Source organism: Anabaena sp. FACHB-1391, from assembly GCF_014696755.1.
GTDB classification, from domain to species: domain Bacteria; phylum Cyanobacteriota; class Cyanobacteriia; order Cyanobacteriales; family Nostocaceae; genus Dolichospermum; species Dolichospermum planctonicum.
Genome location: NZ_JACJQS010000025.1, coordinates 1 through 57671 on the forward strand (window position 1 = coordinate 1; position 57671 = coordinate 57671).

The following is a 57671-nucleotide window of genomic DNA, read 5'->3' on the forward strand; positions in this document are numbered from 1 at the left end:
TTTTAATGATATGTATTCTCATTAAGCTTATTTCTCTTTAATTGATCGTTAGTTATTATGTACTACTATCTCTGCTTTTTTGATCTGTGACAGTTCAGGGTGCGGAATGTGGGATACAAATATACAAATATACAAATATATACAAATATATACAAATACAGCAGTTTCCGATATTATGAAGTACAGATATTAATAATAAAACTTTTGTGGTGCGGGCATCTTGCCCGCACAAGGTGTACCTCACTCAAAGCTACTTGCTGTAATATAATGGCGACAATTTAGAACGTTATGCGAAAGTAAATCGGAAAAGTTTAATAGGGATTTCCGCGCTATTAGTAGATGGGAAGCAACAAGCCAAATTTGTTTTGATTGTGGCTACAAGTTGGGTAAACTTGATTTAAAAATTTGGAAAATGGCTCAGGTCAGATTTGAACTGACGACCCCAGGCTTATGAGTCCCGTACTCTAACCAACTGAGCTACTGAGCCGCGTTGTTTAACCAACTCTTATTAATATAGCATACAAATTTCCAATTGACAACTATCAATTTGTAAAATTTCCCAAATTTCCCAAATTTCCCAAATTTGCCTAAAACTAAAAAGAGGGAGTTTACCCCCCTCAATTTACCAAAAAACCCTTTAATTCCTGATTATCTGGAATTACAAACGATTTGGCAAGAAAGCGATAGGGTTAACAGCACCCTTACCCGAAGGATGAACTTCAAAATGACTATGAGGTCCAGTGCTGAAACCAGTGCTACCCATAGCCGCAATAGTCTGACCTTGTTGCACCCTTTGACCAGCTTGCACCAAAATCCGGCTGTTATGTCCATAACGAGTTAAACTACCATCATCATGGCGGATATCCACAACGTTACCGTAACCACCGCTATTCCAGCCGGCCTTCTCGACCACACCAGCAGAGGAGGCATAAATGGGTGTACCGACTGAGTTAGCAATATCAATCCCTCTGTGCATTCTTCCCCAGCGCCAGCCGTAACCAGAAGTAAGGACTCCTTTTGCTGGCCAAATGTAACTGGTAGGAGTAGAATTAGATGGGAAATTGGGATTTTCCTCAGTTGTTTTTGGCAAGTATATATCCACTGCTGCCAAAGGTGGTAAAGCTGGAGAGACATTAGTTCCTCGCAATTTACCTAAAGAGTCAGAAGCACTTATTCCAGGAGAAGGAACTGTTAATTTAATCCCAGATGAATTGGGGGTAGAATTCCAGCCAACACCGGTCTTACTGGGCATAAATTCTGGGTTAATTGGCTCATTGGTAGACCCTGAATCTGTAACTAGAGGCTGAACAGGTTGATTGTTATAGCTGGGTAATATCGCTTTGGGTACAGGAATCTGTAGTCCAACTTGAGACACTACGCGATTATTGGTTGATTCAATAGGAACAGGTACAGACTGGCTATTATTTTTAGAACCTGTAGCAGCCACACCAGATTCTTGAGCGCGGTATTTATAACGCAATCTCTCAATTTCTGCTTGTAAGCTGCGAATACGTTCATTACCTTTACCTTTAGATACCTTTTCCACCGGTTTTGGCGACAAGTTTCTTGGTAATGGAGCATCACCACCTAATCCAAAAGATTCACCCGGAGTGGGTAATGCTTGCGGGATAGCAATAGGGATCTGCCCTTGGTTATAATTTGTTATGGGCGCGGGTGTTATGGGCGCGGGAACATTAATACGGTTAGTGATACTAGGATTGTTATTCTTTTGCCGCTCCCCTGTCACCACTGGTACTGGGATAGTTACGCTATTATTAGTAGCACGACTATCAAGAGCTTTAGGCTGCTCTGTTGCTATGGGCGAAGGAACTATAACACTAGTATTGTTAGCAACAAAGGAGTTAGTGTTAAAACTAGGAGTGTTTACAGGATTATCTACTCTATTAACCTTCTCTACCATCTTCGCTGCTGGAATAATTAGGTTTTGACTAATTTGCAGTTGATAAGGATCGCTAAGATTATTAGCTTTAATTAGCTCGGAAACTGAAATACCATAATTGTTAGCTATCTCTGCTAATGTATCTCCGGGCTTAACCTGATATGTTGAAGGAGGCAATTGTGCGGCAACTTTTGTGGAAGTTGATCCAGGCATTGCTATTTGCTGTACCGTCGCACTGGGTTCCTGGTTCTGTTTTAACTCAGTTACAAGTTCAGCTTGGCTCGAACCAGTCAAATTCTTGGACTGTTTTGCGACAGAGTTATTAGATCCAGTGGTTGGCTGCTCTTCATTTATACCAGTGTTTGATCGATTTTGCGTTCTCTGAGCCCGTAACTGTGCCAAACTATTTCTTAACCGGGTTGATTTCTCCTGCAAGCGATTGAGAGCTACCTCTTGCTGTGCTTTTAGTTTGGCATCAACACTTCCACCGGCTAATTCCGCCGCTGCAACCTCGTTAGACAATTGTTGTGCTGCTTCGGTTTCTTGGTTATCGGCTGCTAATGTAGACTGAATTGGGCGGTTGCTCACTCCCTGTGCTAATTGGCTTTGTGAGTGGACAGAATTTTTTTCAGCCGCGTTAATAGGTGAAATTACATTGGATGTAGTTTCTTCTCTTCGAGACGCTTCACTGAGGACAGGTGTGTTGTTGGTGGCAATTTGCCATTTAGCTTCCGGTCCAGGTACTCGTGAAACTACTGTTGGTTCTAATATGACAGGATTTACTACACCCCCTACCTGTGAGATACTTTGGGACTCCAGCTTGGTGGCGGTAAATTTCATCTCAGTCTCAGAAACAACAGAATTTGTTGAAGCTGCTTTTTGACTGTCAACAGGAGCTGCTGCTTGGGCTTGATCACTTTGTCGAGTCACCAAAAGGCTGGCTGCTCCCATGGATATTGCCAAGCCAATCATGGCGGCCTGATGAGTCCGTGACCGGAGGGTTATTTGGGGATTTTTGTCATCAGTTGTTTGCCCTCCCGGGGCATCATCACGGCTGGGGCTATTTTTTAACACAGCCTGCCCTCTTTTTTTCAATGCTCGTTTCAAAGACAACCTCCTATGATCAATACTTTTTAACTGACCTTGATTTTTAAGTTAGATATTATTTAATGATTGATATCACATCAAACTACACATCAAGATCACATTCACCAGAGATATTTACGCAAGACTAACCTGCTTCTGGTAATTTGGACAAGTTCATGCACCTTGGTAAATCTGAAAATTTTTGGTGATGCCTTGTCTGAGTCCCTCCTCACAACCCAAGAATGTTAGCTCTTGACAATTATCTAAGCTCATTTGCTGGCGGCAAATAGCACGAACTAAACAAATATCATAGCAAGTCTTGGTCTATTGGCGCTGTTGGCTCATCAGCTTCTGCACAGGCGATCCTCCGGCTTTAACTATTTTCAAGATTTTTTGACTCAATCCGTTCTATCAACAGCACACTTTACGTTTATTATGATCTAAAAAACAACCGTATCTAATATCAGCAATTTTTGCATCTTTCTGTCGTAGTCTTGGATACATATCTCTCATAATCATTAATAGTCAAGGTTTTTGCTAATTTTCTCTCCTGAGGAATCAAAACCTGGAAGCTACAAAAATTTATCCTTGGCAGTCTATTTACTCTCAAAATATCTATACAAATTTCTTATGTCATTTCCCGGATACTTATCCGTATTTATCACTATCTCCACGGCATTTATATTATTTAAATAACGAAAATGCCAGAAGTTTCACCATGATTCCTCTTATCTAGATATTTCTATCACATTTAATCAAAAATTTTGATTCTTCAATATTATTTCTCAATAATATTAATATTGTTAATAGATTATTGTAAGTAGCCCAACTGGCGGCGACATTCAAATAAACCTATGGCTACGCTGACGGATAAGTTTAAGCTCCTGACACCCGGTTCATACATGGGAATATATAGGGTGGAGTCACAGGTGGAAAGAATAGAACCGGGTAAACCTGCTGTTTCACTGCCAAATAATAACCAATCCTCCGCTTGAAATTGAAAATTAATGTAGTTAAAATCACCACGAACACTAAAGCCCAAACACCTACCCCCTCTTTGTTGCTTTACATTTTGAAATGCTTCTATGGATTCATGATAATGGAGTTTAACATAAGGCCAATAATCTAACCCTGCTCTTTTAAGATAGCGATCGCTAATTTCAAATCCCAAGGGTCCGACTAAATGTAATTCCGTGGCTGTGGCTGCACAAGTACGGGCAATATTGCCTGTATTAGGAGGAATTTGCGGGTTCACTAAAACTATCTGCGGCATCTTTTTGAATCTTAGTCGTCTATTCTAGAAATTCTTTTCATCTCAAAATCTATCAAAATACAGAGGCGATATATAGTTTTTTTTTATATGTCAAAAGTATTTTCCATTGATTAGTTTTTTAAATCACACCAGGTGATTTGATAACCAAATCTGAGGGAGGGTACAAAGTTGATGATCCCTCGTCCCCCCACCTCCTCTTTTACCTATTCCCTGACAGATAAACATAGTTTGCTTTCTAGTTCGGTTTCCCGTTCCTGAGTCGTCAGAATCGCTTGAGCAATTACACGCTGAATTTCAACGCCTATTTTATGTAGTTGTAACCATTGTTGAGCTTCATTACCTGTTTGTAGGATATTTTGCAGTGGGGCCAAAAAACAGCTAAAGCCGTGTTGTTTGGCAATACCCCAAATTTCTTGGTCGAGTTCTCTGATCCAATCCCTAGCCAGAATACTATTACCATCTTGCCACCGCTGCAATCTAGCGTCAAGACTATCCGTGGCAGCAGCCATTTCGTTTTTCATGGTTAAGGTGATCAGTTCTTCGGGAGAAAAAGGGCTTTGAGTTAAGGGATCAATGCTAGGATTGTCAATAATTTGGATTAACCGCGCTTCTAGCAGAGCAGTCATTGCTAATAAAGCAATGGGATCTGTCACTAAATCACAGATTCTCAATTCTAAACGATTTAGATCATAAGGACGGCGATCGCCATTTGGACGCACTGATATCCATAAATGCCTTACATTTTGCATCTTACCCGCGTCTAATTGTTCATTAACCCATTGAATATGATGGGCATGACTAGTAAATAAGGGTACATGATCGGGAGTTTGCGGGAATATGCCCCAGCGAGTGGAATGATAACCAGTAGTTTTACCATCCAGGAAAGGAGATGAAGCACTCATGGCTAGGAAGAGAGGTGCTTCCATTCTGATCACCCGACAGGCACGCATTAATACCTCTGGATCACTAATACCGATATTGATATGGACGCTGGCAGTCACCACCTTTGTCCCATAGGTTTGTTCAATGTAGTCATGATAGGGATTAGTGGGGTCAGAACGGAAAAAGCGTTGGTTCATGTCCCCGGAGGCATCTCTGCCTGGCAAGGACAAGGTACTACCCGGTATTAAAGTGTAATTATCCAACTTTTGTAAATAATTCCGTAACTTTCTTCTAGGACCTAATAAAGCGCACAATAAATTCTCATAACTCGTCGAGGGCTGAGTTATGTACTCCACATTGCGGCTATCTGGTTCACGCATAAAACCATCTAAATCGGAAATAATTTTGTCCGATAGTCCCACAATTTCACCTTGAGGCGTACCAGTATACATCTCAATTTCAAAGCCTTTTGATAAAATCATGTTATTCTCCAAAGCTGCTGGTAATGTTTATAAATTGTATCTAATTAGACGATTTTTTGCACTTGTTTGGTATATATAAGTTTTTTGACTTTATTTGACTTTATTTTATTTATAAGGCTTAGTCAGCAGTGATGAAAGAATGAACCACGATCAAGCTTGCAGCGAAAATATTCCCTAAGGATGAGAAAGAAAGTTTCAGATATCTAATCTAATTTTAACCGATTATTCTATTAAGCTTATCTTTCCCTTAATCTTTGAATGTCATTATTTGAATTGTTGCTGTTACTGGTTATGAAAACCAAGCTGCTGGAGATTTGGGAAAGATAGAGTTAACCAAATAGCTTGAACAAATAACTTGAATAGCAATGCAAAAAACTAAACAAAAATACAAACATCTTCAGTATGGCAATTCAGAACGGAAGAACAACCGCTCCTGCTTACGTCAATAAACTTCCCCAAGGCGCACAATATGCCCTTGTTCCTTTATTGACTGTAGGTGACGAAGTTCCTTTATTACAAGGTGCTTTTGGTTCTTTTACTACCAGTGCTACTGATAAATTTGCTTTCACAGGCATTCCCGACGGTTTGGGAATTTATGAGACAGCCACAGGTTACTATGTGTTTGTCAGTCACGAATTGGGTAGCACTACCAAGTCAGATTTTTCCACCACAGTCACAGGACAAATCACCGGAGCGAGAGTTTCCCTATTCCAATTCGATAAAAACTGGAAAGTTATCGGTGGTAAAAACCTAATTGAAAAAGCCGTTGATAGTACGGGAACTGAATTAGGCAAAATCACCTTTACTACTAGCGGAGCAGATATTGTCAGCCTAACCTCCACCATACCAGGTTTTGGTCGCTTCTGTTCATCCTTTTTAGCGGAGAGTGGTTTTGAAGGCGGTCCTGTATTCTTCGCACCAGAAGAATCTGACGGTAACAGCCGGGGTTGGGCAGTCACACCCGACGGCACTGCTCAAGCTTTAGATGGTTTAGGACGCTTCTCCAAAGAAAACGTAATTGCAGCATCTCAGTATCGAGCTACTAACTCCAACAAAACGGTATTATTGTCTACTGAAGACACTGGTGATGGCGAACTCTATATGTTCGTTGGTAATCAAACAGCAGCAGATCCCAACGGTTTCAAAGATGGTGATTTGTATGTTCTTAAAGTTACTGACTACAGTGGTGAAACCTTGATAGAAGGGGTAAAGGTAGGCGCTACTTGGGTTAAGGTTGACCGTAGTGTTGTATATAACACTCAAGCAACGGAAGACAGGGCTGATGATGTAGCTAAGACCACTGGATTAGATTTATCTAATTGGGTGAATGCCAGTGGCCGCTCTACCAACTTCCGCCGTTTAGAAGACATAGCAGAAGACCCAAATAATCCTGGTACTTTCTACTTTGTCACCACAGGTACAAATAATAAGGTAGACGGTACTACTACCACAGTAGCAGCAGAAGCAGAAAACCCCTACGGTAAAATGTATCGTTTCAGTCTCAACGCTGCTGACCCCACAGGTGCAATTAGTAACTTTGAATTGGTGTTGACTGGTGGACCCAATACTGGAGTTAGCTACGACAACATTGTTGTTGACAAAAACGGCAAAATAGCCATTCAAGAAGACACCACTGCTTTTGGTGGTAGTGTCATGGCCGCCCAGAACCGCGATGCTCAAATCTGGTCCTATGACATCGCTACCGATACCGTTAAGTCCTTGTTTGAAATTAACCAACAGGCTGCTGGTAATGCCTATGATATCGGTACTGGTGCATGGGAAAGCTCTGGGATTGTTGAACTACCCCAAAATAGTCTAACTGGTGTAAGTGGCTACTTGTTCGATGTTCAAGCTCACGGTCTCAACAACACTGCTGACCCGAACCAGCCCAATATTCTCAATGGCGCTCATGTAGAGGGTGGACAATTGTTAGCAGCTGTTCCTCAAGTTGCCGACAAGCCGGTAGTCAATGGCAGAACCACTGATCCTGCTTATGTAAAAGTGTTGAGTGATGTTAATTACAGACTCAATGCACTTTTGACAGCTGGGGATGAAGTGCCTCTATTAACAGGTAGTTTTGGTGCTTTTACCGCTAGTAATACCGAAAAATTCGCTTTTACTGGCACTCCTGACGGACTGGGCATTTATGAAACCGTTGATTCTTACTATGTCTTTGTTAACCACGAATTTGGCAGCACCACAACAACAGATATTTCTAGCACCATTCCTGGACAAATCACTGGTGCGCGGGCTTCCTTGTTCCAGTTTGATAAAAATTGGCGGGTAATTGGTGGTAAGAATTTAATTGAGAAGGTAGTAGATAGCCAAGGTCAAGAAATCAGTAAGATCACCATTACACCTGATGGTATTACTCAAACAGGAAATTTTGCCTTCGGTCCATTCTGTTCCAGTTATTTGGCAACTTATGGCTTTGAAGGTGGCCCAGTATACTTTGTCCCAGAAGAGTTTGGTAACGGTCGTGGTTGGGCTGTAGCAACGGATGGAACTGCTCAAGCTTTAGACGGTTTCGGTCGCTTTTCTAAGGAAAATGTAATCGCAACATCTCAATATCGGGCTACTAACTCCACTAAAACGGTACTACTGTCATCAGAAGATTCTGGAGACGGTGAACTGTATATGTTTGTAGGTAATCAAACAGCAGCAGACCCCAATGGCTTCAAAGACGGTGAACTGTATGTCCTCAAGGTGACAGGATATGACTACGAAACCTTGGCGGAAGGTACAAAGGTCAAGGCTACTTGGACAAGGGTTGATCGGTCAGTGATTTACGATACTAAAGGTACGGCAGACCGTGCAGATGACCAGCCCTGGACTAGTGGTACTGACTTGACTAACTGGGTAAATGATGTCACCCGTTCTACTAATTTCCGTCGTGTCGAAGACATCACCGAAGATCCTAACAATCCGGGTACTTTCTACTTTGTCACCACTGGTAATACAAGCACCATTCCTGGTACAACTATTGAGGATAATGCTTACGGTAAGGCTTATCGCTTTAGTTTGAATGCGGCAGATCCTACGGGAGAAATTAGCGATTTTGAATTGGTGCTAACTGGTGGTGCAAACACGGGGATTAGCTACGATAACATCGTTGTTGATAGCAATGGCAAGCTGTTACTACAAGAGGACACAGCCGGTCGTGGTGGTGAAGTTGTCAATGCTCAACAGCGCAATGACCGTGTTTACTCCTACGATATTGCTACGGATACAGTTAGACCTCTGTTTGAAATTGACCAGAATGCTCAAGGTACTGCTTTTAATAATGGTTTCGGGACTTGGGAGACATCCGGTATCGTAGAAACTACGCCTAATTCCCAACTTGGTCGCAGTTCCTATCTATTTGATGTCCAAGCTGGTGTTCGCAATGGTTTAGACCCCAACCAGTTGAATGTCCTCAATGGTAATCATTCAAATGGTGGTCAATTGTTGATTGCTACCCCAGTACCAAATGTTGAGTTGCTAGGGTTTTCTGCTTTACCTGCGGATAGTTTTGCAGAGGGTCCACAATCTGGTAATGGGATTTCTGCTAATGGTAAAACTGGTCCATTCCCTGGTCAACCAATTCAAGGTTTTAGTGCTGTTCAAATTGGCAACAATAACAGTTTTTACTTCCAACCTGATAATGGTTACGGTGCAAAAGAAAATAGCGCTGACTACTTATTACGGATTTATCGTGTAGATCCAAACTTTAAGGGTACGGAGAATGGAGACGGTAGCGTTAAGGTTTTAGATTACATCCAATTCTCTGACCCAGACAGGAAGATTACTAATTTCACAATTGTCAATGATGCAACGGCGGCTAGAAACCTGACTGGTGCAGATTTTGATATTGAGTCTTTTGTCTTTGATAAGGATGGCACTATCTGGGTTGGTGAAGAATTTGGACCTTACCTTCTACATTTTGATGCTACTGGTAAGTTACTAGAAGCTCCCATTGCTACACCAGATAGATTTAAGACTCTAGACGGCACAGCGCCCGATGTTCTTGGTCATAGGGGAGCGAGTGGCTATCGTCCAGAACACACCTTAGCTGCTTACCAGTTGGCAATTGAGCAGGGTGCTGATTTTGTTGAGCCTGATTTGGTTGTTACTAAAGATGGTGTACTCATTGCTCGTCATGAACCTGCTTTGGCGATTTTGAATGCTGATGGTTCTGTAAATACTGGTAATACAACTACCAATGTGGCTACTATTGCTAAATTTGCAGATCGGAAAAAGACTGTAATTTTAGATGGAACGTCGGTTACGGGTTGGTTTGCTGAAGATTTTACTTTGGCAGAAATTAAGGAATTACGCGCTATTGAGCGTCTGTCTTTCCGTGACCAGTCTTTTAACGGTCAATTTGAAATTCCTACCTTGACGGAAATTATTAATTTAGTTAAGGGAGTGGAAGCCAGTACAGGTAAGAAAATTGGTATCTACCCCGAAACCAAGCATCCGACCTATTCGCTTTCTGAAGCTACTTATGTAGGTACAACTACTAAGATTAACCGTAATCTGGGTCAGATCCTCATAGATACTCTGAAGGCAAATAATTTCACTGATCCTAGTCGCATTTTCATCCAGTCCTTTGAAGTTGGCAACCTCAAGGAGTTGCATGATACTATCATGCCGGCTGCGGGGGTAAATATCCCGCTGGTTCAACTTCTAGATGCCAGTGGTATTGATATCAATGGCAATATTATTGAAGATAAACCTTACGATTTTATCGTTAGTGGTGACTCTCGCACTTATGGCGATTTGCGGAGTTCTCAAGGTTTGGCTGATGTGGCGAAATATGCTGATGCTATTGGTCCTTGGAAACGGATGATTGTCAGCGTTAGGGGTACTGATGCTAATGGCGATGGCAATGCTGATGATGTGAATGGTGATGGTACGGTTAATGATGCTGATAGAACTACACTAGCTCCTACTAGCTTGGTTTTAGATGCTCATAATGCCGGGTTGTTGGTTCATCCTTACACTTTCCGTAATGAGGGACGCTATTTAGCGGCAGATTACAAGGGTGATCCTAGGCTAGAGTTCCAACAGTTCTTCCAATTAGGTGTAGATGCACTGTTTACGGATTTTCCTGATACAGGCGATACTGTCAGAGACAGATTAGTTGGTGATGCTGGGTACAACATTGTTCGTTCTCCCCAAAATCCTGATGTCCTGGCGGGAACTGCTGTTGCTAATTTAGGTCGCTCTAAGGGTTTTGAGGGTAGTGCAATTAACGCCAGCAAAACTAAGCTCTATATGCTCTTAGAGGGTACGGTTCAAGGTGATGCTGCGGGTGCTTTGCGGATTAATGAATTTGATATTGCCAGCCGCCAATACACTAGTAGGGAATTGTTCTACAGGTTGGATGATGCAGCGAATGCTATTGGTGATATCACAGTCATTAATGATAATGAGTACCTGGTGATTGAGCGGGATAATAATCAAGGAGATGCTGCTAAGTTCAAGAGAATCTTTAAGATTGACTTGTCTAGAGCAGATGCCAATGGTTATGTAACCAAGGAGGAAGTTGTAGACTTACTCAACATCAAAGACCCCAACGACATTAACGGAGATGGCAAAACTACCTTTACCTTCCCCTTCGTAACTATTGAGAGTGTTGTAGTTATTGACAAAAATACGATTTTAGTTGCCAATGACAACAACTATCCTTTCTCAGTCGGTCGTCCTCCTGCGGTAGACAACAATGAACAAATTTTGTTGAGGTTGGAGAAACCTTTAAACCTGGTCAACAGAATCAGTATTAATGATGTGACTGTGGTGGAGGGATCTGTAGATGTAAATGCTGTAGTTACAGTTACTCTGAGTGAAGCTAGTAATACTGTGGTAACGGTTGAATACGCTACCAGCGGTGGTACTGCTACTTCTGGTACTGATTTCACTGCTGCTACTGGTACTCTCACTTTTGCGGCTGGTCAGACAAGCAAGACTATCACTATTCCTGTTAGGGCTGATGCGATCGCTGAAGCTGACGAGAAGTTTACCATCACATTAACTAACCCTGTTGGTGCAACTATCCCCTTTGTTACTAGCACTGTCACTATCACTGATACTGTTACTTCTGGTTTTACTGCTACTTTAGCAGCAACAAAAACCAATCTAATTTTGACTGGTGTTAACAATATTAATGGTACAGGTAACGATGCTAATAACATCATCACTGGCAATAGTCGAAATAACAGACTCACTGGTCTTGCGGGTGATGACACTCTGATTGGTGGTGGTGGTAATGACACTCTGCTTGGTGGTTTAGGAGACGACACTTATGTTGTTGACAGCACAGGTGATGTAGTTACAGAAGTAGCTAATCAAGGTACGGATTTAGTCCAATCATTTGTTACTTACACTCTGAGCGATAATGTAGAAAGCCTCACTCTGACTGGAATAGCTAACATTAACGGTACTGGTAACAGCCTGGATAATACTATCACAGGTAACAATGGGAATAACACCCTCAATGGTGGAACTGGTGCAGATACCCTGATTGGTGGTGTGGGTAACGACATTTACGTTGTTGACAACACAGGTGATGTAGTTACAGAAGCGTTGAATGGAGGTACAGAACTGATCCAATCATTTGTCACCTACACTCTGAGCGATAATGTAGAAAACCTTACTCTGACTGGAACTACAGCGATTAACGGTACTGGAAACAGCCTGAATAATACCATTACAGGTAACACGGCTAATAACATTCTTGATGGTGGTTTAGGTAATGATACCCTTAATGGTGGTTTAGGTACTGATACTTTGATTGGTGGTTTAGGTAACGATATCTATGTTGTAGATAGCACAACTGACACCATAACGGAAAATCAGGGAGAGGGTACAGATAGAATTCAATCCAGTGAAACCTTTACTCTTGCTACCTTAAGCAATATCGAAAACCTCACCCTCACAGGAACAAACGTTATTAACGGTACTGGAAACAGCCTGAATAATACCATTACAGGTAACACGGCTAATAACATTCTTGATGGTGGTTTAGGTAATGATACCCTTAATGGTGGTTTAGGTACTGATACTTTGATTGGTGGTTTAGGTAACGATATCTATGTTGTAGATAGCATAACTGACACCATAACGGAAAATCAGGGAGAGGGTACAGATGGCATTCAATCCAGTGACACCTTTACTCTTGCTACCTTAAGCAATATCGAAAACCTCACCCTCACAGGAACAAACGTTATTAACGGTACTGGAAACAGCCTGAATAATACCATTACAGGTAACACAGCTAATAACATCCTTGATGGTGGTTTAGGTAATGATACCCTTAATGGTGGTTTAGGTAATGATACTTTGATTGGTGGTTTAGGTAACGATATCTATGTTGTAGATAGCATAACTGACACCATAACGGAAAATCAGGGAGAGGGTACAGATGGCATTCAATCCAGTGTCGCTCTTGCTCTTGCTACTTTCAGCAATATCGAAAACCTCACTCTTACAGGAACAACTGCTATCAACGGTATAGGTAACGATACCCATAACGTCATTACAGGTAATACGGCTAATAACATCCTTGATGGTGGTTTAGGCAATGATACCCTTAATGGTGGTTTAGGTACTGATACTTTGATTGGTGGTTTAGGTAACGATATCTATGTTGTAGATAGCATAACTGACACCATAACGGAAAATCAGGGAGAGGGTACAGATGGCATTCAATCCAGTGTCGCTCTTGCTCTTGCTACTTTCAGCAATATCGAAAACCTTACCCTCACAGGAACAACTGCTATCAACGGTACAGGTAACGATACCCATAACGTCATTACAGGTAATACGGCTAATAACATCCTTGATGGTGGCTTAGGCAATGATACCCTTAATGGTGGTTTAGGTAACGACAGTTTGGTTGGTGGTACAGGAAATGATACTTATTTGTTCTCCATTACCACTAGCGTCGGTACTGACATCATTACAGAGGCAGTAGTGGGTGGTCAAGATACCATTGACTTCACTGGTACAACCGCAGCAATTCGCCTAAATTTAGGCATTACTACTACTCAAACCCTGGTTGCTAATGGTTCAAAACTGACATTAACTGCCGCCAATGCCATGGAAAACGTGATTGCTGGTGCTGGAGCAGATAGAATTATCGGTAATGATTTAGATAACCGCTTGGTTGGTGGTGCTGGTAATGATGCTCTGACTGGTGGTGCTGGTAATGATACTCTGATTGGTGGTGCTGGTAATGATACTCTGATTGGTGGTGCTGGTAATGATGTCTTCAGCTTTGCAGGGGATGCTGCATTCACTGTAGCTAGTCAAGGTCTAGATACTATCCAAGACTTTGGTATCGGTAGTGACCAAATATTGTTGGGTAAGTCTGTATTCGCTTCTGTTACCAGTGTTATCGGTCAAGGATTCAGCCTAGCAGAGGAGTTTGCTACGGTTGAAGATGATGATTTGGTAGGTACTAGTAACGGACTGATTGTTTATAGCTCTAGCAGTGGTAGTCTTTTCTACAACGAAAATGGCGCGGCTGCGGGCTTTGGTGCTGGTGGTGAGTTTGCTATTCTCGCTACTGTTCCCACTTTGACTGCTAGTAATTTCTCTCTTGTTTAAGGATTAATTAGTTTACTTAATCAGTGACATCTGAGGTGGGGGATGATTCCTGGGTCGCGCTTTGCTATCATCTCCCACTTTTTTTGTTTCAAGAAGGTATAATCTGGTTCATAAGGTATAATCTCCTTACAGCCACTTTTAGGTAGGGCTTGCTGAATAAACATAAAACCGGGACAAATAAATGAATTGATGGGGATAGAAAGTGAAAAAGGTGCAAGAAAAAGAGTTAAAATGGGTAAAAACCCTTGCACAAAGGCGTATTAAGATGTATAGAAAAGCGCAAGGGCGGGAAACAGCACCGGCAAAGTTTGAATTACCCTTTGAAGAAAAATTGGCATCGGATCTTTGCTTTTGCCTAACTACCTGGTCAATTTTTTTTTGCCTTTTTCCACTTTTTCAGCAAGCCCTACATATAAATTTAGCACAGAAATTAGCTATGAACTTAACAAAGCTTAAGCTGCATACGCCTCTTTTTTCAACGTGGCTTTCAGGCTCTACCCCTTATGAAACAAGCTGTTTAGCCACCTTGTCACCCGTTAAGGTAAAGCCATCACCCTTGAGAAAAAACTTTTTGGTTTACTGCTCTTAAAGTATTGACTTGTCGTAGTAGATGTGATACTCTTACTCAAGAGAAATACTTTAAGTAGCAATGTAAAGATAGCAAAATAAAACTGTGAAAATATGAGTAATTCAGTTGAGTCTGTTGACGATTTAATTCTAGCTAGTCATGGTAACTGGAGATTTGATCAGCAAGTTAGTGAAAGTTTTGACAGTCATGTTGTAAAGAGCGTGCCTTTTTATGAAGAGATTCAAAGAATGGTAGTTGAAATTAGCGAGTATTTTATCAAAGATAATAGTGTTATATACGACATAGGTTCTTCTACAGGCACAACTTTATCACTGCTATCTCAACAACATATTTTAAAAAAAAATATTAACCTATTTGGGATAGAGGAAAGCCCATCCATGATAGAGAATGCTAGATCTAGATGTACTTCTCCAAATGTGAATTTTCTTCTTCAAGATGTAATTAGTAGTAATATATGTTTTGAAAATGCTAGTTTTGTAACTAGTATTTTAACAATGCAATTTGTACCCTTCAATTACAGGCTCAAGGTACTGCAAAGAATCTATGATGGTATAATAGGAGGCGGTGCTTTCGTCCTAGTAGAAAAAACCAGATGCGAGAGTTCATTTTTTGAAGTTCCCTGGTTAGAGCTTTACTGGGATTTTAAGGAAAGACAGGGATTAACTGACTCTATGATTAGACAGAAATCTAAAAGTCTCAGAGGAGTTTTAAATCCGTTAACCTTACAACAAAATATGGATTTGCTTCGCGAAGCAGGTTTTTCCAATATGGAAATATTCTTTAGATGGTATAATTTTGTTGGTTTAGTGGCAATTAAAGAGAATTAAACTAAAAAATCAAAAAGGAGAATAAATCTAATGGTTAATGTTGAAAATCAACGTCTAGATTCCTACACAGTTAATGGAGCTAGATTTCAACTTCTAGACCCTGACAGTAGCGTATCAAAAGAAACTACTGAGGGAGTGGACTATGAACCTGCTGTTACCCAGTATCTAAAACAAATCCTAGAAAAGGAAACCCTCTCTTTTCTGGATGTGGGAGCGCATTATGGTTACTACACAGTTTATGTTAGTAAGATAAGTCCTGATAGTCGAGTATATTCCTTTGAACCCGGGGTTAAACACCTGAAAGTATTGAGGGAAAATCTTCAAATTAACGACGTTAAAGCTGAAATTTACGATGTAGCTCTTTCTGATGAAACAAAAGAAGTTCTCTTTCATAACAGAACGATGAAATTTGCAGGACAACTGGAGACTGAAACAATTAAGGCTATAACCTTCGATGAATTGAATAATCAAGAGGATATTAGACCAGAAATAGTCAAGATTGATGTCCATGGGGCTGAAGGAAAAGTTCTATATGGGATGAAGACTGCACTCAAAGAAGCTGTTAAATATCTTTTCATTGAAATTCATGCTGCTCATTTGTTAGTGGACTATTCCTATAAAGAAATACTGGATATTCTTTTAGATTCAGGTTTTAAACTATTTGAAATGGATAAATTCAGGGACACTACTTCACCTGTTCTTGTGCCAATTGTCGGTGCTGCTTACGAAGATTTTATTAATTTTGATAAATGGACAGAAGATCAAATTAAACGTGAAAGGATGATTTTTGCGACAAAAGATCCTAACACTAAATAAAGACTAGAAGTTAATAAAAGCTAGTATAGCAAAGCAGGATTCAAAATAGAGGATACAGCACAGTATGCAAATAACATGAATACAGTGTGATCCTTTAATAAATTTAAAGCCCTTAGTTTATTTGCGCTGTGCTGTACTAGCTTACAAATACTTTTGAACCCTGGGAATCCTAATCCAAATGAAGATTAAGAAAGTACCAGAGTAATTAGCTTTTTTACTCACTCACCGACTTTTCAAACACCCTCTAAGTGATCTCAATTACAAAACAATTAGCTAAATAGTGACTGTAAACTATGGAAAACCGAGAAAATAATTTTATTTTATATCTGGACACACGTTCTTTCCCGCCAGAAAGAGAGGAGGAAATAAAATCTGCTAGAAATGCAGGACTTAAGATAGTTATAGCAGCACCTTCCTTAAAACCATACGAAAATTACAATATAGACCATCTTATACAAGTACCTCTTGGACAATTTGATATCGCGGAAGAAATCATAATTAGTAATCTCCTTTCTCACAATATTCAAGTGAGAGGAGTAGTTGCTTGGGGGGATATATCAGTCGAACTAGCTTCTAGGATAGGAAAAACTCTTGGTTTAGCATCAACTACACCTGAAGCTGTTCTCAATGTCCGTAATAAGGCAAACACAAGACGAGTTCTCAACCAGTTAAGTTCTGTTAACCCAAAATACGCTATTATTCATGACTATGAAAGCTTCAGTAAAAGTTTGAAGACGGTTGGTATCCCTTGTCTGCTTAAACCTTCAGGAGCATCTTTTGGTAGGGGAATATTTAAAATCTCTGCCTATGAAGAAGCAGAAAAAATATTTCAACAGTTCATCGAATATTGTACTCCTAGTAGAGACGAAATTTATTCTTATTTTTCAAATGAATTTCTCCTAGAAGAATATTTAAATGGAACTGAACATTCCGTAGCTGGTATCGTAGCAGATAATCAGGTGTACGTATTAGCGATTACCGATAAAAAAATTAATCGAGAAATTCCCTTTCAATACGAGAATATAGTTCCCAGTAAACTCTCGCAAGATATACAGAATCAGATTTTAGAAATATCCCATTTAGCAGTACAACTAATGGGAATAAACTGGTGCGGGTTTCATATAGATTTAATGGTAACTGATCATGGTCTGAGAATTTTAGAAATCGGCGGACGGCTAGGAGGAGAATGTATTAACTCACATCTAATTCCATTATCTTCATCATCTCAACTGCATCCTTATGACTTGTTGCTACAGGTTGTTCAAGGACGTAATCCTTTTACACAAAGGGATTTCATCAATAATGATTTCAGGCAGTCTGGGATTCGGGCATTTTTACCACCCAAGCCTGGCCGCTTAACCAGTATACAAGGTTTTGAAAAAGTTAGGAATCATCCTAATACAAAAACCGTAATACAACTAAAGAAAGTTAACGATGAAGTATTTCTTCCCATAGATAAAACTAATGAATACGCAGTTGGTTATGTAATCGCTGAGTGTGGATCTGAGGGAGACATTGAAAAGGTTTTAGAAGAACTAGCTTCCTTGGTACAAATTGAAACAAATTAATGGTGAGTTACTTGTAATAAATATATGCTTTTTCCAGAATGTGTTGACAAGAAGACTGATAACTATCATAGTGCATTTGATAGTTGGCATGAACACTCCTCTATAAGGATTAAACCTCACAGAGTCATCCAAAAAGATCAACTTGAGGGGAAAGTGTTTTTCCCTCCAGATTTGTTTCCTATAGTTTCACATCCTCTTGTTCAAAAACGAGGTGAAGCTTTTATAGAACAACTACTTGTTCATCGTTTATATAGTTACTTGGACTTCACCGAAGTTTTAGAACATCAAATAGTCAATCCGGTAGTTTCTAGAATAGCCCATGATCAGATAGGTATGGAAATTTCTCAGGAAAGGAGATTTGATGCCTATAAAATTTACATTGATGAAGGTTATCATGCTTTATTCTCTGTTGAGATGAAAAAACAAGTGGAAAAAGCAACTGGAATAACTTCTCTTTATTTAGGAACTCCGAACCTCTTAAAACGTCTTAACTATATACAGTCATCTGTTGATAGTAATTTGCGAGAAATAATTAAGGTATTCTGGACTGTTATATCGGAAACATTGATTACATCAATTCTTACAGATATACCAAAAAACAAAAATGTAGTAACTCCAGTGCGGGAAATGATTCTTGATCACGCTAGGGATGAAAGTCGTCACCATGTGTACTTTGCTAGTTTATTAAATATATTGTGGTTCCAACTTAAACCTCAAGATCAATCTATAATTGGTCCGGTTTTACCAGAAATTATTTTCGCTTTTCTAGAACCTGATATTACTGCAATAAAATATTATTTGGAAGTATTGGGTTTAGAAAATAAAGAAATAGAAATATTAGTGGAAGAATCCTATCCTCAAAGAAGACTGATGCTTGGTATTAAAAAAGCAGCAAGTGCAACTTTAAAATGCTTGGAGAACAGCGGTGTTTTTGAAGAAGCATATACTGCTGAGGGATTTAGAAAAAGCGGCTTGTTAAGTTAGTTGCAGTAGCAGTGAATACAGCATATTGCACATAACATGAGATAAAGATTTAAATTTACCGCTAGGCTATCCTTAAATAGGATTTAACTGCAAAACTCTGCTGTAGTCAAAGAATCGTAATCATATAATTTCATATTTGTGGTTATTTATGAAATTTTCTGTAGGGCAAAACCTCTTCAAATCAGGCTTTTTATACGATGCTATTATTCCCCTTGTCAGGTAAATATCAATTTATCTCTCGCTTTTATCTAATTACCCTTACTAATATTTTATCTTGTACTATTATACCGTTAGCTGGTTTTACCAGTACAGTTTTTCTAGGTCATTTGACAGATATCCGCTATTTTGCAGGTGCTTCTCTGGGTGCAATTCTTTTTGATTATATATACTTTAGTTTAAATTTTTTACGTTTAGTAACTACAGGCATGACAGCAATAGCTGTTGGTGAAGATGACCGAGAGGCTATGTTACTAGTAGGAATACGGAATAGCGCGATCGCTTTAGGTTTAGGGATACTCATTCTGGTTATACATGAACCCTTAGGGAAATTGGGGTTTGCACTGTTTACTACTTCTCCAGAGGTCAAGGATGCTGGTCTTGCCTACTTTAATGCCCGTATTTGGGGCGCACCAGCAGTTTTACTCAACTATGTACTAGTTGGCTGGTTTATTGGACAGGAAAAAAGTGGTAGGGTATTGCTAATGACCATTGTTTACAATGTTGTTAATATACTGCAAGACTACCTCTATATTAACCAGTGGCACTGGGCAAGTACCGGAGCAGGAATGTCTGCTGGAATTAGCCAATATTTAATGTCGTTGGCGGGGTTAATTTTCATACTCCGTGATATACCTTTAAAAGAGGTAGCAGCATTAAAGGGGCAGATTTTGGAATCGTCAGGTTTCAAATCCATTGTTCGGTTGAATGGAAATCTGTTTGTGAGGTCTTTAACTATTGCATTCACCTACGTCATTTTTTCCAGTCTGAGCGCAACAATGGATACAATGATATTTGCCTGCAATGCCTTACTTTTACAGGTGTTACTGCTGACTATAGATATTTTTCATGGTGTAGGACTTTCTACCGCTGCTTTAACTGGAACATTTAAAGGTGAACAGACAACTCATAAGTATTTGCCTTTATTGCAAATAGCAATAGGAACTAGTCTTTCAATAGGACTTACCTGTGCTGGTCTTTGTGTCCTTTCTCCACAAACCATATTTGGTTTGTTAACCAACCACAGCGAAATCATAGAGCTAATTAAGACCTATGTTCCTTGGTTATTAGTGGTTCTGGGGTGTGCCTCAATTTGTTTAGTTCTGGAGGGATACTTTACGGGTCTAGCCGAAGGGGTTGTTCTCCGCAATACTTTCTTAATTAGTACCTTGGCGGGATTTATCCCTCTAGCTATGTTAACATGGTTTTATCACAATAACCATATGTTGTGGTTGGCTATGTCTATGTTTATGGTGATTAGAATGGTGATTCTTGGAGTATATCTGGTGAAAAGCAAAGAGTTGAAGATCGAGACCATATTAAATTGAATTAATACACCTAATTATAAAAACTTACAAAAGAGAGTTATTAGGTGTTAATGAAACTTCGTTGACAACTACTTTTAACTTCTGAGTTCTGATTCGGTAAATTCTGACTCCTGCTATAGTTCATACTTTAAATTGCCAGTAAGAGTAGACATAAAAAACCCCCAAATAAATTGCAATTGGGGGCGAAAATTGATTGAGAATTACGAGCGTGACGGGGTGAAAGTTTAGAAAATAAACATAAAAATCAATTCCGGTGATTATTGTTGTAGCGAACCCTTGTACCAGCCCAAAGTAACTTTTCCCGCAATGTTTGATAATAGGAATTATTTGCCCGTAAGACAATAAACTTAGCACGACAATCAGCCATTCGGACATCCACACGGTGTCCCGGCCAAATAGAGGTAGATAACACGCCATCCATCCATAGTTTGGTACTTAAATCATAATCTCCCAAAGGCCAAATACTGACCACAGAACCAGGAGGTAAGACAAGAGGACGACTAGAAAGACTCATAGGACAAATGGGAGTGATGGTAATTGTTTCCATACCATCATGGATAATTGGTCCACTGGCAGAAACAGTGTAACCAGTAGAACCTGTGGGAGTGGAGATAATTAAACCATCTCCCACATATTGATCAACTATCTCACCATCAATTTCCATTTCCAGAATTGAGGTAATCATTCTGTCAGCAGAAGCGGGTTTGACACAAAACTCATTTAGAGCTAAGTAACTCTCGGTAACTGGTTCTAAATTAGAACCAGTCCCTTCATATACCGCTGCTTGTAACATCATGCGTCGTTGGATAGCATAACGATCTTCTAACAGACGTTCCCAAACTACTTCTGGATCTTGAAATTCATCTACTGACTCCGTTAAAAACCCCAAATGGCCACCTACATTGACTCCGAGAATGGGAATACCAGCGGGGGCTAAATGCCTAGCACTGGTTAAAACAGTACCATCACCACCAAGTACCAAGGCCAGATCGATTGATTGATTAGCAGAGGCCAAAAAAACCGGATAGGGGTTATCTTTTGGCCCACTAGGTCCCATCAATACTTGGCAATGACGATTTTCTAGTTGTTTAGCACAGAGTTCGGCCCAGCGTTTACTCTGGGGATCTCGTGCTTTATAAGCAATGATTACCTGCTTGAGTTGCACGCGCTATTACCACTTCAGGAGATTAAACTGCTCCATGTCAACGGTATCACGGTTACGATAAATAGTTAAAACAATCGCCAAACCTACCGCTGCTTCAGCAGCAGCCACGGTAATCACAAAAACTGTGAACACCTGGCCTTTAATTAAGGTTGAATCAAGGAAGTTGGAAAATGCCATTAAATTCAGATTAACGGCATTTAGCAATAACTCAATTGACATGAGTACCCGAACTGCGTTGCGACTGGTAATTAAACCATAAATCCCAATGCAGAACAAAGCCGCTGCTAGTAATAAGAAGTATTGAAGTTGCATGATTGTCGGTTGTCGGTGGTCAATTGTCAATTATTAGAACTGCTACCAGTGGATATGAGTTCTTTGGGGCGCTCTGGGAGGGTTAAAATTGTTTGTGGTAGGTCAGAGGTTGGTAATTGGTCGGGTAGATATTCTCTTCGTGCCAAAATAATCGCTCCTACCATGGCTATGAGCAAGAGGACGGAAGCTAATTCAAAAGGTAGCAAAAAGTCGCTAAAGAAATGCTCACCAATGACTACGATGGAATTTTGACTGACTTTCCCGTTGCTTGAGTTAGCCCAAGGTGTGGCTACTACCATTGTGCTTAAAAGAGCAAATAGTCCAAAACTGACTATAGCTGTAAATATTTTTCGTAATCCTGCACTAGGTAATGGTGAAAAATCCTGTCTTTTGTTTACCAACATAATGGCAAACAGAATTAAAACGTTAATTGCACCAACATAAATTAATATTTGGGCTGATGCGACAAAGTCACCATTTAGCAATAGGTACATCCCCGCAATGCTGATGAATACACCTCCCAGCAAAAAAGCGGAATAAACGATGTTAGAGAATAGCACTACACCTAGTGCTGCTCCAATCATCATTACACCAAGAATGCCAAGTGATACAGACTGTACTCCCTCTGCTAGATTCACTGTTTTCTATCCTTATTGATGTTTAATAAATATTGAGTAGTAATTGGTGATTGGTGATTGGTAATTGGTAATTGGAAAAATTTTGATTACCCATTACCCATTACCTATTACTGATTACCACTTTCTACTAGGTCTTCTGGACGAGAACCAGCACGGGGAGCTTCCTCTGGTACTCCGTGGGGGTCCATTACACCTTTAGGTAGGTAAGCAAGTTCCCGTAATGGTGTCACCATTGGATCGTTTGTAACTTTATACGGTAAACGTCCCAAGGCTACGCTATCGTAGTTCAGTTCATGGCGATCGTAAGTGGCTAATTCATATTCTTCTGTCATGGATAAACAGTTAGTGGGACAGTATTCCACACAGTTACCGCAGAAGATACAAACTCCAAAATCAATACTGTAGTGTTTGAGCTTTTTCTTTTTGGCTACTTTGTCCATTTCCCAGTCAACTACAGGGAGGTTGATAGGACATACACGCACACAGACTTCACAAGCAATACACTTGTCAAATTCATAGTGAATGCGACCGCGAAATCTTTCACCGGGAATCAATTTTTCGTAGGGATATTGGACGGTAACAGGTCGCCGTCTCATGTGGTCAAAAGTAACAGATAATCCTTGACCAATATAACGACCTGCTTGTACGGCTTCTTTGGCGTAATCACCAACTTGTTTGAGGAAATTGAGCATTGTGTGTCTCTCTCTTTACAATTTTGGATTTTAGATTTCAGATTCAGTCCAGAATCTAAAATCTAAAATGCCTTACCCACCGAATGCGAAGGGAAAAGCTAGTTTAAAGGCTGCTGTTAAGAGCAGATTTACCAAGCCTACTGGTAAAAGGAATTTCCATCCTAAATCTAGCAATTGGTCAATCCTTACCCGTGGTACTGTCCAACGAATAAGAATGGCAAGAAATACTAGTAGGTAAGCTTTAATTACGGTCATGGTAATTCCTATCACCGCTGTAACCACTTGGATGATAGGATCACTTTCACTGACTCCTAACCACCCGGTAATCATATCCAGGGGTATGGGACAATGCCAACCACCAAGGTACAAAATTGCTACTAGTAAGGCAGAAAGTACAAGATTAATGTAGGAACTCAGGTAAAAAAGCGCGAATTTCATCCCTGAATATTCGGTCTGATACCCTGCTACTAGTTCTTCTTCTGCTTCTGGTAAGTCAAAGGGTAAGCGTTCACATTCTGCTAGGGCGGCTATCCAAAAAATGATGAAGCCTAATGGTTGTCGCCAAATATTCCAGCCGAAAACCCCAAAATTAGATTGTTGGTTCACGATGTCAACGGTACTGAGACTATTGGACATCATAGCGATCGCTAGTACACTCAGTGCTAGGGGAATTTCATAACTTATGGACTGCGCTGCTGCCCGTAAACCTCCCAATAGGGCATATTTATTATTACTGGCATAACCTGCCATTAATAAACCAATGGGCTGAATACTGGATAATGCAATCCACAAAAATACCCCCATGCCCACATTAGTAATGATGATATTCTGTCCGAATGGTACGATTAAATACGACAGAAATACTGGTAAAACGACAAGAACAGGTCCAAGGGTAAATAGCCAAGGATCTGCCTTAGCGGGGATGATATCTTCTTTAAATACCAGCTTCAGACCATCCGCTACAGGAACCAGCAATCCAAAAGGACCTTGATATTCTGGTCCTATACGCTGCTGTGCCGCCGCTGAAATTTTCCGTTCTAGCCAGGTCGCAACTAGTACGCCTACTGTAGCCCCAATGAGCATCAATACCATTGGTAATGGCATCCATAGGGCTTTGGCCGCCCCTGGGGGTACGCCTAAGTCCTTAACAGATTGAATAAAAGTTCCTTGAAGGTCAATTCCTGGATTCATGTTTGCTGCTCTTGTAAGTCAACTTCCTGATGAACTATGAATAATGGGATCTAAGTTTCCCATTTTCATCTTTTGTCCTTCAGCTTTAGTAATTATCCCTGGGAGATTTGGATGCCCGATTGAAGTTCAATGTACGGGCGAACGGCAGGAAAGCCCCTGCACCAACTCATGAGTTTAGTATATCCTTGGATGGTTTTTACCATCAGACCCAAGAGACAACTTTTCTCTATGGTTAAGATTGGTAATTGATAATTTATCAGTGGAGAAATGGGCAAAAGTTTACCCATTCAGCAGTGAGACACAAATAGCCGTTTCCACTCTGGTAACGTTGATTGTATCTAAATTGTCTGATTTTCTGCAACAGCCTACTGTTGTCAGCCGGATTTGTAATTTTGGATCATAAGCCCCAATAGAAGATGTGACATTTATCAATCTGTCCACTGAAGGGCATAAATTCAAAATCCAAAATCTAGAGTTGAGTTGTTTATCACTTAACGTTGGTCTATGGGAGTGTAAGAGACTTCATGAAGACCATTGTAAACTTGGGTAGGACGGAAAATCCGGTTTTCTACCAGTTGTTCTTTCCAGTGTGCTAACCAACCTGCTACACGAGCGATCGCAAATACTGGTGTAAATAAGTCTGTAGGAATCCCCATTTTCCTATACACTAAACCGGAATAAAAGTCAACATTAGGATAAATCCCTCTGTCACCCAATTTTTCGGAAACTACCCTTTCCATTTCTACGGCAATTTCATAATATTCGTCATACCCGAATTTCTCAAACAACTGCTCTGCCAAGCTTTGTAAGATTGTAGCGCGGGGATCTTTGACTTTGTACACACGATGTCCAAAACCCATGATTTTGGCTTTGCGTCGGAGAAGATCATCTACGTAAGGACGAACATTCTCTACAGAACCAATGTTTTCTAGCATCTGAATTACTTCTTCATTCGCTCCCCCATGCAAGGGTCCGCCTAAAGTACCTACGGCACTAGCAACTACAGCATAGGGATCTGTCAAGGTAGAAGCTGTGACTCTAGCACTAAATGTAGAAGCATTCATTGTATGCTCAACATGAAGAATTAAGCAAACATCAAATATCTTGGCTGCTAAAGGATCAGGTTCTTTCTCGTTCAGCATATACAGGAAGTTAGCCGCATAGTCTAAGTCATCCCTGGGTTTAACGGGGTCGTTACCTTCCCGCATTAACTGGAAGGCTGCTACCATTGTGGGAATAGTCGCTATTAACCGGACAGCGGAGTTACGAATATAGACCGGATTATGTAAGTCACGGCGAGAATAGAATAAACCTAAAGCAGCAGCAGAAGCTTGAAGAGCATCCATAGGATGACCACTTTCAGGGAAGCATTTCATCATGTCCCTAATGCGGTATTTGATGCGTCTGTGGAAGAGAACTTCATGCTCAAATGCTTTTAGTTCTTCCTTGGTTGGTAATTCACCCCAGATTAAAAGATATGCAGTTTCTAGGAATGTACTTTTTTCGGCTAATTCCTCAATCCTAATACCACGATATTCTAGAATTCCTTTCTGCCCATCTACATGACTTATACTCGATTGAGCTGCGGGAATACCTTCTAAACCAGGCTTGTATTCGCATACCGTCATGGCAACACCATTTACTTTGTAAAATATCTGCTCACGTTAACTCACCAGAGACTATTTTCACTACAAGAGTTGCCGATATTACAACTATTCTATGCGTTCATATTGAACAACTCTTACAGCAGGTACTTGGGCTGTGTCAACCAGAACATTTGACTACGACCCAAGGGAGAACCATCATCTGGTAGTTTTATTCCCATCATACCTGCTTTTTTGAGGATAAGGCTCTCTTTTGCTTCTCCCCAGAGGAGAATTTCTGCCCAATGGCTTAAACTAGGCTCATGGCCTACTAATGCTAGTTTGGTTTTTTGGGGATATTTTTTAGGTTTAAGCCATTCTTGCCACCAATTTTGAATATTACCATCAAAGCTAAGATGATCTGATGCTTCTAACTGGGAACTCAGTCCAGCAGCAATGAGTATTTCTGCTGTTTGATAAGCGCGAACTAGGGGACTAGTGAGTATTAAATCAAAATTAAAACCGAGTTTGACTAATCTCTGGGCTATTTTCTCGGTTTTTTCTCTTCCTTCCGGGGTGAGTTGTCGTTTTTCGTCTTTTAGTCCTGGTTGATGTTCTTCGGCGATACCATGACGGATTAAGTATAGTTCCATTTTTTCAGTTGGGTGTTTTTATATGATTTTTTATTTTGCGAAAAAGCGCAAACAAGAGGGTAAAATTAGTAATTTCATAAAATCTTTGGATACCGTGAAAGTCTATTTCTTGTATCTCTAGCTAATTGATCAAATGTTTTACAAATTACTTTGCGTGAGTCTACTACAACTCTATTTAAATACCATTTCAATCTAGTTTTTTCAACCTCGCTAAGAAATTCATCTCTACCTATAACAAGAATACCTTGATATTCTATATTCTCACTTCCAAAAATAGAACGAAATTGACCAGTATTCTTAAAATCATCAAGTTTCTAAAACCAATCAATGATTTGACTAAATCCATTTTCAAATCTAGACGACCACTCTGATGTAGTTTTTCCTTTTTTGTTTACAAAAATACTATCTTTTCTAGCATCTTCAAATTCAATGAAACAGTAAATATTATTTACAGAATCACCAACAACTAAATCGGCTCTAAAATTTCCAAATAATGTAAATTCATGTTTGATTTGGTTGCAAAAGTTATCAGGAGCGTACCATCCAATACAGGCAGATAAATGTTGTCTCTCTTTGAAAAAAGGAAGTATATCCTTCCGTTCATTTAATTCCTTATTATCACGCAGTAGATTTTCAAATTCCTCAAGTTCAATCAAACACTGTTTAATATCTATATCACAAAAATCTAGACCACTCATACTTTAGCCTTTTCTAATAATCCATATAACATTTCAATCCGTTTGTAATTAACTATATCAATAATAGTTACTTTTTTAGATTGAAATTCAAAAATGATTCGATATATGCCTACCTTGGCAATAAAATCATTATCTGAACTTGAATTTAGTTTAGAAACTTCAATTTCTGAACAATCAGGAAAGTTTTCTAGACAACTAATAGCATAACTAATCTTTTCTTTCTCTTGAGTTGGTAAAACATCAAGTGCTATTTGTGCGTTATCATCTAAAACTGTTTCATTTTTGTTTACCTGTTGATTTTTAGATTCAGTAGAAGTATCGTAATACTCATCAGATAAGTGTTGAAGTTCATTGAAAAAATTAGTTCCTCCTTCTCCTTTTTCCAATGCGTGCTTGATCTTTGCCAATATTTCTTTTTCTTTTGGGTGATTATGTAACTCAGAAACTACTATTTCTTGAAATTTCTGATTTCTTTGTGCTGTGTTTTCCTGAATATTTTTTGTCATACTAGCCATAAGCCTGGAAACCTGTATAACTGCTATTTTTTCAGTTTCAGATATATTAGAAGTCCATTCTATCAATAACTTAACAACCAACGTTACAAGCTTATGTAAAACCTCCGAATCTAGCTTTTGAATGTATCCGTGAGCCAGTCGGTTGCGCTGTTCAAGACAAGCTTGAATAATATCAAATTCAGAAATTGATAACTCTCCCAAAGAGTACATTGATTTTATTAATTTTATGGCTGGTAAACGTTCAACAGGAATTGATACATCAACTGCTCTTTTTCTTAATGCTCCCTCAAAAAGACTCCAAAGAAAAAGAAAAGCAGGTTCAATATTATTATTTTCAATCAGCTTGCTAACTTGACTAAAATAGTTAATTAGTTCTTCCCAGGATGGCAGTTCTTCACAAGTTCCTGGTAATGATTCTGCTTCCATATCTTCAAGTGTCACTAATAAAAAACGCCAGCCTGGATGTTTACTCACTTCTTCTGCAACAGATTGTAAACGCTCAACTGAAACTGGAGTAATGCTGGTTTTTACTTCAATTATTAAACCTATTAAACCGCATTCATTTTCATTCTTAGTAGCCAGAATATCGGGTTGATAATTATCCAAATCAAACGGTAATTGATCTGCTTTCGGGTTTTGTATAACAGTAAATCCTTGATCACGATACTTTTTGATCAAAGATTCAACTTTCTCATCATGTAAACTTTTAGTATTTTCCATCATAAGTATTCTGCCAATGGTTGAGATTCACTTACTTTGACATAAACACACTTTTGACCAATAATGACACCTTCGCGCAATAATAAGTTATACCAAATTTATACCCGCTTATCAGACAGCAAAAGCCAATTCATTTGCATGGGTTCAGCACTGCTAAACCCTAAATTAATCAAGTCTTTTAATCCGGTTTAAGACTAAATTGGATTATCTCTCGGATTTACCAATCTTAATAATTTCTGTTTGATTTGTGCGTCGAAAACTTCCCATTTCATTTTGGCATAAGCCGAATTTTCATTACCACCTGATAAAAAACCCATGGGAATTTCAAAGCCTCCCGCACCAGTTCTCCCCCCACCAAAAAATCTCCCGGCGCTATCTTGTCCAAAGGCTTCTTTGATAAATTCATCAGGATCTAGGGTCAGTTTTGTCGTCCTCAAAGAACCTATAATTACTTCTAGTTCGTCGTCTTCATCATGAACTATTCCATACACTACCGCAGTATGAACATTCTCTTCTGTAACTAGAAAATCAGCGGCTTGGGGAATTGCGTCCCGATCATCATACCGCAAGTAACCAACACCAGCTATGGAAAAATTATTTTGAACAATGCGGTTTTTAAGCGATCGCTCAATCACATCCATTACACGCTTAGAACGATTTGCTTGTAAAATAGCATTTAGTAACTGAGCATCATAAAATCTGCTCAAATACCCAGCAGCCATAAAATCTTCTTCTTGGGCTTGCATTAACCTATTTGTATCCGATCTTAACCCGTGCATTAAGGCTGTAGCACATTTAATGTGCTGGTTAATACTATTATCTAAGGTCAATAATCCTGCTTGTAAGTATTGAGTAAAAATTGTCGCTGTAGCTCGCACATAAGGACGAACATCCATAAATTCGGATTTGATGTCCCCCTGCAAGCTATGATGATCTACTAGCACTATTAAGGGAATTCCCGCTTGTTGGATTGCTGGTAATAATTGAGAGGTAGTTCCCTGGTTGTCAATTAACACGAAACCGTGATAACATGACAAATCTTTATTTTTCAGGGTTTGCATTGTCCAGCGTTGAGCGGGTAAATTAGTTAATTTAACTAAAGCAATATTTTCCTGATGGCTTAAAGTTCCCGCGTAAATAATGTCACATTTGATATCATACTGTTGGGCAATTAATTGATATGACCAGGCACAAGAAAGAGCGTCGGGATCAGGAAAATCCTGTAAAATCACTAACTGACGTTCATGGCGGTGTCCTAGCAGGGTTTTTTGTAACTCTTCCGATTTCTGAGACGCTAAAGAACTGCCACGCTGAACTAAATAGATACCACCATCACTATTAGCCGGTGATAAAGATGTCCGGGCTAAAGGTGGAGGTTCAATAATGTCTCTCTCTGTTTCTACTTCCTCTGGATTTGGATCTTTAGCTAAAGATAAGTTCTCAAGTTGAGAGGCTGGATAATTCGCGTACATAGGGAACTGTATTTCTAAACGTTGAAGGTGGTGTTATCCATTTAGATATAATCCAAGCAATAATGCGCTGCTAAAGCTACATGAGACTTGTCCATAATCTAAAGTTAATTGTTGGTACTATCTAAAGTTGTTTATTTTTTGTCATTAACACAAGTCAAAAAGTGCCTATAAATGCCAAAAATCAAGCAAGCCTCCCCTTTTAGCATCTATTTGAATTCTTGATTTCGAGACTTGTCTAAACAAATATGCAGATTTTTATGGAAATTAGATAATTATCTTGAATATTTATTTGACTTGTGTTATGCTTACTATCTTGTGTTCAAATTTGTTTCTCAATTTCTTTGGTGGCTTGGTGGCAAATCATTTACTCATAATTGTAGCAAATTATCAGTTAAGAGCAAATCCTCCCTCTATATCCCTTCTTAAAGGATATAACCCCAATTCTTGAAAAACAAGTAATTTGCGACGCTGCGGACATAAAAATATCAGCTTATGGCAATTCTACCCTAAGCTGGTTAGCACTAACCCAAAACAAGTAAAAATACCACTTGTAGCCACTGTTTTAGGTTAAACAGTTCTATCCACAGGTGAAATTTGACCTGAGTTTTTGTAGTTGATTCTGTATAATGTTAAAGGCCTATTACGTACTTTTGCCATTCTTGGTGCAGTCCACTTTTCAGATGTTTTGTTACCTCAAAGTAAAGACTGCTATAAGGTTGGCGAGGTAAATGACGCAAAGGCATCCGTGCTTCTTGGGGTGTACGACTGCCTTTTTTGACATTGCAGCATACACAAGCAGCAACAATGTTTTCCCAGGTGTCACCCCCCCCTCGTGATCTCGGTATCACATGATCAAGTGTCAACTTATCTCCTGTGTAACCACAGTATTGACAAGTGTGTCCATCACGATGCAGGATATTCCGACGGGTCAGAGGAACTTCCATATACGGAACACGGACATAGTGGCGCAATCGGATAACGGTTGGCTGCGGAAAGTCAGTGTAAAGGAATTTACCATTGTATTCTAAGCGTTCAGCTTTGCCTTTCATCAACAACACGGTGGCCCGTCGCCAACTGGTGATGTTGAGCGGTTCGTAAGAGGCGTTCAGGACTAAAACCTTCCCCATGAATCTGCGCTCAAGGTATTAGTTTTACATATATTAACACAAATACACTTTCTTGGGGATAGGAAAGGAATTTATACTTTTATTCTCAACTCAGATTCTCGACTTCTTCCAGAAGTGGGGTATCTTGTGGTTACTATTTTCCCAAATTTGCCAAAAAAATCGCAATAAAGAAGTATTTAGGGGTTGACATTTGATTTTAAATTTGTTATGATTGAGACGATAAGGAAGAACTATCATAAAATAATTAAGTTAAAGAAAAATTGTTGAATATGCGGACACACTAATATTACTCACGCCACCATCTTGTATAAATTACCGGATAAAAGTTAAACTTCCTGATTAAATTGATATAGCTTCTAGGGGATGGGAGAAGCTTTTCGGTGGTGTGATAGGAGTGAAGTCCAATGTTAAATCGCAAACAAACCCCAATTTTTACTGATCATCAAGAACGTGATGCTTATGCTTGGTTTTCTCAGCGGGCTTGGGTAGAAATTGATTTGGGAGCTTTGTCTAATAATGTCAAGGAGTTGGTAAAGTTTTTATCCCCATGTACTCAATTAATGGCAGTAGTTAAAGCTGATGCCTATGGACATGGGGCAGTAGCAGTTGCTAAAACTGTTTTAGAATCCGGTGCTAGTTGGTTGGGTGTAGCGACTGTTCCCGAAGGTATTCAATTGCGGGAAGATGGTATTCAAGCCCCAATTTTAATTTTAGGGGCAACGAACACACCAGAACAAATTCAGGCGATCGCTGATTGGCAACTTCAGCCTACCCTATATAGTCCCAAGCAAGCTTTAGAATTTTCTAACGTATTAGAAAATATTAATTATAATTTACCCTTACCTGTACATATTAAATTGGATACAGGAATGTCTAGATTAGGCACGAATTGGCAAGAAGCAGCAGAATTTGTCCAGTTGGTGCAAAGATTACCCCATTTGCATATTGCTAGTATTTATTCTCATCTGGCAACAGCAGATAGTCCTGATGCTAGGATGATGACAGAACAGCATAGACGATTTGAAAAAGTAATAGCACACATCAAAGCTAAAGGTATCAAAATTCCTATTTTACATTTAGCTAACTCAGCGGCTACTCTTACAGATAGAGGATTACACTATGATATGGTGCGCGTAGGTTTAGCGATTTATGGGTTGTATCCTGCTATTCACTTACAAAATCAAATCAAACTTAAACCTGTTTTACAGGTTAAAGCTAGAGTTACCCAAGTTAAAACTATAACTGCTGGTACTGGAGTTAGTTATGGTCATCATTTTATTGCTGCTGAGGAAATGCGGCTGGCGGTGGTTGGTATTGGTTATGCTGATGGTGTACCCCGTAATCTTTCTAACAAAATGCAAGTATTAATCCGTGGACAGCGTGTGCCGCAAATTGGCGCAATTACAATGGATCAAATGATGTTAGATGTAAGTTCTATACCGGATTTACAAGAGGGGGAAGTAGTTACATTGTTGGGAGAACAGGGAAAAGAGCAAATATCGGCTGATAATTGGGCAAATTGCCTAAATACCATTTCTTGGGAAATTCTGTGCGGCTTTAAGCATCGTCTACCTCGTGTAACTGTTATGTAGATGGGAATATGGGGAGAAATTACTAAGCTGTTACGCATTTAAATTTGATAATCCTAATCTAGCTAGATGTTGTGGTACGGGCATCTTGCCCGCTAGAATCATACAAATTAAATGGAGTACAGCTTAATACCCCATAGCCTAATTCTCAATTTATTAGGACTTACGGAAGTTTCACAAGTCCTGTTTATTTGAAAATTTAAATAAAAATTTAAATTTTTTACCTATTGTCATAAATGATTTGTTATGCTATAATCATGAAATGATAATGCGGATATGGCGAAATTGGCAGACGCGCTAGATTTAGGTTCTAGTTCCGAAAGGAGTGAAGGTTCAAGTCCTTTTATCCGCACTTTTGATTCACTATCGTGGTCAGTCCTTTACTAGTATTGATTTTTTAGGCTTATCCTGGACTGTGGTTATGTTGCTTATGGCTAATTCTGAGTTGTGAGGTTATTTGCAGATTTCCGTATAGACGCATGGAGATGAGCCATATTCCCGTATCGTAGGAAGAAAAAAATACAGAACTGAGAGTGTGGTATAAATAGATGAAAACTCCTGCAATGTAAATTAGTTTAACTGACTGTGAAATACTATCAACAACATCCTCACGTCTTTCCTCTTCAATATCTCCAGGACTTGTGGGGAGAAATCCAAGCTTGTCCCTATTTTGCTATTAATAACCTTAATCGGGATTTTGTGAATACTAAAGGCTTTTCTGTGGTGTTTCAGCGTCAGGGTTTAGCGGAAGTTATCCAAAAATTTCCCTATTTTAAGCCTTATTTAGATTTAGCACTTTTACCTACTTGTAATGCTTTTTATCTCAATCCTTTACTACTTAAAGCGGGTTCTCGTGTTGACCCCCATATTGATCGATCTTTGCGTTCCTATTGTAAAACTGTTGAACCACCAGCATTTGTAAGCGTTCTTTATGTGCGTGTACCAGAGGATATGCAGGGAGGAGAATTGGTGCTAAAATCTCAAAAACGTCAGGTTGGACAAGTTAAACCCCAAACCAATGCTTTAATTTATTTTCAGGGTGATTTAACTCATTCTGTGAATGCTGTTACAACTGCGGGAAATCGCTTAAGTCTTGTTTGTGAACAGTATAGTTTAAATGAAGATGAACTTGAAGAAATACCACATTTTACCTTAGAGTCGAGGATTAATCAAGGGAATGGCAAAAAACAAAAGAAGTAAAAACAAGAATTTATAAGTAGGTGAACGGAAAAAAACCGACATAAGTAACGAAAGGTAAAGTTGCCCAAAACCTCTTCCCAGTTAAGAGTTAAGAGTTAAGAGTTAAGAGTTCCTTTGTCATAACGACAATAAATCTTGATTATCTTTGGTGAGGATAATACCATCAAATTTTGGAACATAGAAACTAGAAGCTATGTGCAAACCCTGAACTTATAAAATTTGTAAAATTTGGACAGTTTATCCCATATTACTAAATGTATCTTTAAGCACAGAACGTGCTGCTAAATGATTACGAGTAGAAGTGAGAATTTCCGCTTCTCGTTCTAAACGAGCCACTGTGTCCTGTATTTCTAGTAATGCTTGTTGTTCTGGAGCGACACCATACAGATTACTACCTATCCAATAAGATAGTTCTGTGGGTAAATCTGGTAAATCATTGGGTAATTCAATATTTTGTTCTGTTAATTTGGATGAAAGATGAACCACATCCCGCAAAAGTTGTTCCACTTCAGATGCTAAAGGACGTAAATCCTTAGCTGGTGGTTGATCTTCAATCCATTCTACCAAACCAACGCGATAAGGCTTTTCCCGCACATACTCTAAAACACGAAACCTTTGCTGTCCTAAAGCTAATAGCTTCATTCTGTCATGAGGTAGCCGTTGATAATGAAGAATTTCCGCGCAACAACCAACATTAGCAATTGTCCCATTAGCTGGGTCAATCATCAATACCCCAAATCGGCGATCGCTCTCCAAAATCGTATTCATCATGATTCGGTAGCGAAATTCAAAGATATGCAAGGGTAATGGTCTGGTAGGAAATAGAACTACTTCAGGTAATGGAAACAGGGGTAGTTCACGAACTGCAATTTTAGAAGAGGATGTCATTGTTAGTTAGTTGAGTATAAATTAATTGTATTCTTAAAATATTATATTGTTTTCTAATTTCTCCCGACTTGGTTTATATTTTATCATTATGTTTGATCGCTAAAGAAAAAGCCCACAACATAAATTTTTTCACAAATTTTTTTACAAAAACAGATCCCCGAATTTTTATCAAAGTCGGGGATCTTATTGGCCAATGACAAATTTACAATTTGACTTCAATATCCACACCAGAAGGCAAATCTAGCTTCATCAGCGCATCAATGGTTTTAGAAGAAGGCTGATAAATGTCAATAATGCGCCTATGGGTACGGGTTTCAAAGTGTTCGCGTGAGTCTTTATCTACGTGAGGTGATCTGAGTACGCAATAGATCTTTCGTTTTGTTGGTAAAGGAATCGGTCCTATAGCTGTCGCGTTGGTACGGTTAGCTGTGTCTACAATCTTCTCGCAAGATGTATCTAATAAACGACGGTCAAATGCCTTCAAGCGAATTCTAATCTTTTGCTGCTGTAGAGTGGCCATATCAAAGTTTTCCAGGTTCGGTAAATTTTAGACTTTAGATTTTAGATTTTAGATTTTAGATTTTTAGATGTCATCTCGAATTTAAAATTTAAAATCCAAAATAGTTTTTGGGAATAGAAAGGAGCAGAGATTTTATCATTTATCTCCGCTCCTTTGTCATGAGAGCAAAAAGGTGAGTGTTATTTCAAGATTTTAGCGACAACACCAGCACCAATAGTCCGGCCACCTTCACGAATAGCGAAGCGCATACCTTGTTCAATAGCGATCGCATTAATCAAGGTTACAGTCATTTTGATCCGGTCTCCGGGCATCACCATTTCTGCCGCATCACCATTATCAGCGGTAAACGCTGTGATTGTACCAGTTACATCAGTTGTCCGCACATAGAACTGAGGACGGTAGCCAGAGAAAAATGGAGTTTTCCGTCCACCTTCTTTTTCTGTTAAAACGTAAACTTCACCTTCAAATTCAGTATGAGGGGTAATTGATTTTGGTTTAGCGATTACCATTCCCCGTTCAATATCAGCTTTTTGGATACCGCGCAGTAATACACCTGCGTTATCCCCTGCTTGACCTTCTTCAAGACTCTTCTTGAACATTTCAATCCCAGTCACGGTAGTAGCGCGAGTATCTTTAATACCTACCAACTCTACGTTATCACCGACTTTGACCACGCCCCGTTCAATCCGACCCGTGGCAACTGTACCACGACCTGTGATGGAGAATACGTCTTCTACTGCCATCAAGAATGGTTTGTCTATAGCCCGCTCTGGGGTGGGGATATAAGAATCTACAGCGTCCATTAATTCGTAGATTTTGTCTACCCAAGGATTTTCACCCCGTTGAGTTTTGGGATTTGCGGTCATTGCTTGGAGAGCTTGTAGACCTGATCCTTTGATAATGGGAATATCATCACCAGGAAAATCGTAGCTCGAAAGCAGTTCTCGTAGTTCTAGTTCTACCAATTCCAGCAATTCTGGGTCATCCATCAAATCTTCTTTGTTCAAGAAGACTACGAGACTGGGAACACCGACTTGTTTTGCCAAGAGGATGTGTTCACGGGTTTGGGGCATAGGACCATCCGTAGCCGCAACTACCAAGATACCTCCATCCATTTGCGCCGCACCTGTGATCATGTTTTTCACATAGTCAGCGTGTCCCGGACAATCTACGTGAGCATAGTGACGACTTTCAGTTTCATACTCAACGTGAGCAGTATTGATGGTAATACCCCGGGCTTTTTCTTCCGGTGCATTATCAATTTGGTCATAACCCTTAGCTACAGCTTGACCCATAGCCGCCAATGTCATAGTAATAGCTGCTGTTAAAGTAGTTTTACCGTGGTCAACGTGTCCAACAGTACCGATATTTATGTGGGGTTTATTTCTTTCAAACTTTGCGCGTGCCATGAATACTAGTTTCCTTTTTTAATTAAGCGTTTCCTTTACTTTTGGCAATGATAGTTTCAGCCACGCTCCGAGGTACTTCCTCGTAGTGACTAAACTCCATCGTAAAAATTCCCCGACCTTGGGTTTTTGACCGGATATCAGTAGCGTAACCAAACATGGTTGCTAGTGGAACTTTCGATACTACCTTCGCAACCCCATTTTCAGTGCTTTGGCTTTCAATCTGTCCTCTGCGGGAGATTAAGTCACCGATGACAGTTCCCATAAAGTCTTCAGGTACTTCAACTTCAACTTTCATCATCGGCTCTAAGATGACAGGAGAAGCTTTTGCAGCCGCTTCCTTGATTGCCATAGAACCGGCAATTTTGAAAGCCATTTCTGAAGAGTCTACGTCATGGTAAGAACCATGTATTAATGTGGCTTTGACATCAATGAGTGGATATCCGGCTAAAATACCGGATTCACAACATTCTTTCATTCCCTGTTCAGCAGGTCCTATGTACTCTTTGGGTACAATCCCACCGACAATTTTAGAGACAAATACAAAACCTGTGCCTGGTTCGCCTGGTTCTAAGTTGATCACCACGTGACCATACTGACCCTTACCACCACTCTGACGGATGAATTTACCATCAACTTTTTCGACGGATTTGCGGATGGTTTCGCGGTAAGCCACTTGGGGCGCACCAACGTTTGCCTCTACTTTAAATTCCCGTAACATCCGGTCCACGAGAATTTCTAGGTGCAATTCTCCCATTCCCGCAATTACAGTTTGGTTAGTTTCAGGGTCAACACGAACACGGAAGGTGGGATCTTCTTCTGACAGGGATTGTAGTGCTTTGGAAAGCTTGTCCATGTCGTTCTTGGTTTTGGGTTCAACCGCTACCGAGATCACTGGCTCAGGAATAAATAAGGATTCCAGAATTACTGGTGAGCCTTCATCACAAAGGGTATCACCTGTCAAAGTATCTTTTAATCCTAGTGCAGCACCTAAATCACCAGCCCGTAGTTCATCCACGTCTTGCCGATCATCTGCTTTCATCAGCACTAATCGAGAAATCCGCTCTTTTTTGTTCTTACTGGCGTTGAGAATATAACTACCTTTCTTCAACACACCAGAATAAACACGAACGAAGGTCAGGCGACCATAAGGATCAGCCATAATCTTAAATGCCAAAGCTGATAATGGTTCGTTATCATCAGCATGACGTTCTACGGGATCACCGTTGAGCAGTGTGCCTTGAATTGGTGGTACTTCTGTTGGCGCTGGCAGGTAATCTATCACTGCATCCAACATCAACTGCACACCTTTATTCTTAAAGGCTGAACCGCACAGCACTGGTACGATTGTCCCAGCAATTGTCCCTTTACGTAGAGCAGTACGGATTTCTGCTTCTGTCAGTTCTTCGCCATCAAAATATTTGGTCATCAAAGCATCTTCGGTTTCTGCTACTGCTTCTACCAATTGTTTGCGATACTCTGTGGCTTTTTCTTGTAAGTCGGCGGGAATTTCTGTTTCTTGGATATCAGTTCCTTGGTCATTTGTGTACATATATGCACACATCCGCACCAAATCTATAATCCCCTTAAATTCAGTTTCACTACCGATGGGTAGTTGAATGGCGATCGCATTGGCCCGCAAGCGATCGCGCATCTGATCATGCACTCTATAGAAGTTCGCACCCGTGCGATCCATCTTGTTAATAAAGGCAATGCGAGGTACTTTATAGCGGTCTGCTTGTCGCCATACTGTTTCTGACTGTGGTTGTACACCACCTACGGAACAAAACACAGCAATTACACCATCTAATACTCGCATGGAACGTTCGACTTCAATTGTGAAGTCTACGTGACCTGGAGTATCAATAATGTTAATTTGATGATCTTTCCAACTGGTACTAATTGCAGCTGCAGTGATGGTGATTCCCCGCTCTCGCTCCTGCTCCATCCAGTCTGTGACGGCTGTTCCTTCGTGAACTTCGCCAATTTTATGAATGATCCCAGAGTAAAATAATATTCTCTCTGTCGTCGTTGTTTTTCCCGCATCTATATGCGCCGCAATACCGATATTGCGTACTCTCTCTAGCGGGTTTGTGCGTGCCACCATTACCTCCTATTGTTGTCGCCCTATGATATCTTGTATATTACTGCTGCTATATAAATCCTAGACGAAGCTAGACATTTACTTCTTACTTCAATGGGAGCATGGGAGCGGTTATCCCTCAGTAAGCTTTCACGCTTTAGCCAAACGCAATATCACTTTTTTTTGCTCTGAAAAAACTATCACTATAATTGCTTGGTTTTCGCATAAGTAATAGTTTAATTAAAGACTATGGTTTTGCCATTCCGCGCTATCAGCTAATTCACATTGTATATGAATTACCGAGCTGGGAAGACGATATCGCTTTTCTACTTAGTTTAGTAACGATAGTGTGCAAATGCTTTGTTTGCTTCTGCCATGCGATGCGTTTCTTCCCGCTTACGAATAGCGCTACCAGTTTCATTCGCAGCATCCATTAACTCATTAGCCAGTCTTCCTGCCATAGTTCTCCCTGGACGTTGACGAGAATACTGTACTAGCCAACGTAATGCTAGGGTAGTACCCCTATCTGTACGCACTTCCATTGGTACTTGGTAGGTTGCTCCACCGACTCGGCGAGCTTTTACTTCTACTAATGGTGTAGCGTTACGCACTGCTTTCTCAAAAGTTTCTAAGGGACTTCCACCGGTGCGTTCTTCAATAGTTTTCAAAGCATCATAAACTATTCTTGCGGCAATTGATTTTTTGCCATGACGCATTAGTCGTCGCATCATCATACTGATCAGGCGACTATTGTACACTGAGTCAGGCGGCACTGGCCGCCTTTGACTAACACCACGACGAGACATACTTCATCCTTGAATAGGGAATTTGGCAACGAAATTATATGTTATCAGAACACAGGAGACTAAAAGCGGTTTCATCAGCCGCTTAATTTTCCTGATTTTTTGTTTATGGCTCTATCAGTTGTCAAGAGACTGAATTAATTCACTTTATTGTCTGTCACCAGACACAGAAGACGACAACTTAATCTACTTTTAAATTTAGATGAAAGTGCTGTTATCTTTTACAGGATTATTCTCAGAAGCTCATGCAACTTGCTTTTTCTCCCAGATACAGAGTTTTGGTCAGGACGATTAACCGTATTTAACGCGATTAACCGCCTCTTCCCTATTTTTTCCCTGCTTTCTGGCGTTTAGTTCCATATTTGGAACGGCCTTGTTTCCTGTCTTTAACTCCGGCTGTATCTAATGTACCACGGATAATATGGTATCTAACTCCGGGCAAGTCTTTGACCCGACCACCGCGAATCATAACTACAGAGTGTTCTTGTAAGTTATGACCAATACCTGGGATGTAAGCTGTCACTTCAAATCCAGAGGTAAGCCTTACCCTTGCTACCTTACGGAGTGCTGAGTTGGGTTTCTTCGGTGTTGTTGTGTATACTCTGGTGCAAACGCCTCGACGTTGAGGGCATTCTTTCAGAGCAGGGGACTTGGTTTTCTGACGCGCTAGTTCGCGCTCACTACGTATTAGCTGCTGTATTGTTGGCATGAGTTACAGCGCGTGAAGCTGCTTTATGATCTAAGTTTTAACAAATCCTGATTATATCATTTTTTCTGATTTTCTGTCAATCATTTTGGAAGGGAACAGGGAACTCTTAACAGGGAACAGAAACCAGGTAATTCCTAACTACTGACAACTGACTACTGACTACTGACTAACAGAGAAAGAATTGCCACAACTACAGATGGATGTTGCTTGAGGGTTATGAAAGCGAAAACCACCACCCATCAAATCTTCTGCATAATCTAGTGACAAGCCATTAATGTAATTTAGGCTTCCTGGGTCTATAACTAGACGAATATCATCAAACTCTACAACCTGGTCTGTGGCTTGTACAGTTGTATCAAAACCCAAATCGTAAAACCAATCACCACAGCCACCAGATTTCACCCGCAAACGAAATAAAATAGTTGATGGTTGTTTGGATTTTAAGCGCCTAATTTCATTAATGGCTGCTGAACTTAAATTAATCATGGAATTTTTTTATTGGTCAGTGGTCAGAAAGAAAAAATCCCCCCCTGTCGATTCCCTTGTAACTATTGCCTATTTTTCACGTGCATAGTCATCTTGATAGCGAATAATATCATCTTCTCCTAAATATTCGCCATTTTGGACTTCAATCAAAATCAAGGGAATCACGCCGGGATTTTCTAAGCGATGAGTTGTACATTGAGGGACATAAGTTGATTGATTATTGCTTAATAATATCTCTTTGTCGCCACAAACTACTTTGGCTGTACCTGAAACAACTATCCAGTGTTCACTACGGTGGTGGTGCATTTGTAAACTCAGGCGATGTCCAGGTTTTACTTCAATGCGCTTAATTTTATATCCGCGACCCTCTTCCAAGACTGTGAAGGATCCCCAAGGACGTAATTCACCTGCGACAACGCTTCTAGAATTAATTGCTGGTTGTAAAGTAAGAGTATTCGTGGGGACTGTTTCTGATAATTTAGCCATAATTACCTCATTTGGAGACATAATAAACCCGTTTTTAGCTGTAACAGTTGATGACAAAGGGACTAAATTCAGCCACTTTGATTAAGATAGCAAAAGTCAGCACTGACTGGTAAAATGAGAATGTTCAAACTCATCTGTCTACATAAAATCTTGAACAAAAACACGAATTAGGATAAGATACGGGTAAGATACCTGAGTTCTTCTTTGATGGTATCAATATATTATGAATCAAGGTCGGAAGTCGAGTCTCTGGTTTCTATAACTAAAACCTAATACTTACATCTACTTCTTTTTTCTGTTTTGTGTAAGTCCTGACTTTGATTCTAGGAAAATTCCAATACCGTTATGAACACGGGCTGCTGTATTGGGAGAACGATCCAGCAATTGACCTCCTAAATAAAGACTGGTAGAACTACCACCGTCTAGATTTAAAGCGTTGATACAACCCATTGTTTGCATTAACTTGGCTTGTTCTTCTAAGGTTGGACCTCCACCACCTGCGCGATTATGTACGGCAGCAATCATTAAGTTACCTGTATTAAGGGTACAAATACTGCTACGAACTGCTTGACTGTTCATAAAAGCAGAACCGAATTTCTCGGCTTCTCCGTCGAGGACTATTTGCCGATTTTCTAATAATAGGGGTCCTGCACCGATAATATAGGGATAACGACTAAATTCGGGTGTGGTGGTGTTGTTGGTAAGGTCAATTTTTGTCCCAATGGGTAATTGTGGTGTCTCATTACGGAAAATCAGGAGATAACCATTTTTGGGAATAGGAATAGCATTTATACCAGTTTTTAACCCTGGTAATTGATTAGTTACTTGATTGTTTTCCACGACAATTATATTTTCATTCTCAGTTAAGGGTGTATAAGTATCTCCCCATGCAGTTGTGTAACGAGAAATGCCATTTTGAACATAGCCAGTATTGAGTAAAATAATAGGTAAACGTTGATTATTGTTGCTAGTTAAGGTTTCTGTGAGGGTGAGGCGACCAAAATAGAATTGTCCGTTATTATTCCAAGCTATTGCTCCTCGGTTAAGAATTGGTCCTGATATCCATTGATTATCTCGTCTAATTGCCCCTAATGGTAATTTATTATTGCGGTTAAAATAACCACCATTAATTGCCGCTACGGCTAAGTAATTTTGAGCAGTTTGGATTAAAGGGGCAGTACCAGTTAATGTTTGCACGTTAGTTTTAGTTAAGATAGGCTTAATGCTTAAACCCACAGTCTGGGGATTAATATCCAACCAAACCACAGGAAAGCGGTCTGTTCCTAAAGTTACTAGCCGTTGTCGCCATTGTAACCCCTGCGCCCAGGTAATATTTCTTTCGACCATTGCATCAGGTTGAATATCAATTACTAGACGATTTGGCTGGGAGACGGTGCTAATTTGTACAGACTGTCCAAAGGGAATACTCAAACTGATAATTGTTTGATTATTGACAATTTCTATTTTTTCAATGGGTGATTCTGTGCTTTGTGCTATAGGAGGTTTAGGGTTATAAACTGCGAGTAAAGCCGCATCAGCAATAGTATCTAAAGTGACAGTCCATTGGCGGTTGGCCGGTGTGGTAGATTTGGGGATAATTTCATCAGGATCTACTACTTTTTTGACTGGTAACTCTTGTCTAATTTGCCAAAAAGTTGCGTTATCTAAGTCTAGTACAATCCGATCCCCTTTTGGTTGTTTACCAAGACGAATATTTCTCAGTTGAGAAGGGGGAGTGGCAATTACTAATGTATTACCATTAGCTTTAATTTGCCATTTTGCTGTTTTAGCTAATTTACTTATATCTAAATAGCGATACCCACCTCTTAGTTTAGTATTAAGAATTATGGGATTTGTCAAGCTAGAAAACCACTGTATTGGCTGTTTACCAGGATTGTTACTACTGAGTAAATCTATGCCCATTAATTGCTTAACTGCGCCATCACTGATATAAGTTTGCATTCCTGTTGGTTGTAACCATGCTCCTGGTAAGGTTCGGCCATTTATAGTAATTTGATTACCAGCACTAACAGCAGTGGGAACGGAATTTGGTATTCTAGGAATATTTTGGGCGAATGCGCCATAACTAGCAGTTAAACACAGTGCTGCTGACAGCAGTGGTGACAGAGAATTGAGTATTTTCCAGATCATTGTGTTTTTTGATAAAGTTATTATGCAAAAACCAGCCTAACGAAAATTTATCAGAAAATTAAAAAAATAATTACCTTTTTTAGAAATAATCATGATAATATGTATATTGGGTTTTTGTCTCTTATCAAGAGTAGCAAACAGTTGTCACACTAAAAATACTAGCGATAACTGCTTTAAATAATACACACTGCTTGGAGGCTATGATCATAGTCTTGGAGATTAAATCTAAAATTCCCACAGCTCTAAAATTTTAGATTAGGGTAATTTTTTTTAGAGTGCATAAACAAATAAAAAATAGAGTAGGCACTGATAACACAGCTTTGGCTAAATGTCAAGCTAAGGCTGAAATTGTTATCCCTAAATTTTGGTAATTATGTATTTTTATCGAGTGCCAATAAATGAGAAAATTTCCCTATAGCAGTAGTAACAACGTCTGTACCTCAATATTTCAGGAATAAAGTATGAGTCATCAATCAAATCAGGGTCAGCAAACTACAATGTCAGATATCAATTGTCAAGATACTTATTTAGGACAAAAGTGGTTAGTAGAAGAAAGGGATGCTTGTGGAGTAGGGTTTATTACCCATCGTCAGAATATAGCTAGTCATGAAATTTTAAACAAGGCTTTAACTGCCTTAACTTGCTTAGAACATAGAGGGGGTTGTAGCGCTGACCAAGATTCTGGTGACGGTGCGGGGATACTGACAGCAATTCCTTGGGAATTATTAGCACAAGATAACAGTCACGGAATTGATTTTGCTAATGTGAGTCATAAGGCGGTGGGAATGATATTCTTGCCCCAAGACTCGGAAGCGGCTCAAGTTGCTAAGAACGCATTTGAGCAAATAGCAGCAGAGGAAAAATTGACTGTACTGGGCTGGCGAGTAGTTCCGGTGCGTCCAGAGGTGTTGGGTGTACAAGCTAGAGAAAATCAACCTCGTATAGAACAGGTTATAATTTCTTGCGCTGATAAAAGCGGTGATGAATTGGAAAGAGAACTGTATATTGCGAGTAAACGCATTATGCAAGCGGGAAGGAGAATTTCTGAGGATTTCTATGTATGTTCTTTCTCTAGTCGCACCATTGTTTATAAAGGCATGGTACGTTCGGCTGTATTGGGGGATTTTTATGAAGATCTCAAGCATCCTGCTTTTAAAGTATCATTTGCGGTATACCATCGCCGCTTTAGTACCAATACTATGCCGAAATGGCCTTTAGCTCAACCCATGCGGTTATTAGGTCACAATGGAGAAATTAATACCCTGTTGGGGAATATTAATTGGATGATGGCACGGGAGGCGACTCTGAGTCATCCAATTTGGGAAGATCGTTTTGATGAACTCAAGCCACTGGTAAATACTGATAATAGTGATTCTGCTACTTTAGACAATGTATTAGAGTTACTGGTACGTTCGGGACGTAGCCCCTTAGAAGGGTTGATGATGATGGTTCCGGAAGCATACAAAAATCAACCTGCTTTAGCGGAATATCCAGAAATTGTAGATTTTTATGAATATTACAGCGGGTTGCAGGAAGCGTGGGATGGACCAGCACTGTTAGTATTTAGTGATGGGAAAAAGGTAGGAGCAACATTAGACCGCAATGGTTTACGACCTGCGCGTTATGTCATTACCAAAGATGATTATATCGTTGTGGCTTCGGAAGCGGGAGTTGTAGATTTACCAGAAGAGAATGTTCTAGAAAAGGGTAGACTAGGACCAGGACAAATGATTGCGGTAGATTTAAATACCCAAGAAATCTTGAAAAATTGGGAGATTAAACAACGTATTGCAAAACAGTATCCTTACGGGGAATGGTTGCAAAAATATCGCTTAGAATTGAATCGCTTAGTTAAGGGTGAGTCAAATGGTAATGGACATCATAGCTTAACTAATGGCAATAGGCAGACTAGCAGGAAAATTGATACACAAGTCCTATTACAACAGCAAATCGCTTTTGGCTACACTATAGAAGATGTGGAAATGGTAATTCACCCCATGGCCAGCACTGGTGCGGAAGCGACTTTTTGTATGGGTGATGATACTCCATTGGCTGTGCTTTCGGACAAACCTCATTTACTGTATGACTATTTTAAACAACGTTTTGCCCAAGTGACTAATCCAGCTATTGACCCTTTGCGGGAGAAGCTGGTTATGTCCTTGACAGTGGAACTGGGGGAAAGGGGGAATTTATTAGAACCTAAGCCAGAGTACGCTCGTAAGCTCAAATTAGAATCGCCTGTACTCACTCAAGCAGAATTGGAAGCAATTAAACTGTCAGGATTTGCCACGGCTGAATTGTCGACTTTATTTCCCATATCTACAGGTCCAGATGGTTTGAAGTCCGCTGTGGAATCTTTACAAAAACAAGCGGCGGAATCTGTACGGGCTGGGGCAAAGATATTAATATTAAGCGATCGCACTGACACGGGTATTGCTGCGGAATATACTTATATTCCGCCATTGTTAGCTATTGGTGCAGTTCACCATTATTTGATTCGCGCTGGGTTGCGAATGAAAACGTCCTTAATTGTGGATACCGCCCAGTGTTGGAGTACCCATCATTTTGCTTGTTTATTGGGTTATGGTGCGGGTGCTATTTGTCCTTATATGGCTTTGGATACTGTGAGTGCTTGGTGGGATGATCCTAAGACCCAGCAGTTTATGACTAGGGGGAAAATTGCTACTTTGACCTGGGAAAAAGCTATAGAAAATTATCGCCAAGCTGTAGAATCGGGTTTGTTGAAAATTCTCTCGAAAATGGGGATTTCTCTGCTTTCTAGCTACCAAGCAGCACAAATATTTGAAGCGATTGGTATTGGTGGTGATTTGTTGGCTTTGGGTTTTCGGGGAACAACTTCCCGTATTGGTGGTTTAAGTGTGAGTGAATTAGCTCAAGAAGTGTTATCTTTCCACCGCAAGGCTTTCCCAGAATTGACAGCGAATAAGTTAGAAAATTTAGGTTTTGTTCAATACCGTCCTAGTGGGGAATATCACAGTAATAACCCAGAGTTGGCTAAGGCTCTACATAAGGCGGTTAATGGTAAGCAATATGACCATTATCAAGTGTATAAACAGCATCTGCAAAACCGACCTGTGACAGCACTGCGTGATTTATTGGATTTCCACAGTGAACGGACACCAATTTCTTTGTCAGAAGTAGAGTCCGTTAATGATATTGTGCGGCGTTTTTGTACCGGGGGGATGTCTTTAGGGGCTTTGTCACGAGAAGCACATGAAACTTTAGCGATCGCTATGAATCGCATTGGTGGTAAATCTAATTCTGGTGAAGGTGGAGAAGATCCGGTTCGTTACAACGCTTTAAATGATGTTGATACTGCTGGTAAATCTCCTACTTTCCCCCATTTGCATGGGTTAAGAAATGGTGATACCGCTGCAAGTGCCATTAGACAAGTTGCGTCAGGGCGGTTTGGCGTTACGCCCCAATATTTAGCCACAGCTAAACAAATTGAAATTAAAATCGCTCAAGGTGCAAAACCAGGAGAAGGTGGACAGTTACCAGGTCCCAAGGTTAGTCCCTATATTGCTATGTTACGGCGTTCTAAACCCGGTGTAACTTTGATTTCTCCACCACCCCACCATGATATTTACTCTATTGAAGACTTAGCACAGTTGATTTTTGATTTGCACCAAATTAACCCTAAAGCTCAAGTTTCAGTAAAATTAGTCGCAGAAATCGGTATTGGCACAATTGCTGCGGGTGTAGCTAAGGCTAATGCTGATATTATCCAAATTTCAGGCCATGATGGCGGTACTGGTGCATCACCCCTTTCTTCTATTAAACACGCTGGTACTCCTTGGGAATTGGGTTTAACAGAAGTACATCGGGTATTAATGGAACATAGGTTACGCGATCGCGTTATCTTGCGTGTGGATGGTGGTTTAAAAAGTGGTTGGGATGTATTAATTGGGGCTTTAATGGGTGCTGAGGAGTTTGGTTTCGGTTCGATAGCTATGATTGCGGAAGGCTGCATTATGGCGCGAATTTGCCACACTAACAACTGTCCTGTGGGTGTAGCTTCTCAGAAGGAGGAACTGCGGAAGCGGTTTACAGGAGTTCCCGAAAACGTTGTCAACTTCTTCTACTTTGTCGCGGAGGAAGTGCGGAGTCTGTTAGCTAAATTGGGATATCGTTCTTTATCAGAGGTAATTGGTCGCGCTGATTTATTAACAGTACGCTCTGATGTAAAACTCAATAAAACCCAAGCTGTGAACTTAGATTGTTTAACTAAGCTACCAGATACAAAAATTAATCGTGATTGGTTAGTACATGAAAAAGTTCATAGTAATGGACCTGTATTAGATGATCAATTACTAGCTGATGCGGATATTTGTCAAGGAATCCAGGAACAAGGGATAGTTAGTAAAACCTACGCCGTTGTTAATACCGATAGAACCGTCGGGACTCGGTTAACTGGGGTGATTGCTTCAAAATATGGTGACAACGGCTTTAAAGGGCAAATTAACCTGAAGTTTCAAGGCAGTGTCGGGCAAAGTTTCGGCGCGTTTAATCTTGATGGTGTGATTTTGAGCTTAGAAGGTGAAGCCAATGACTATGTAGGGAAGGGAATGAATGGTGGGGAAATTATCATTAAACCCCCAGCAAATGCGACTTACAACCCAGCGGAAAACGTCATTGTCGGTAATACTTGCCTTTATGGTGCTACTGGTGGTAGATTATTTGCTAATGGTTTGGCTGGAGAACGGTTTGCTGTACGCAACTCAAAAGGTACAGCCGTGATTGAAGGTGCTGGTGATCACTGCTGCGAGTACATGACTGGTGGTGTAATTGTCGTCCTGGGTAAAGCAGGCCGGAATGTTGGTGCAGGAATGACTGGTGGTTTGGCTTATTTCCTGGATGAAGTCGGTAATTTCCCAGATTTCGTAAATCATGCTATTGTTAAGGTCCAGCGGGTTGCCAGTGATGCGGGTGAAAAACAGTTGTATGATTTAATTCAAGCTCACGCTGATAAAACTGGTTCACCCAAAGCCTTAGAAATTATCGCTAATTGGCCAGAGTATTTACCCAAATTCTGGCAATTAGTACCACCATCTGAAGCTGACAGTCCAGAGGCTAAAGTGGCAGAAAAACAATTAAGTTCTGTGTAATTTGTCTGAATCAGGATGTTCAGGATTTGAGGATTTACAGGATTTAATTAAATACTTTATCCTGTTTATCCTTTAATCCTTTTTTGTCTGAATCAGGATGTCCAGGATTTGAGGATGTACAGGATTTAATTAAGATTATGTGCATCTTTATCCAGAATTAGTATAAGCTGATAGACATTTAATTTGCATAATTAAAACAGGCAGGATGCCTGTTCCACAAGAGTTTTAGTTGTGAGCAATATACAATCTAAATGTCCAACAGCTTATTCATCCTGTTCATCCTTTAATCCTGGGTATCCTGATTCTGACTTTATTTCTTTAAGGTTTCTTAGCTTTCTCAAGTTTCTGAGATTTCTGAGATTTATGGGCAATTAAGGATGGATACTGATCTTGCATTTCTAGAAGTTCGGGGACAGTCACAAATTCATAACCCTGTTTGCGAAACTTGCTAATGATTTCTGGTAATGCTTTGACAGTGTGAGATCGATCTCCGCCTCCATCGTGCATTAATACAATACCGCCCGGTTTAGCTTCTCTAAATATATTATTCATTAACCGAGGTACAGCGGGACGTGAATAGTCTTTGGAATCAGATGACCACATAATAACAGCATATTTATTACTTTTAGCATAAGCTACCACTCCATTGGTCATGTTGCCACCAGGTGGACGAAATAGACTAGTTTTCACTCCTGTAGTTTGATAAATTATGTCTCCGGTATTTGCAACTTCCGCAGCGGCTACCTGTGCATTCATGTGATGATACCAGTGATGCCAAGTATGGTTAGCGATAGTATGACCATCTGCAACTATTCGTTTTGTCAAGTCGGGATAATTCTTAACATTTTGGCCGACGACAAAAAAGGTGCTTTTGATGCGATTTTTCTGGAGAATATCTAATACTTTTGCTGTACTATTAGGCCAAGGACCATCATCAAAGGTTAGGGCGATAACTTTTTTTTCTGGGGGAAGTTTGGCTTCACTGATGACAATTCCTTGAAAGTTAGTCGGTACATCAGTAGAAACACCTTTTGCTTGTGCTTGTTGTTGCCAACTGGTGAGCATTTCTGTTTTCAACTGCTCTAACCGCTCTTGAGTTACCATAAGAACAGCAGTATCATTATCCTTGGTGCTGACGCTGCGATTTTGAGCGTCAGAGGTGCTATTTTTGAACATGATCATTAAAGCAATGCTTAAAGCACCAGTTAAGCCAAGTATTGATATTAATATTCCCCGTGTCTCAAAAAATGACTTATTATTTTCCACAGCATAACTCCTTCAAGGGGTGAGCAATAAATGATCAGGATAATGGTTCTGATGGTAGGTTATAACACATTTCTCTATGTACTGAGATTCACTAGCCTGACTTAACCTAACTTCTTCCTTGACAGGGGAGAGGTTTGGAGATTTGCTAGAGTGGGTGAGGACATAGTTTATTTTTTCCAGACTACTAATATCACTCCGGTGACAATTAAACCTAGTCCAAAAACACGGTTGAGAGGAATAGTTTCTTTTAAAACAAAGTAACCTAATAATACAGAAAATATATAACCAATTGATACAGCGGGAGCAGCAACGCTGAGATTGATTCTCGTCAGCAGGAGAATATAAGCGACAGCACCAATACCATAACAGGTTAGTCCTAATAAAAGTTCTGGTGTAGTCACAATACTAAGAATATGACTAATAGCGTTACCTGCATCAACTTTACCTAATTTTGTCGCTCCTATCTTCAAAAAAAACTGTCCAACAACACTAATGATAACTGAAATTAGCAGTAAACTAAATTCTTGGATTGACACGGATATTACCTGAGATGGTATATAGAACACAAATATGAATCCATAAGGCTTGACTACGCCAATGGGAAACGCTGCTACAGAAATAGGGTTTATCGGGTTGAGATTGAATAAAATGATACTATAGTCATATTATATTTGAGCTTTCTCTCAAACCTCCAGTTTCCTTTAATGTATAAAGAGGACGACCTTTTACTTCTTCGTATATCCGGCCAATATATTCGCCTAAAATACCAATACAAATTAATTGAACTGAACCAAGGAAAAACATGGAAATTGTAATTAATGTGTAACCAATTATGGGGGAGAATGGTTCAGATAAACGCCAATACAAAACTAATAATATCATAAATAAGGCAATAAAAGCTGATAATATGCCTATATAAGTTGCCAGCCTTAAGGGAACTGTGGAAAAGGAGATAATACCATCAATTGCTAAAGCCCAAGATTTACCAAATGTATATTTTACTGTACCAGCAAAGCGGGGATCTCGTTCAAAAAGTACGGAAGTTTGTCGAAAACCTACCCAAGCACGTAAACCGCGAATGTAGCGATTACGTTCTGGCATAGAATTAAGGATATTTACGACCTGTCTATCCATTAAACAAAAGTCTCCTGTATCTTCGGGAATATCAACTTTAGCCAAGCGTCGGAGAATGCGATAAAAAAGATATGCAGTCAAGCGTTTTAGCCAGGTTTCTTGTTGACGAGATGTCCGCTGGGCATAAACTACTTGATATCCTTGATGCCATTTGTCAATCATGGTTAAGATTAATTCTGGTGGATCTTGGAGATCGGCATCCATAACAATGATACATTTACCTTGGACAAAGTTCAAACCTGCGGTAACAGCGATTTGATGCCCAAAATTCCGGGCTAAACTGAGGTAATGGACTCGGTTGTCACAATGATGTAATTCGCGCATCATACTTAAAGAGCGATCGCGGCTACCATCATCTATTAAAATTAATTCAGCCTCACCGTCTAACTGTGCCATGACATGATGTAATCGGCGATACATCTCTGTGATGTTTTCTGATTCGTTATAAATGGGAATCACTAGGGAGTAGATAGGTTGGTTGATCATGATAAAATTTTTTGAGAAACTTGAAGATCTTTAAAATTCATCTTGAAAATTTAATTACCTGAAAATCAAAACATAATGAATGATTACCGTTATCTGAAAATCAATAAAGACTATATCATACTATTAACAATTTGGTTGATAGGATTACTGATAGATAGAACATGGTTTTTCTTAGATGAATCTATTCCATCCTATGATCAAAGCGCCCATTTAACCGCAGCATTGCATCATTATCGAATTTTTCAAAACCTGAATATTTTATCAGGTAATTGGTGGTTATCTCTGTGGGAATTAACCCCCAGTTATCGCGCTCCTTTTGTGTATATTTGTACTGTACCATTTTTGGTATTATTTGGTAAAGGCTATGATCAAGCCAGTTTAGTCAATTTATTATATACAGCTATACTTATTTTATCAGTATATCACTTAGGGAATTATTTATTTAAAAACCGAAAAATTGGCATCACAGCCAGCATATTTTGCTTATTATTTCCCATTATGGGAATTATGCGAACTGATTATTTATTAGATTATGGTTTAACGTCTATTGTCATAGCTACTTTCACCATTTTAACAATTTGGAAAGATAGTTATACTGGTTTTGTATCATGGGTATTAACTTTGATATTGGGGGTAGGAATAGGGTTAATTATGTTAGCTAAACCCACAGGTTTTATTTTTATTCTTATTCCTAGTATCTACACATTAATTATTTTTATCAGCAAACGTAAATTTATTAAACTAATTCAAACAGCCTTATCTTTAATTTTAGCTTGGTTAATTTGTGGTTCTTGGTATAGTTTAAATTGGTTAACTATTATTACTTCTGCATTAAATGCTAATAATGTGGGAAAAGGAGAGGGTGATCCTGCTGGGACAACCATTGCTGGTTGGTTATATTATCCGCAAACTATCCCAGAAACTGTTGGTTTTCCGATATTATTTGTGAGTATTGGTATTTTGTTAATTTATCTTTTTAAATCTAGATTTAGTCAAAATGCAGTTAAAGATAATTTAGCTAAGTCTGCTTTAAATTGGTTATTTATTTTCTTAATTGGTAGCTATGTAATTTGTTCTCTAGGGACAAACAAAGATATTAGATTTATTCTTCCTTCTTTTCCGGTAATTAGTTTAATTTTAGCTTACTTTTTTAATTTAATTGAAAATATCTGGTTTAATAAATTAAGATTAGCAACTATACTATTAAGTGGCATTATTTTACTAAATAATTTATTTCCTTTACCTCTAATTCAGGCTTATGGTGGAAAACATTTACCAAATAATGAAAGTAAAAAATATCCTCTTGCTGAATTAATCGAGAAAATTTATCAAACTACCCCATATTTAAAAACAACTTTAGGAGTAGTTCCCGTTTCTACACCCCAAGTTAATGAATTTACCTTAGATTATTTCGGTACATTGGCTGATTTTCGCGTCTATGGTAGAAAATTAACCATGAAATTATCGCAAGTAGACCAAGATTTAGAGTATTTATCTTGGTATGTTACCAAAGATAATGAACCAGACGAACCGGGAGAAAAGGGAGAAACTAAACGCAAATTAAAATCTTTGATAGAAACTTCTCCTGATTTAAAATTACAAAGTGATTGGGTATTACCCCATGGTGATAAATTAAGATTATATCATCGGAAAAATCCTCAGATAGTTGTTGAGAAATTAATTGAAAAATTAAATAATGATCAGCATGATCAGAAATCAGTTACTTTAGAAAAAGTTATAACTGCTAATCAATTTATAATAGGTAAAAATAACTCCGTTACTTATCAAATAACTGGTTCATGGGATGAATTACAAAATGGTTTGTTACTATTAAAATGGCAAAATGGTCAATCAGCTTGGTATCATGATCATGCAATTGGTCTAGGTAATTTATATTGTGGTATAAAATGTCATCCCCAGGGAAATTTTCGAGTCATTGAGAATCTAGCTACATTTATTCCCCAGGAATTACCACTAGGAAAATATCAACTATCAGCATTCTATTTAGATAGAATTACTGGTAAAATCACACCTTTAAATAGTTCTGACATAACTGTAAATGTTACAGACACAGGAAAATTAACAAAAACACCACCTTTAGATTTAGTTTCTCGAATGTCACAATTAGCAGTAGAATTACAAAATGGCAAGTTAGATAATATCTTTGTACAGATAGATAATTTTAATCAATATGACCCGACGCAAGACTATTTAAAACAAATTGAATTTGCTGCTAATTATTACTTAAAAAATCAACCAAATAACTTAAATTGGCGTTATACTCTAGTGCTATCACAACTTTTACAGCGCAAAGCACCAGCATTAATTCAGAATTTAACAGAATTAACTAAATATGATGGACAAAATCCTTATACTTGGCTTTATTTAGGAGTTGTTTATTTATATGACTTTCAACCCAGACAAGCCGAAAAGCAGTTAATAATGGTAGAAAAAATCAAACCAGATATCCCAGAATTAAAGACTTTAAAAACAGTGACAAATATTATGAAATTTCTCCCCTTAATTCACTTCTAAAATATGAACAATAAACAATGGTTATTAGGGTTATTGGTAGCGTCTTTGGTTTTATGGTTAATGTTTCTGGGAAATTTACCTTTACGAGATTGGGATGAAGGTACTTATGCTATAGTTGCTAGAGAAATTTATCGTACTGGTAACTGGGTTTATCCTACTATTCAAGGAGATCCTTTTTTATTAAAACCACCTTTAATGCAGTGGTTAATTGCTATTTGCTATCATGCAGGAGGAATACAAGAATTTACTACTAGATTTCCGGGAGCATTTTTAACCGCGCTAGGAGTTCCTTTACTTTACTTAATTGGAAGGTTAATTTTTGCAGAAACTTTACCAGCTTTATTTTCGGCTTTGGTTTATTTAACATTATTGCCTGTAGTCCGTCATGGTAGACTAGCAATGTTAGATGGAATGACTATTTCCTTTTTCTTATTATTATTATTTTGTGTTCTTAAAGCGCGTCATGATAGAAAATATGCTGTTGGTATCGGATTTTGTTTGGGTTTAATTACTCTGACAAAGGGAATGTTAGTAGTAGTTTTAGCAGGAATAGCAGGTTTATTTATCATTGCTAATAAACAATTAGCTATATTTAAAAATCCATTTCTATGGATAGGAATGTTTTTAGGAAATTTCCCTGCTATTGCTTGGTATTTTGCTCAATGGCAACATTATGGTAATATTTTCTTAGAAGTGCATTTTCAGTCTCAAGCTTTTGATAGACTAGGAAAAGCTGTAGAAGGTAATACTGGTCCGATTTGGTATTATTTACTGGAAGTGATAAAATATGGTTTTCCCTGGTTGTTATTTTGGCCAGGAGGTTTATATTTAAGTTGGAAAAATCGTCATACTGCTTGGGGTTGTTTAACTCTCATTGGTACAATTGTTTATTTTGCCATAGTTTCTTTAATGAGTACCAAATTACCCTGGTATATTATGCCTGTATACCCATTTTTAGCTTTAGCAATTGGGGCTAATTTAAGTTATATTTGGCAGGAAGAGAAGTTTAAAACTAGATTTTTGACGGGATTTTTTGCATTTTTAGTTATTATTGGTTTAGCAGGTTGTATTTATTTTAGTTTAGTTGATAAACAGCCATTGTTAATTGTTATGAGCATTATTTTAGCAGTGACTATGGGAATCACATCATGGTTTATTAATCAGCATAACCGTCAATTTATCCCGGTTTTATTTGCGGGAATGTATTTAGTTTTAGCAATGTTAATGAGTTCTCAATCATGGATATGGGAGTTAAATGAAAAATTCCCCGTTTTACCAGTTGCAGCATTAATTAGGGATAATATTCCACCGGGAACAGAAATTTATACTTCTTTTCCTGATGGTCGTCCTAGTTTAGACTTTTATAGTGATTGTCAAGTTATTCCTACATCTTTTGCAGATTTACAAGATAAGTTTGTTCATAAATTTTATTTGTTGGTGGATAATGACACCTTGCAGAAAATGAATTTAAGGGGGAGTAAAATTATCGGGGAATCAGAAGGTTTTAAATTGATTTCACCCCTAATTAATTGACTGAACATATTTTTAAAGCTGGTACTGTCTATAATCAGTTCTAAGTTCAAGCCACCCAAAGCTTTTGAGCAAATCGAATAGAAAAGGTTATTACCAGTATGGCAAAAAAGCCTATAGACATATATCCCCAACGAGGATAACGCGATAACAATACACCCAAAGCTACACTTAAAGAGATAATACCGTAAGCAATACGATTTAATGACCAAGTTCCTCCAGAGGCTAAAATCAACGCTAAGGCGCAGAATCCATAAATCAGCGTAATAGGGGTTAATTGAGTGCGTAAATGCCATAATAAGTAAGCACCACCTAAAATCGGGACTGCATTAATCAATGGATCACCCCCTAGCAACCACAAAAATAAAATTAAAGCGTAAAAGCCATAATCCACCTTGACAGAACCTAATATTTTACGGAAGTACCACAATAAATAACTGCTAATTACAATAATCATAAATAACAATGGATACCAAGGATCTTTTAAATATCCTGATACTGTGTTAACCGGTCCAATTGTAATTTGCATTATAATCCTTAACCAACTCTGCCAGTCAAATCCAAGTGAAGGCCGCCATGCTTTTTGTGCATGGATAAAAGCCAAAGCATCACCAAATTTAATCTGACAATACAAGCTATAGATAAACAGACCACCACCAGTAGCTAAACTTGCAAGGTAAAATTTTATTCCCCTTTTTTCTTGCCAAGATGTAAGTAAAAAGGCTGGTATCAATGCTATACCAGTTGGACGGGCAGCGGTAGCTATGGCACCCCAAAGAGCCACCCAAGCACTTTGTTTTTTATCAAAAGCTCGTAAAGCAGCTGTACTGAATAAAAGATATAAGCCTTCAGAGTAAATTACCGTACAAAATAAAGAGGCTGGAAACCATGTAAATACGGCAGTTGTCCATCGTGCTGCACTCTTACTATAAAACTCATTTACCCAACTATACAAGACGAGCAATGCTATCAGAAATGCCAGATTATTGACTAATATTCCTGCCACTTTAAATGGTAATCCAAACATCATAAATGAATGAATTAATAAAGGAAATAACGGAAAAAAGGCAACTGAATATTCTTGCTCATGAATTGAAAAATTGTAGCCAGAAGTTGCTATTTTTTCGTAATGCAGACTATCAAAAGCATAAAAAATATCCCAGCTAAATGTAGCTTTCATGCCATCTGTTGGTATCGGCAACAAAGGGGCAAATACGAGCATTGCTATTGTTATAGTAAGTCTGCTTGTTAACCACATTACTATGGGAAAAAATAAACTATTATTAATAAGCTTTTGACAGTTAATTATTTCCATATATTAGGATTATGTCCTTTTCAGATTGATGAAGTAAATATCTAAAAAAAGTATACATCTTATTGGTGATAATGCAACTTAAACCGTGACTTAATTTTGAATTAAGGCATTATATCCCACTAGATGTAGATTTTTGTGTAATAAAATATAAATAATATCGCTCATCATAATTAAAGCCTTTTTTAAATTCCTTGATAGGATCAATCTTTAAGTCAGGATGATTAATTTCTAATGGTTTATTTAAAATCAATAATATGGGTTTTAATTGTTGTTTGCTGATTTGACTGACTTGGCTTAAAATTTCCATTTGATCAACTTCTTGTCGTTTAGTAGTAAATAACACAAAGCTACTTATCTTTTGAATTTCTGGATAATAAATTTGGCGATTAATATATCCAGCAATTGGTGACATTGTATAATCTTTACTCCCTACAATAAACATATCATTTAATTGATATTTATATTTCTCCTTTATATAAGCAGATGCTTCTTTGCTAGATGAAAAAGGAATAATCATGTCTCTACCAAAAGCAAATATTCCTCCCGCCATTTGCACATATAAAATCAACATAATCACAGATAAATAATAAGGTTTTGTCCATTTAATAACTTGTATAATATGAGTTTTCAACTTTCGGGGAAATAA

General features: G+C 39.0%; 39 protein-coding genes, 2 tRNA genes and 2 pseudogenes (1 of these 43 running past the window's edge). 14 read left to right on the forward strand and 29 right to left on the reverse strand.

Annotated features, from left to right (window positions below):
- Nucleotides 1-280: 280 nt before the first annotated feature.
- Nucleotides 281-454, forward strand: a pseudogene (locus tag H6F62_RS21335) (hypothetical protein); the annotation flags it as partial.
- Here the strand turns inward: H6F62_RS21335 and H6F62_RS12970 are convergent.
- From H6F62_RS12970 to gshA, 4 genes are all read right to left on the reverse strand, one after another.
- Nucleotides 414-487, reverse strand: a tRNA-Met gene (locus H6F62_RS12970). The pseudogene H6F62_RS21335 and the gene H6F62_RS12970 sit on opposite strands and share 41 nt — an antisense overlap.
- A 171-nt stretch (nucleotides 488-658) precedes the next feature.
- A complete protein-coding gene (locus H6F62_RS12975) occupies nucleotides 659-2974 on the reverse strand; it encodes a peptidoglycan DD-metalloendopeptidase family protein (RefSeq protein WP_347238710.1) in 2316 nt (771 codons plus the stop codon).
- A gap of 823 nt (nucleotides 2975-3797) precedes the next feature.
- Entirely contained in the window at nucleotides 3798-4259 is a 462-nt protein-coding gene (locus tag H6F62_RS12980) for a tRNA (cytidine(34)-2'-O)-methyltransferase (RefSeq protein WP_137909079.1), read from the reverse strand.
- A gap of 203 nt (nucleotides 4260-4462) precedes the next feature.
- On the reverse strand, nucleotides 4463-5623 hold the full coding sequence (gene gshA / locus H6F62_RS12985) for a glutamate--cysteine ligase (RefSeq protein ID WP_137909078.1): 1161 nt from the start codon (nucleotides 5621-5623) through the stop codon (nucleotides 4463-4465).
- Nucleotides 5624-6025: 402 nt separating this feature from the next.
- Between gshA and H6F62_RS12990 the strand changes: the two genes are divergently transcribed.
- The 7 genes from H6F62_RS12990 to gntT all read left to right on the forward strand — a co-directional run bounded on the left by H6F62_RS12990 (nucleotide 6026) and on the right by gntT (nucleotide 20543).
- Nucleotides 6026-14215: an esterase-like activity of phytase family protein gene (locus H6F62_RS12990; RefSeq protein ID WP_190372223.1), complete on the forward strand. Its 8190-nt coding sequence runs from the start codon at nucleotides 6026-6028 to the stop codon at nucleotides 14213-14215.
- 202 nt (nucleotides 14216-14417) lie between these two features.
- Nucleotides 14418-14804 (forward strand): hypothetical protein, encoded by a 387-nt coding sequence (locus H6F62_RS12995; RefSeq protein ID WP_190372224.1) that lies wholly within the window; start codon nucleotides 14418-14420, stop codon nucleotides 14802-14804.
- A 92-nt stretch (nucleotides 14805-14896) separates the two neighbouring features.
- Nucleotides 14897-15631, forward strand: a complete 735-nt coding sequence (locus H6F62_RS13000) for a methyltransferase domain-containing protein (protein WP_190372225.1) — start codon at nucleotides 14897-14899, stop codon at nucleotides 15629-15631.
- A 30-nt stretch (nucleotides 15632-15661) separates the two neighbouring features.
- Entirely contained in the window at nucleotides 15662-16447 is a 786-nt protein-coding gene (locus tag H6F62_RS13005) for an FkbM family methyltransferase (protein ID WP_190372226.1), read from the forward strand.
- Nucleotides 16448-16740: 293 nt separating this feature from the next.
- A complete protein-coding gene (locus tag H6F62_RS13010; protein ID WP_190372227.1) occupies nucleotides 16741-18015 on the forward strand; it encodes an ATP-grasp domain-containing protein in 1275 nt (424 codons plus the stop codon).
- Between the two features lie 24 nt (nucleotides 18016-18039).
- Nucleotides 18040-18999, forward strand: coding sequence for a diiron oxygenase (locus H6F62_RS13015; protein ID WP_190372228.1), 960 nt, complete (start codon nucleotides 18040-18042; stop codon nucleotides 18997-18999).
- Between the two features lie 197 nt (nucleotides 19000-19196).
- Complete coding sequence (gntT, locus tag H6F62_RS13020; RefSeq protein ID WP_190372229.1) at nucleotides 19197-20543, forward strand: guanitoxin biosynthesis MATE family efflux transporter GntT; 1347 nt, start codon at nucleotides 19197-19199, stop codon at nucleotides 20541-20543.
- 244 nt (nucleotides 20544-20787) lie between these two features.
- On the opposite strand, the gene H6F62_RS13025 is transcribed toward gntT, so the two are convergent.
- From H6F62_RS13025 to H6F62_RS13075, 11 genes and pseudogenes are all read right to left on the reverse strand, one after another.
- Nucleotides 20788-21708 (reverse strand): NAD(+) kinase, encoded by a 921-nt coding sequence (locus tag H6F62_RS13025; RefSeq protein WP_028085086.1) that lies wholly within the window; start codon nucleotides 21706-21708, stop codon nucleotides 20788-20790.
- Between the two features lie 6 nt (nucleotides 21709-21714).
- Nucleotides 21715-22020 (reverse strand): NADH-quinone oxidoreductase subunit NuoK, encoded by a 306-nt coding sequence (gene nuoK / locus H6F62_RS13030; protein ID WP_015080280.1) that lies wholly within the window; start codon nucleotides 22018-22020, stop codon nucleotides 21715-21717.
- A 26-nt stretch (nucleotides 22021-22046) separates the two neighbouring features.
- Nucleotides 22047-22658: an NADH-quinone oxidoreductase subunit J gene (locus H6F62_RS13035; protein WP_137907292.1), complete on the reverse strand. Its 612-nt coding sequence runs from the start codon at nucleotides 22656-22658 to the stop codon at nucleotides 22047-22049.
- A 107-nt stretch (nucleotides 22659-22765) separates the two neighbouring features.
- On the reverse strand, nucleotides 22766-23350 hold the full coding sequence (ndhI, locus tag H6F62_RS13040) for an NAD(P)H-quinone oxidoreductase subunit I (protein ID WP_137907291.1): 585 nt from the start codon (nucleotides 23348-23350) through the stop codon (nucleotides 22766-22768).
- Between the two features lie 72 nt (nucleotides 23351-23422).
- Nucleotides 23423-24541, reverse strand: coding sequence for an NADH-quinone oxidoreductase subunit NuoH (nuoH, locus tag H6F62_RS13045; RefSeq protein ID WP_137907290.1), 1119 nt, complete (start codon nucleotides 24539-24541; stop codon nucleotides 23423-23425).
- A gap of 491 nt (nucleotides 24542-25032) precedes the next feature.
- Entirely contained in the window at nucleotides 25033-26169 is a 1137-nt protein-coding gene (locus H6F62_RS13050; protein ID WP_137907289.1) for a citrate synthase, read from the reverse strand.
- A 113-nt stretch (nucleotides 26170-26282) separates the two neighbouring features.
- Nucleotides 26283-26777, reverse strand: coding sequence for a phosphohistidine phosphatase SixA (sixA, locus tag H6F62_RS13055; RefSeq protein WP_137907288.1), 495 nt, complete (start codon nucleotides 26775-26777; stop codon nucleotides 26283-26285).
- 74 nt (nucleotides 26778-26851) lie between these two features.
- Nucleotides 26852-27475 (reverse strand): annotated as a pseudogene (locus H6F62_RS13060) (Shedu immune nuclease family protein).
- On the reverse strand, nucleotides 27472-28713 hold the full coding sequence (locus H6F62_RS13065; protein WP_162501178.1) for a hypothetical protein: 1242 nt from the start codon (nucleotides 28711-28713) through the stop codon (nucleotides 27472-27474). Before H6F62_RS13065 ends, H6F62_RS13060 begins: the two are co-directional and overlap by 4 nt.
- A 191-nt stretch (nucleotides 28714-28904) precedes the next feature.
- Nucleotides 28905-30182: a bifunctional oligoribonuclease/PAP phosphatase NrnA gene (locus tag H6F62_RS13070; RefSeq protein WP_190372230.1), complete on the reverse strand. Its 1278-nt coding sequence runs from the start codon at nucleotides 30180-30182 to the stop codon at nucleotides 28905-28907.
- Nucleotides 30183-30811: 629 nt separating this feature from the next.
- Nucleotides 30812-31309, reverse strand: coding sequence for an HNH endonuclease (locus tag H6F62_RS13075; protein ID WP_028085093.1), 498 nt, complete (start codon nucleotides 31307-31309; stop codon nucleotides 30812-30814).
- A 404-nt stretch (nucleotides 31310-31713) separates the two neighbouring features.
- On the opposite strand from H6F62_RS13075, the gene alr reads away from it, so the two are divergent.
- The 3 genes from alr to H6F62_RS13090 all read left to right on the forward strand — a co-directional run bounded on the left by alr (nucleotide 31714) and on the right by H6F62_RS13090 (nucleotide 34098).
- Nucleotides 31714-32901, forward strand: coding sequence for an alanine racemase (gene alr, locus H6F62_RS13080; RefSeq protein ID WP_137907286.1), 1188 nt, complete (start codon nucleotides 31714-31716; stop codon nucleotides 32899-32901).
- A gap of 267 nt (nucleotides 32902-33168) precedes the next feature.
- Nucleotides 33169-33250, forward strand: a tRNA-Leu gene (locus H6F62_RS13085).
- 233 nt (nucleotides 33251-33483) lie between these two features.
- Nucleotides 33484-34098, forward strand: a complete 615-nt coding sequence (locus H6F62_RS13090; RefSeq protein WP_137907285.1) for a 2OG-Fe(II) oxygenase — start codon at nucleotides 33484-33486, stop codon at nucleotides 34096-34098.
- 237 nt (nucleotides 34099-34335) lie between these two features.
- On the opposite strand, the gene H6F62_RS13095 is transcribed toward H6F62_RS13090, so the two are convergent.
- From H6F62_RS13095 to H6F62_RS13135, 9 genes are all read right to left on the reverse strand, one after another.
- Nucleotides 34336-34986 carry an LON peptidase substrate-binding domain-containing protein gene (locus tag H6F62_RS13095; protein WP_137907284.1) on the reverse strand — a complete coding sequence of 217 codons (651 nt, stop codon included), beginning with the start codon at nucleotides 34984-34986 and terminating at the stop codon, nucleotides 34336-34338.
- Nucleotides 34987-35188: 202 nt separating this feature from the next.
- Nucleotides 35189-35506: a 30S ribosomal protein S10 gene (gene rpsJ, locus H6F62_RS13100; protein WP_015113498.1), complete on the reverse strand. Its 318-nt coding sequence runs from the start codon at nucleotides 35504-35506 to the stop codon at nucleotides 35189-35191.
- A gap of 179 nt (nucleotides 35507-35685) precedes the next feature.
- A complete protein-coding gene (gene tuf, locus H6F62_RS13105) occupies nucleotides 35686-36915 on the reverse strand; it encodes an elongation factor Tu (RefSeq protein ID WP_137907283.1) in 1230 nt (409 codons plus the stop codon).
- Between the two features lie 22 nt (nucleotides 36916-36937).
- The gene (gene fusA / locus H6F62_RS13110) at nucleotides 36938-39016 is read right to left on the reverse strand and encodes an elongation factor G (RefSeq protein ID WP_137907297.1); all 2079 of its coding nucleotides are present in this window, start codon (nucleotides 39014-39016) and stop codon (nucleotides 36938-36940) included.
- 314 nt (nucleotides 39017-39330) lie between these two features.
- A complete protein-coding gene (gene rpsG / locus H6F62_RS13115) occupies nucleotides 39331-39801 on the reverse strand; it encodes a 30S ribosomal protein S7 (RefSeq protein ID WP_137907282.1) in 471 nt (156 codons plus the stop codon).
- Nucleotides 39802-40123: 322 nt separating this feature from the next.
- A complete protein-coding gene (gene rpsL / locus H6F62_RS13120; protein ID WP_028085100.1) occupies nucleotides 40124-40507 on the reverse strand; it encodes a 30S ribosomal protein S12 in 384 nt (127 codons plus the stop codon).
- Between the two features lie 159 nt (nucleotides 40508-40666).
- Complete coding sequence (locus H6F62_RS13125; RefSeq protein ID WP_168358812.1) at nucleotides 40667-40993, reverse strand: iron-sulfur cluster assembly accessory protein; 327 nt, start codon at nucleotides 40991-40993, stop codon at nucleotides 40667-40669.
- Between the two features lie 69 nt (nucleotides 40994-41062).
- Entirely contained in the window at nucleotides 41063-41479 is a 417-nt protein-coding gene (locus tag H6F62_RS13130; RefSeq protein ID WP_137907280.1) for a cupin domain-containing protein, read from the reverse strand.
- A gap of 282 nt (nucleotides 41480-41761) precedes the next feature.
- Nucleotides 41762-43630 (reverse strand): phosphodiester glycosidase family protein, encoded by a 1869-nt coding sequence (locus H6F62_RS13135; RefSeq protein ID WP_137907279.1) that lies wholly within the window; start codon nucleotides 43628-43630, stop codon nucleotides 41762-41764.
- Nucleotides 43631-44091: 461 nt separating this feature from the next.
- Here H6F62_RS13135 and H6F62_RS13140 point away from each other — a divergent pair, with 461 nt between their 5' ends.
- On the forward strand, nucleotides 44092-48759 hold the full coding sequence (locus H6F62_RS13140) for a glutamate synthase-related protein (RefSeq protein ID WP_190372231.1): 4668 nt from the start codon (nucleotides 44092-44094) through the stop codon (nucleotides 48757-48759).
- 318 nt (nucleotides 48760-49077) lie between these two features.
- Here the strand turns inward: H6F62_RS13140 and H6F62_RS13145 are convergent, their stop codons facing one another.
- The 3 genes from H6F62_RS13145 to H6F62_RS13155 form a co-directional block, all read right to left on the reverse strand.
- The gene (locus H6F62_RS13145) at nucleotides 49078-50025 is read right to left on the reverse strand and encodes a polysaccharide deacetylase family protein (protein WP_190372232.1); all 948 of its coding nucleotides are present in this window, start codon (nucleotides 50023-50025) and stop codon (nucleotides 49078-49080) included.
- Nucleotides 50026-50192: 167 nt separating this feature from the next.
- Nucleotides 50193-50561, reverse strand: coding sequence for an EamA family transporter (locus H6F62_RS13150; protein WP_137907276.1), 369 nt, complete (start codon nucleotides 50559-50561; stop codon nucleotides 50193-50195).
- 124 nt (nucleotides 50562-50685) lie between these two features.
- Nucleotides 50686-51642, reverse strand: coding sequence for a glycosyltransferase (locus H6F62_RS13155; RefSeq protein WP_190372238.1), 957 nt, complete (start codon nucleotides 51640-51642; stop codon nucleotides 50686-50688).
- Nucleotides 51643-51720: 78 nt separating this feature from the next.
- Between H6F62_RS13155 and H6F62_RS13160 the strand changes: the two genes are divergently transcribed.
- Both H6F62_RS13160 and H6F62_RS13165 read left to right on the forward strand, forming a co-directional pair.
- On the forward strand, nucleotides 51721-54180 hold the full coding sequence (locus tag H6F62_RS13160) for a hypothetical protein (RefSeq protein WP_190372233.1): 2460 nt from the start codon (nucleotides 51721-51723) through the stop codon (nucleotides 54178-54180).
- 3 nt (nucleotides 54181-54183) lie between these two features.
- A complete protein-coding gene (locus H6F62_RS13165) occupies nucleotides 54184-55713 on the forward strand; it encodes a glycosyltransferase family 39 protein (protein ID WP_190372234.1) in 1530 nt (509 codons plus the stop codon).
- 46 nt (nucleotides 55714-55759) lie between these two features.
- On the opposite strand, the gene H6F62_RS13170 is transcribed toward H6F62_RS13165, so the two are convergent.
- The gene (locus tag H6F62_RS13170) at nucleotides 55760-57025 is read right to left on the reverse strand and encodes a mannosyltransferase family protein (RefSeq protein ID WP_137907273.1); all 1266 of its coding nucleotides are present in this window, start codon (nucleotides 57023-57025) and stop codon (nucleotides 55760-55762) included.
- A 109-nt stretch (nucleotides 57026-57134) separates the two neighbouring features.
- Nucleotides 57135-57671: the 3' end of a hypothetical protein gene (locus tag H6F62_RS13175; protein ID WP_137907272.1), read on the reverse strand. Its footprint extends 1032 nt past the window's final position; only the last 537 of its 1569 coding nucleotides appear in the window; its start codon lies beyond the right edge, outside the window; it ends in the stop codon at nucleotides 57135-57137.

Coding starts and splice junctions, on each gene's coding strand:
- H6F62_RS12980 (WP_137909079.1), bottom strand. CDS start 4,259: ATGCCGCAGATAGTTTTAGTGAACCCGCAAATTCCTCCTAATACAGGC.
- gshA (WP_137909078.1), bottom strand. CDS start 5,623: ATGATTTTATCAAAAGGCTTTGAAATTGAGATGTATACTGGTACGCCT.
- H6F62_RS12990 (WP_190372223.1), top strand. CDS start 6,026: ATGGCAATTCAGAACGGAAGAACAACCGCTCCTGCTTACGTCAATAAA.
- H6F62_RS13000 (WP_190372225.1), top strand. CDS start 14,897: ATGAGTAATTCAGTTGAGTCTGTTGACGATTTAATTCTAGCTAGTCAT.
- H6F62_RS13005 (WP_190372226.1), top strand. CDS start 15,662: ATGGTTAATGTTGAAAATCAACGTCTAGATTCCTACACAGTTAATGGA.
- H6F62_RS13010 (WP_190372227.1), top strand. CDS start 16,741: ATGGAAAACCGAGAAAATAATTTTATTTTATATCTGGACACACGTTCT.
- H6F62_RS13015 (WP_190372228.1), top strand. CDS start 18,040: ATGCTTTTTCCAGAATGTGTTGACAAGAAGACTGATAACTATCATAGT.
- gntT (WP_190372229.1), top strand. CDS start 19,197: ATGCTATTATTCCCCTTGTCAGGTAAATATCAATTTATCTCTCGCTTT.
- nuoK (WP_015080280.1), bottom strand. CDS start 22,020: ATGCAACTTCAATACTTCTTATTACTAGCAGCGGCTTTGTTCTGCATT.
- ndhI (WP_137907291.1), bottom strand. CDS start 23,350: ATGCTCAATTTCCTCAAACAAGTTGGTGATTACGCCAAAGAAGCCGTA.
- nuoH (WP_137907290.1), bottom strand. CDS start 24,541: ATGAATCCAGGAATTGACCTTCAAGGAACTTTTATTCAATCTGTTAAG.
- H6F62_RS13050 (WP_137907289.1), bottom strand. CDS start 26,169: ATGACGGTATGCGAATACAAGCCTGGTTTAGAAGGTATTCCCGCAGCT.
- sixA (WP_137907288.1), bottom strand. CDS start 26,777: ATGGAACTATACTTAATCCGTCATGGTATCGCCGAAGAACATCAACCA.
- H6F62_RS13065 (WP_162501178.1), bottom strand. CDS start 28,713: ATGATGGAAAATACTAAAAGTTTACATGATGAGAAAGTTGAATCTTTG.
- H6F62_RS13070 (WP_190372230.1), bottom strand. CDS start 30,182: ATGTACGCGAATTATCCAGCCTCTCAACTTGAGAACTTATCTTTAGCT.
- H6F62_RS13075 (WP_028085093.1), bottom strand. CDS start 31,309: ATGGGGAAGGTTTTAGTCCTGAACGCCTCTTACGAACCGCTCAACATC.
- alr (WP_137907286.1), top strand. CDS start 31,714: ATGTTAAATCGCAAACAAACCCCAATTTTTACTGATCATCAAGAACGT.
- H6F62_RS13095 (WP_137907284.1), bottom strand. CDS start 34,986: ATGACATCCTCTTCTAAAATTGCAGTTCGTGAACTACCCCTGTTTCCA.
- rpsJ (WP_015113498.1), bottom strand. CDS start 35,506: ATGGCCACTCTACAGCAGCAAAAGATTAGAATTCGCTTGAAGGCATTT.
- tuf (WP_137907283.1), bottom strand. CDS start 36,915: ATGGCACGCGCAAAGTTTGAAAGAAATAAACCCCACATAAATATCGGT.
- rpsG (WP_137907282.1), bottom strand. CDS start 39,801: ATGTCTCGTCGTGGTGTTAGTCAAAGGCGGCCAGTGCCGCCTGACTCA.
- rpsL (WP_028085100.1), bottom strand. CDS start 40,507: ATGCCAACAATACAGCAGCTAATACGTAGTGAGCGCGAACTAGCGCGT.
- H6F62_RS13125 (WP_168358812.1), bottom strand. CDS start 40,993: ATGATTAATTTAAGTTCAGCAGCCATTAATGAAATTAGGCGCTTAAAA.
- H6F62_RS13130 (WP_137907280.1), bottom strand. CDS start 41,479: ATGGCTAAATTATCAGAAACAGTCCCCACGAATACTCTTACTTTACAA.
- H6F62_RS13135 (WP_137907279.1), bottom strand. CDS start 43,630: ATGATCTGGAAAATACTCAATTCTCTGTCACCACTGCTGTCAGCAGCA.
- H6F62_RS13140 (WP_190372231.1), top strand. CDS start 44,092: ATGAGTCATCAATCAAATCAGGGTCAGCAAACTACAATGTCAGATATC.
- H6F62_RS13160 (WP_190372233.1), top strand. CDS start 51,721: ATGAATGATTACCGTTATCTGAAAATCAATAAAGACTATATCATACTA.
- H6F62_RS13165 (WP_190372234.1), top strand. CDS start 54,184: ATGAACAATAAACAATGGTTATTAGGGTTATTGGTAGCGTCTTTGGTT.
- H6F62_RS13170 (WP_137907273.1), bottom strand. CDS start 57,025: ATGGAAATAATTAACTGTCAAAAGCTTATTAATAATAGTTTATTTTTT.